Source organism: Streptomyces sp. GL_148 (assembly GCF_057834205.1).
Genome location: NZ_CM174396.1, coordinates 6,526,743 through 6,584,413, shown reverse-complemented (window position 1 = coordinate 6,584,413; position 57,671 = coordinate 6,526,743). Strand labels below are relative to the sequence as shown.

General features: G+C 71.3%; 43 protein-coding genes, 4 pseudogenes and 1 riboswitch (2 of these 48 cut by a window edge). Of the genes and pseudogenes, 15 read left to right on the top strand and 32 right to left on the bottom strand.

The genetic code is table 11. The features are described 5' to 3' along the window. Positions 1-822: the 3' portion of a septation protein SepH gene (gene sepH, locus AC3IYI_RS30060; RefSeq protein WP_489406618.1), read on the top strand. 195 nt of this gene lie to the left of the window's left edge; 822 of the gene's 1,017 nt are visible here — the last part of the coding sequence; its start codon lies off the left edge, out of view; the stop codon is at positions 820-822. Positions 823-899: 77 nt separating this feature from the next. Here the strand turns inward: sepH and AC3IYI_RS30055 are convergent, their stop codons facing one another. Then, on the bottom strand, positions 900-1,760 hold the full coding sequence (locus AC3IYI_RS30055; protein WP_489406617.1) for a sulfurtransferase: 861 nt from the start codon (positions 1,758-1,760) through the stop codon (positions 900-902). 194 nt (positions 1,761-1,954) lie between these two features. Between AC3IYI_RS30055 and AC3IYI_RS30050 the strand changes: the two genes are divergently transcribed. Further along, the gene (locus tag AC3IYI_RS30050) at positions 1,955-2,740 is read left to right on the top strand and encodes a VOC family protein (protein ID WP_489406616.1); all 786 of its coding nucleotides are present in this window, start codon (positions 1,955-1,957) and stop codon (positions 2,738-2,740) included. Positions 2,741-2,773: 33 nt separating this feature from the next. Here AC3IYI_RS30050 and AC3IYI_RS30045 read toward each other — a convergent pair whose 3' ends face one another. Both AC3IYI_RS30045 and AC3IYI_RS30040 read right to left on the bottom strand, forming a co-directional pair. Beyond that, entirely contained in the window at positions 2,774-5,284 is a 2,511-nt protein-coding gene (locus AC3IYI_RS30045) for an MFS transporter (protein ID WP_489406615.1), read from the bottom strand. Positions 5,285-5,429: 145 nt separating this feature from the next. Then, positions 5,430-5,789, bottom strand: a complete 360-nt coding sequence (locus tag AC3IYI_RS30040; protein ID WP_489406614.1) for an ArsR/SmtB family transcription factor — start codon at positions 5,787-5,789, stop codon at positions 5,430-5,432. Between the two features lie 133 nt (positions 5,790-5,922). Between AC3IYI_RS30040 and AC3IYI_RS30035 the strand changes: the two genes are divergently transcribed. Both AC3IYI_RS30035 and AC3IYI_RS30030 read left to right on the top strand, forming a co-directional pair. After that, positions 5,923-7,302, top strand: coding sequence for an MFS transporter (locus AC3IYI_RS30035; RefSeq protein ID WP_489406613.1), 1,380 nt, complete (start codon positions 5,923-5,925; stop codon positions 7,300-7,302). Positions 7,303-7,479: 177 nt separating this feature from the next. Then, positions 7,480-7,923 (top strand): DUF7144 family membrane protein, encoded by a 444-nt coding sequence (locus AC3IYI_RS30030; RefSeq protein WP_489406612.1) that lies wholly within the window; start codon positions 7,480-7,482, stop codon positions 7,921-7,923. Positions 7,924-8,076: 153 nt separating this feature from the next. Here the strand turns inward: AC3IYI_RS30030 and AC3IYI_RS30025 are convergent, their stop codons facing one another. Together AC3IYI_RS30025 and AC3IYI_RS30020 are read right to left on the bottom strand one after the other, a co-directional pair. Further along, positions 8,077-8,478, bottom strand: a complete 402-nt coding sequence (locus AC3IYI_RS30025) for an Imm50 family immunity protein (protein WP_489406611.1) — start codon at positions 8,476-8,478, stop codon at positions 8,077-8,079. Between the two features lie 9 nt (positions 8,479-8,487). Beyond that, positions 8,488-9,000 (bottom strand): hypothetical protein, encoded by a 513-nt coding sequence (locus tag AC3IYI_RS30020; protein ID WP_489406610.1) that lies wholly within the window; start codon positions 8,998-9,000, stop codon positions 8,488-8,490. A gap of 71 nt (positions 9,001-9,071) precedes the next feature. Between AC3IYI_RS30020 and AC3IYI_RS30015 the strand changes: the two genes are divergently transcribed. Together AC3IYI_RS30015 and AC3IYI_RS30010 are read left to right on the top strand one after the other, a co-directional pair. Continuing rightward, positions 9,072-9,713: a hypothetical protein gene (locus AC3IYI_RS30015; RefSeq protein ID WP_489406609.1), complete on the top strand. Its 642-nt coding sequence runs from the start codon at positions 9,072-9,074 to the stop codon at positions 9,711-9,713. A 135-nt stretch (positions 9,714-9,848) separates the two neighbouring features. Further along, complete coding sequence (locus AC3IYI_RS30010; RefSeq protein WP_489406608.1) at positions 9,849-11,825, top strand: CASTOR/POLLUX-related putative ion channel; 1,977 nt, start codon at positions 9,849-9,851, stop codon at positions 11,823-11,825. 51 nt (positions 11,826-11,876) lie between these two features. Here the strand turns inward: AC3IYI_RS30010 and AC3IYI_RS30005 are convergent, their stop codons facing one another. From AC3IYI_RS30005 to AC3IYI_RS29960, 10 genes are all read right to left on the bottom strand, one after another. Then, entirely contained in the window at positions 11,877-13,844 is a 1,968-nt protein-coding gene (locus tag AC3IYI_RS30005; protein ID WP_489406607.1) for a flavin monoamine oxidase family protein, read from the bottom strand. A gap of 217 nt (positions 13,845-14,061) precedes the next feature. Beyond that, complete coding sequence (locus AC3IYI_RS30000; RefSeq protein ID WP_489406606.1) at positions 14,062-15,339, bottom strand: sensor histidine kinase; 1,278 nt, start codon at positions 15,337-15,339, stop codon at positions 14,062-14,064. A 324-nt stretch (positions 15,340-15,663) separates the two neighbouring features. Continuing rightward, the gene (locus tag AC3IYI_RS29995; protein WP_489406605.1) at positions 15,664-15,948 is read right to left on the bottom strand and encodes a hypothetical protein; all 285 of its coding nucleotides are present in this window, start codon (positions 15,946-15,948) and stop codon (positions 15,664-15,666) included. A gap of 147 nt (positions 15,949-16,095) precedes the next feature. Then, the gene (locus AC3IYI_RS29990; RefSeq protein ID WP_489406604.1) at positions 16,096-16,713 is read right to left on the bottom strand and encodes a hypothetical protein; all 618 of its coding nucleotides are present in this window, start codon (positions 16,711-16,713) and stop codon (positions 16,096-16,098) included. Further along, complete coding sequence (locus tag AC3IYI_RS29985) at positions 16,710-17,150, bottom strand: hypothetical protein (protein WP_489406603.1); 441 nt, start codon at positions 17,148-17,150, stop codon at positions 16,710-16,712. Before AC3IYI_RS29985 ends, AC3IYI_RS29990 begins: the two co-directional genes overlap by 4 nt. Positions 17,151-17,304: 154 nt before the next feature. Beyond that, on the bottom strand, positions 17,305-17,907 hold the full coding sequence (locus tag AC3IYI_RS29980; protein WP_489406602.1) for a DUF4291 domain-containing protein: 603 nt from the start codon (positions 17,905-17,907) through the stop codon (positions 17,305-17,307). After that, positions 17,904-18,461: a hypothetical protein gene (locus AC3IYI_RS29975; RefSeq protein ID WP_489406601.1), complete on the bottom strand. Its 558-nt coding sequence runs from the start codon at positions 18,459-18,461 to the stop codon at positions 17,904-17,906. Before AC3IYI_RS29975 ends, AC3IYI_RS29980 begins: the two co-directional genes overlap by 4 nt. A 13-nt stretch (positions 18,462-18,474) precedes the next feature. Beyond that, positions 18,475-23,103: a putative T7SS-secreted protein gene (locus AC3IYI_RS29970; protein ID WP_489406600.1), complete on the bottom strand. Its 4,629-nt coding sequence runs from the start codon at positions 23,101-23,103 to the stop codon at positions 18,475-18,477. Continuing rightward, positions 23,103-23,666, bottom strand: coding sequence for a hypothetical protein (locus AC3IYI_RS29965; protein WP_489406599.1), 564 nt, complete (start codon positions 23,664-23,666; stop codon positions 23,103-23,105). The genes AC3IYI_RS29970 and AC3IYI_RS29965 overlap by 1 nt, the downstream gene beginning before the upstream one ends. Next, positions 23,666-24,091: an SseB family protein gene (locus AC3IYI_RS29960; protein WP_489406598.1), complete on the bottom strand. Its 426-nt coding sequence runs from the start codon at positions 24,089-24,091 to the stop codon at positions 23,666-23,668. The genes AC3IYI_RS29965 and AC3IYI_RS29960 overlap by 1 nt, the downstream gene beginning before the upstream one ends. 415 nt (positions 24,092-24,506) lie before the next feature. On the opposite strand from AC3IYI_RS29960, the gene AC3IYI_RS29955 reads away from it, so the two are divergent. Then, entirely contained in the window at positions 24,507-26,507 is a 2,001-nt protein-coding gene (locus AC3IYI_RS29955; RefSeq protein ID WP_489406597.1) for a calcium-binding protein, read from the top strand. A gap of 100 nt (positions 26,508-26,607) precedes the next feature. Here AC3IYI_RS29955 and AC3IYI_RS29950 read toward each other — a convergent pair. Next, positions 26,608-26,712 (bottom strand): annotated as a pseudogene (locus AC3IYI_RS29950) (thymidine kinase); the annotation flags it as partial. A 205-nt stretch (positions 26,713-26,917) separates the two neighbouring features. Here AC3IYI_RS29950 and AC3IYI_RS29945 point away from each other — a divergent pair. Continuing rightward, entirely contained in the window at positions 26,918-28,471 is a 1,554-nt protein-coding gene (locus AC3IYI_RS29945; protein WP_489406596.1) for an alkaline phosphatase family protein, read from the top strand. Positions 28,472-28,738: 267 nt separating this feature from the next. Here the strand turns inward: AC3IYI_RS29945 and AC3IYI_RS29940 are convergent, their stop codons facing one another. Further along, entirely contained in the window at positions 28,739-29,914 is a 1,176-nt protein-coding gene (locus AC3IYI_RS29940) for an MFS transporter (protein ID WP_489411731.1), read from the bottom strand. A 56-nt stretch (positions 29,915-29,970) separates the two neighbouring features. Between AC3IYI_RS29940 and pdxR the strand changes: the two genes are divergently transcribed. Then, positions 29,971-31,377, top strand: coding sequence for a MocR-like pyridoxine biosynthesis transcription factor PdxR (gene pdxR, locus AC3IYI_RS29935; protein ID WP_489406595.1), 1,407 nt, complete (start codon positions 29,971-29,973; stop codon positions 31,375-31,377). A 5-nt stretch (positions 31,378-31,382) separates the two neighbouring features. Here the strand turns inward: pdxR and AC3IYI_RS29930 are convergent. The 4 genes and pseudogenes from AC3IYI_RS29930 to AC3IYI_RS29915 form a co-directional block, all read right to left on the bottom strand. Further along, a pseudogene (locus AC3IYI_RS29930) lies at positions 31,383-31,454 on the bottom strand (thymidine kinase); the annotation flags it as partial. 117 nt (positions 31,455-31,571) lie between these two features. Further along, a complete protein-coding gene (locus AC3IYI_RS29925) occupies positions 31,572-32,357 on the bottom strand; it encodes a DUF8017 domain-containing protein (protein WP_489406594.1) in 786 nt (261 codons plus the stop codon). 343 nt (positions 32,358-32,700) lie between these two features. Continuing rightward, positions 32,701-34,311 carry an outer membrane protein assembly factor BamB family protein gene (locus AC3IYI_RS29920; protein WP_489406593.1) on the bottom strand — a complete coding sequence of 537 codons (1,611 nt, stop codon included), beginning with the start codon at positions 34,309-34,311 and terminating at the stop codon, positions 32,701-32,703. A 171-nt stretch (positions 34,312-34,482) separates the two neighbouring features. Next, a pseudogene (locus AC3IYI_RS29915) lies at positions 34,483-35,081 on the bottom strand (thymidine kinase). A 45-nt stretch (positions 35,082-35,126) separates the two neighbouring features. Here AC3IYI_RS29915 and AC3IYI_RS29910 point away from each other — a divergent pair. Both AC3IYI_RS29910 and AC3IYI_RS29905 read left to right on the top strand, forming a co-directional pair. Continuing rightward, complete coding sequence (locus tag AC3IYI_RS29910) at positions 35,127-36,815, top strand: recombinase family protein (protein WP_489406592.1); 1,689 nt, start codon at positions 35,127-35,129, stop codon at positions 36,813-36,815. A gap of 279 nt (positions 36,816-37,094) precedes the next feature. After that, entirely contained in the window at positions 37,095-37,469 is a 375-nt protein-coding gene (locus tag AC3IYI_RS29905) for a hypothetical protein (RefSeq protein WP_489406591.1), read from the top strand. Between the two features lie 186 nt (positions 37,470-37,655). Here AC3IYI_RS29905 and AC3IYI_RS29900 read toward each other — a convergent pair. From AC3IYI_RS29900 to AC3IYI_RS29880, 5 genes and pseudogenes are all read right to left on the bottom strand, one after another. Then, positions 37,656-38,472 (bottom strand): annotated as a pseudogene (locus AC3IYI_RS29900) (IS5 family transposase). Between the two features lie 113 nt (positions 38,473-38,585). Next, positions 38,586-39,236: a thymidine kinase gene (locus tag AC3IYI_RS29895; RefSeq protein ID WP_489406590.1), complete on the bottom strand. Its 651-nt coding sequence runs from the start codon at positions 39,234-39,236 to the stop codon at positions 38,586-38,588. 202 nt (positions 39,237-39,438) lie between these two features. Beyond that, positions 39,439-40,644: an alkaline phosphatase family protein gene (locus AC3IYI_RS29890; RefSeq protein ID WP_489406589.1), complete on the bottom strand. Its 1,206-nt coding sequence runs from the start codon at positions 40,642-40,644 to the stop codon at positions 39,439-39,441. After that, positions 40,644-41,252: a DUF5998 family protein gene (locus AC3IYI_RS29885; protein WP_489406588.1), complete on the bottom strand. Its 609-nt coding sequence runs from the start codon at positions 41,250-41,252 to the stop codon at positions 40,644-40,646. Before AC3IYI_RS29885 ends, AC3IYI_RS29890 begins: the two co-directional genes overlap by 1 nt. Positions 41,253-41,300: 48 nt before the next feature. Continuing rightward, positions 41,301-44,381 (bottom strand): bifunctional acetate--CoA ligase family protein/GNAT family N-acetyltransferase, encoded by a 3,081-nt coding sequence (locus AC3IYI_RS29880; RefSeq protein ID WP_489406587.1) that lies wholly within the window; start codon positions 44,379-44,381, stop codon positions 41,301-41,303. A gap of 184 nt (positions 44,382-44,565) precedes the next feature. On the opposite strand from AC3IYI_RS29880, the gene AC3IYI_RS29875 reads away from it, so the two are divergent. Further along, positions 44,566-44,847, top strand: coding sequence for an HPr family phosphocarrier protein (locus tag AC3IYI_RS29875; protein WP_489406586.1), 282 nt, complete (start codon positions 44,566-44,568; stop codon positions 44,845-44,847). Positions 44,848-45,115: 268 nt separating this feature from the next. Here the strand turns inward: AC3IYI_RS29875 and AC3IYI_RS29870 are convergent, their stop codons facing one another. From AC3IYI_RS29870 to AC3IYI_RS29855, 4 genes are all read right to left on the bottom strand, one after another. Further along, entirely contained in the window at positions 45,116-45,781 is a 666-nt protein-coding gene (locus AC3IYI_RS29870; protein ID WP_489406585.1) for a GntR family transcriptional regulator, read from the bottom strand. 222 nt (positions 45,782-46,003) lie between these two features. Further along, positions 46,004-46,798, bottom strand: coding sequence for a M23 family metallopeptidase (locus AC3IYI_RS29865; RefSeq protein ID WP_489406584.1), 795 nt, complete (start codon positions 46,796-46,798; stop codon positions 46,004-46,006). A gap of 12 nt (positions 46,799-46,810) precedes the next feature. Next, a riboswitch (cyclic di-AMP (ydaO/yuaA leader) is annotated at positions 46,811-46,969 on the bottom strand. A 240-nt stretch (positions 46,970-47,209) separates the two neighbouring features. Beyond that, the gene (locus AC3IYI_RS29860) at positions 47,210-48,577 is read right to left on the bottom strand and encodes a M16 family metallopeptidase (RefSeq protein WP_489411730.1); all 1,368 of its coding nucleotides are present in this window, start codon (positions 48,575-48,577) and stop codon (positions 47,210-47,212) included. A gap of 20 nt (positions 48,578-48,597) precedes the next feature. Then, positions 48,598-49,968, bottom strand: a complete 1,371-nt coding sequence (locus AC3IYI_RS29855) for a M16 family metallopeptidase (RefSeq protein WP_243331721.1) — start codon at positions 49,966-49,968, stop codon at positions 48,598-48,600. A gap of 259 nt (positions 49,969-50,227) precedes the next feature. Between AC3IYI_RS29855 and AC3IYI_RS29850 the strand changes: the two genes are divergently transcribed. Next, a complete protein-coding gene (locus tag AC3IYI_RS29850; protein ID WP_489406583.1) occupies positions 50,228-52,687 on the top strand; it encodes a DNA gyrase/topoisomerase IV subunit A in 2,460 nt (819 codons plus the stop codon). Between the two features lie 107 nt (positions 52,688-52,794). Next, positions 52,795-54,891 (top strand): restriction endonuclease, encoded by a 2,097-nt coding sequence (locus AC3IYI_RS29845; protein ID WP_489406582.1) that lies wholly within the window; start codon positions 52,795-52,797, stop codon positions 54,889-54,891. A 16-nt stretch (positions 54,892-54,907) separates the two neighbouring features. On the opposite strand, the gene AC3IYI_RS29840 is transcribed toward AC3IYI_RS29845, so the two are convergent. Together AC3IYI_RS29840 and AC3IYI_RS29835 are read right to left on the bottom strand one after the other, a co-directional pair. After that, positions 54,908-56,032 (bottom strand): CobW family GTP-binding protein, encoded by a 1,125-nt coding sequence (locus tag AC3IYI_RS29840; protein ID WP_489406581.1) that lies wholly within the window; start codon positions 56,030-56,032, stop codon positions 54,908-54,910. A 20-nt stretch (positions 56,033-56,052) separates the two neighbouring features. After that, complete coding sequence (locus tag AC3IYI_RS29835) at positions 56,053-57,225, bottom strand: citrate synthase (protein WP_489406580.1); 1,173 nt, start codon at positions 57,223-57,225, stop codon at positions 56,053-56,055. A gap of 70 nt (positions 57,226-57,295) precedes the next feature. Here AC3IYI_RS29835 and AC3IYI_RS29830 point away from each other — a divergent pair, with 70 nt between their 5' ends. Next, on the top strand, positions 57,296-57,671 hold the 5' end (the start) of the coding sequence (locus AC3IYI_RS29830; RefSeq protein WP_489406579.1) for a citrate synthase. 878 nt of this gene lie beyond the right edge of the window; only the first 376 of its 1,254 coding nucleotides appear in the window; the start codon lies at positions 57,296-57,298; its stop codon lies beyond the right edge, outside the window.

The window sequence follows — 57,671 nt, the reverse complement described above, 5'->3', positions numbered from 1 at the left end:
CGGGCCGGTGCCTCCGCGGAGGAGGTCGCTCAGATGGCCGGCATCCCCGTCGACCGGGTACGCCGCTTCGAGGGCCCCGTGCTCGCCGAGCGCGCGTTCATGGCCGAGCGGGCCCGCAAGACCCCCGTGCGTCGGCCCGGCGAGAACACCGGACCCCAGCTCGGCGAGGCCGTGCAGGAAAGGCTCTCGCTGCGCGGGGCGGAGAAGGAATCCGTCCAGTGGGACTCCTGGCGCCGCGACGACGGCACCTGGGAGGTCCTGCTGGTCTACCGGGTCGCGGGCGAACCGCACTCGGCGAGCTGGACGTACGACCCGCCGCGCCGGCTGGTCGTCGCCGTCGACGACGAGGCCCGCTCCCTGATCGGCGAGTCGGACGACCTGCCGGCGACCCCGGAGCCGAGCTTCCCGTTCGTGCCGAGGATCGCGCGGCTGCCGCGCGACAGGCCGCTGGACCGGGCGCTCGACCGTCAGATGGAGAGGCCGACCGCGCCCCCTCCCCCGCCGGAGCCGGAGCTCGAGGACGAACGGGACACGCTGACGGCCCTGCTGGAGGCGGTACCGAGCTTCCGCGGCGACCTGGTGGTTCCGGAGCCGGTGAGCGAACCGGAGGCGGAGGAGCCGCCCGCCGCTTCGGCGTCGGCCGGTGCGGGTTCCGCGTACGCGGACGTCCTGATGCCGCGCACCGTGGCGGGACACCGGGACCGGCTGACGGGCACGACCGACCGGCAGGCGGAGGCCGACGGGGTGCGTCCCGGGCGCCGCGCGGCGGTGCCGAGCTGGGACGAGATCGTCTTCGGCACCCGCCGCAAGAAGCAGGAGTAGTCAGGAGCAGTACGTACCCGGGCCCCGGCGGCGGAGACCGCCATCGGGGCCCTGGGCGGAGCACCTGCGCCGACGGCCTAGCCCGGCAGCTCGCCGACCGCCACCTCGCGCGCCGGGTCCGCGGACCATTCCGACCAGCTGCCCGCGTACAGCGCCGCCGGGATGCCCGCCGCCGCCAGCGCCAGGACCTCGTGGGCTCCCGAGACGCCCGAGCCGCAGTAGACCCCGACCGGGGTGGCGGTGTCGGCGTGCACGCCGAGGCCCTCGAAGCGGGCCCGCAGGGCGTCGCGGTCCAGGAGCAGGCCGTCGGGTCCCGCGTTCTCCGTGGTCGGCGCCGACACCGCCCCAGGGATGTGGCCCCCGACCGGATCGATCGGTTCGACCTCGCCCCGGTACCGCTCGCCCGCCCGTGCGTCCAGCAGCACACCCGTCCGGGCCAGCGCCGCCGCCCCGTCCGCGTCCAGCAGTCCGATGGCACCCGGATTTGGCTTGAAATCGCCCTCGCTCACAGGAGTGACCTCGGCCGACAGCGGACCGTCACCGGCCTTCCACGCGGCCAGTCCCCCGTCCAGGACCCGCACGCGCGGGTGACCCGTCCAGCGCAACAGCCACCACGCGCGCGCCGCCGCCCAGCCCTGACCGCCGTCGTACACGACCACCGGCACGTCCCCCGAGACCCCGGCCCGCCGCATCACCGCCCCGAACTCCTCGGGGTCGGGCAGCGGGTGCCGGCCGCCGGAGCCCGCCGGACCTGCCAGTTCCGCGTCGAGGTCGACGTAGACGGCGTTCGGGAGGTGTCCGGTCTCGTACTCGGGCCGCAGGTTCGGGCCTGCGAGCTGCCAGCGGACGTCCAGGAGCACCGGCGGCAGCGGGCCGGCCAGCTCCTCCTTCAGGGCGGCGGCGGAGACGAGCGGGGAGCGGGGCGGGTTCGCAGTCATGCTCGCCATTTTGCTCCCCGCCGCACGCCCCGCGTAACAGGCAGTACATCGACGGGCCGGGCCGGGCCGCACTGATCCGGTCATCTCTCCCGGCTCCCGCGAAACCCGGCCGGTCGGGGCGCGCCGGGCCCCCTGGAGTGGAAGCATCAGCTCCGGGAAGGGTCACGAGCGTGACGACGGAGGAGACGGCTGACATGACCGAGGCATCGGAAGCAACGCGGCGCACGCCCGGCACGCCGTGCTGGGCGAGCCTGATGGTGCACGGCCTCGGGACCACCGAGGAGTTCTACGCCGACCTGTTCGGCTGGGAGTACGAGCCCGGCCCGGAGCAGCTCGGCCCGTACGTCCGGGCGATGCTCGGCGGGCGGGAGGTGGCCGGCATCGGCGAGATGCCGCCGGACCGGCAGCTCCCGGTCGCCTGGACCACGTACCTGGCCACGGACGACGCCGACGCCACGGCCGAATCCATCCGCTCCTGCGGCGGCACGGTGGCGGTCGGCCCGCTCGATGCCGGGGTCGCGGGACGGGTGGCGATCTGCTCGGACCCGCTGGGCGCGATCTTCGGGCTCTGGCAGGCGGCGTCCCACCTCGGCACCCGGCTGGCCGGGGGGCCCGGCACCCCGGTGTGGCACGAGCTGGTCACGCAGGACACCTCGACGGTCGGGAAGTTCTACGAGCACGTCTTCGGCCACGAGGCCCGTGCGCACGCCGACGCCTGCGCGGACTTCGACTACCTCACCCTGTCCCTGCAGGGCCGGCCGGTGGCCGCGGTGCACGGGGTCGGCCGCTCCCTGCCCCACGACCGGGGGCCGCACTGGATGACGTACTTCGAGGTGGAGGACACCGACGCGGCCGCCGCCCAGGTCCTGCGGCTCGGCGGCCGGGTCGTCCAGCCGCCGCGCGAGGGCCTGAGCGGCCGGCTGGCCGTGGTCACGGACCCGGAGGGCGCGGTGTTCACGCTCGTCCGCGGCAGGGGCTGACCGGGCCCGACGCCACCGGCCACCGGCCACCGGCTACCGGGGAAGCCCGGCGCCCCTGGGCTCCCTGGCGGTGACCAGCAGGCCGCCGGCGAGGGCCGCCAGCAGCAAGGCGCCGAACCCGCACCAGAGGAAGATGCCGTAGCCGTGCACCATCATCGGGAACTGCGCGTCCGGTGTCGCGGACCCGGTGGAGAAGATCACGAGGACGGCGAGCAGCACGCCGCCGATCGCGTCGCCCAGCTGCTGGGCCGTGGCGATCGCGGCCGAAGCCGCCCCGGCGTGCCGGGGTGCCACGCCGGCGGTCACCGTGGCGAGGAGCGGCACGAGGGCCGCGCCGAGGCCGAAGCCGGCGAGGAACATGCTGGGCAGCGACAGGCCCGTGGACAGGTACCCGTCCTCGCCGGTGGCCAGGACGAGCACCCCGGCGGCCGCGAGCACCAGCCCCGCCGCGATCAGGACCTGGGGCGCGACGCGGTGCAGCAGACGGGCGGACACCTGGGTCGATCCGATCACCGTCCCGACGAGCAGCGGCAGGAGGTACCTCCAGATCTCGCCCGACTGGTAGCCGTGGATCTGCTGGAGGTAGAAGGCCTGCGAGGAGAGCAGGGCCAGGGAGCCGACGCCCGCCAGGAGCAGGGCGAGGAGGGCGCCGACCCGGTTGCGGTCCTTGAAGACGTACGGTGCGAGGAGAGAGCCAGAGGTGCGGGTCTGCCGCCGCAGGAAGCCAGTGAGCAGGCCGACGCCGACGACGAGCAGGATCAGCGCCCAGGTGTCGAGCGTCCCGTCGGACTCGATGGCGGCGAGACCGCAGGTGAGGGCCGCGAGCCCGCCGGAGCCGAGCAGCACGCCGGGCACGTCCGGGCGGGCGCCGGAGGCACCGGGGTCGTCCCGCGGCAGGGTGAGCGTGCCCATCAGCAGGAGCACGGCGATCGCGGCGGGGGCGTACAGGGACCAGCGCCAGCTCAGGAGGTCGAGGAGCGGTGCGCCCATGAGCAGCCCGACCGCCGAACCGCCGCAGGTGAACGCGGCGTAGACCCCGAACGCCCGGCCCCGTTGCCCGGTGCCGGTCGAGCCGGTGGCGACCAGCGAGAGCCCGGCCGTTGTCAGCAGGGCGGCGAAGGCACCCTGCAGGACACGGGCCCAGAAGAGCGTGCCGGAATCGCCGGCCGCGCCTCCGAGCGCGCAGGCCGCCGCGAACCCGAGCAGGCCGACGAGCAGCGCCCGCCGGCGCCCCATCAGGTCCGCGAGGTGCCCGCCGAGGAGCAACAGCGCGCCGAAGGCGACCACGTAGGCGGTGAACATCCGGCTCAGGCCGGCGGATTCGATGCCGAGGTCCTCCTGGACGTACGGCAGCGCGCTGGTGAAGGCCGTCGCCGCGAGCACCACCGTCAGCTGCGTCAGGGAGGCCACCACCAGGCCGCGCCGGCGTCCGGCGCGACGCGGGGCGGCAGCGGGGTCCTCTCCCGGAGCCGTGGACGGGGTCTCGGACCAGGCGCCGGGGGCCGGGCCCGGGGGCGGGCCGAATCCTCCCGCGGGGGTGGAGGCGGCCGGGGTCGTCGGAGCGTACGGGGGCGGCACGGGGTGTGAGCGGGCGGCGGGCACGCGGGGGTCCGGCTGCGGGGCGGGCTCGGGCGCGGCAGGCGTCGCAGGGGCGTAGTCCAGCAATTTGGCGGCATGGCGGCCCAGTTGGGCCAGGACCGCACCCGGGAGCCATTCCCCGGCCTGGTCGGCGGCCGTACGCTCGGCGACCTGCGCCGGGGTCGGCCGCTGCGCCGCGTCCTTGTGCAGGCAGGCGCGTACGAGCTCGACGAGATCCTCCGGTACGCCGGTCAGGTCCGCCTCCTCCTCGGCGACCCGGAAGAGGTGAGCGTTCAGGCCGGTGTCCGCGGCGCCGAAGAGGAGCCGTCCGGTGGCGGCGTAGACGAGGACGGCCCCGAGGCAGAAGACATCGCTGGCGGGCGTGAGTTCGAGGCCGCGGACCTGCTCCGGCGACATGAACCCGGCCGAGCCGATCAGCATGCCGGTGTGGGTGAGCAGGCTGTCCCCGGCGAGGCTGTCCATCGCCCGGGCGATGCCGAAGTCGATGACGCGCGGGCCGTCGACGGTGACCAGGACGTTGGAGGGCTTGAGGTCGCGGTGGATCAGGCCCGCCTCGTGCACGGCCTGCAGGGCGAGGGCGAGCCGGTTGGCGAGGGTGCGTACGGAGTGCCCGGGCAGCGGCCCGAAGTCCTTGGCGACCACGGCGTGCAGATCGGGCCCCGGGATGTACTGGGTCGCCACCCACGGCACGGCGGCCTCGGGGTCCGCGTCGAGCACGGCCGCGGTCCAACTCCCGCCCACCCGCCGCGCGGCGGCCACCTCCCGGGCGAAGCGCCTGCGGAACTCCGGGTTCCCGGCGTACTCGGCCTGCACCACCTTCACGGCGACGGTGCGCCCGCCCTCGGAGCGGCCCAGATAGACCAGGCCCATGCCGCCGGCGCCCAGCCGGGCGATCAGACGGTACGGGCCGATACGGGTCGGGTCTTCGACGATCAGCTGATCCACGCGCTGAGGATAGTGCAGCTATCCAATGCGCGCAGGCGCATTGGCGGAATCGGGGGGGGGCAACTGGCAGATCGCCTCGGTCGAGGCCCGCAACGGGGGCCAGTTGTCCGGGGGCCAGTTGTCCGGGGGTCAGTTGTGCGGGGGGTCAGTTGTGCGGGGGCCTTCCGCTGACCCGGTGGTCGGCGTGGCTGAGGGCTTCCAGGACGAGTCGGCGCAGATGCCCGTCGCGCAGGCTGTAGTGGATGCGGCGGCCCTCGCGGCGGGTGTCGACGAGGCCCGCGAGCCGCAGCTTCGCCAGGTGCTGGCTCACCGCGGTCCTCGACGCCGCGCAGCGCTCGGCGAGCGAGCCGACGTCCGACTCCCCCTGGGCGAGCAGCCACAGGAGGTGCAGCCGGGTGACGTCCGAGAGCATCGCGAAGACCTCCGTCGCCTCGGCGAGACGCGCCTTGTCGGGATCCCGTAGGTGCGCATGGGGTGCAGGTGGCTGGGGTTCGCGAGCAGGCATACCCCACAGGGTAGGCCGCTCCGCGGAAGCCCGGACGGAGGGTGGAGCCACAATCCAGCAGACATGTGCGCAGGTGCGCATGTGTGGATACATTGGAGGCCTCGTCCCACCACTCAGCCCGGAGGGGGCCCGCATGCCGAGCGTGCTGCGCGACCGCACCTACCGCCGCCTGTTCGGCGCCCAGGTCATCGCCCTGACCGGCACCGGCCTGGCCACCGTGGCCCTCGGCCTGCTCGCGTACGACCTCGCGGGCGCCGACGCGGGTTCGGTGCTCGGGACGGCGCTCGCGATCAAGATGGTGGCGTACGTCGTCATCGCCCCGGCGATCGCCGCTTTGGCCGACCGGCTGCCGCGGCGGGCCCTCCTGGCCGGCTCCGACCTGGTCCGGGCGGGGGTCGCGCTCTGCCTGCCGTTCGTGAGCCAGGTGTGGCAGGTCTACGTCCTGATCTTCCTGCTGCAAACGGCCTCGGCCGCCTTCACCCCGGCCTTCCAGGCGCTGATCCCCGACGTCCTGCCCGAGGAGCGCGCCTACACGCGGGCCCTGTCCCTGTCCCGGCTCGCCTACGACCTGGAGAGTCTCTTCAGCCCCGCGCTCGCGGCCGCACTGCTGTCGGTGGCCGGCTACGACCGGCTGTTCCTCGGCACGGCGGCCGGCTTCCTCGCCTCGTCCGCGCTCGTGGTGTCCGCCGTCCTGCCCCGGCGGGCGCGGACCTCCGCCGCGTCCGGGCCGGGCGCGTACGCCAAGGCGACCGCCGGGACGCGCCTGTTCCTCGACACCCCGCAGCTGCGGTCCCTGCTGGCGATGAACCTCGCGGTCGCGGCCGCCGGAGCCGTGGTCACGGTCAACTCCGTCGTGTACGTACGGGACTTCCTGGGGCTGTCCGCCGAGTCGGTCGCCCTCGCCCTGGGCGCGTACGGAGCCGGGTCCATGGCCGTGGCCCTGGCGCTGCCGCGGATCCTGGAGAACCGCCCGGACCGGCGGGTGATGCTGGCCGGCGCCCTGCTGCTCCCCGCGGCGTTCTGCGCCCTCGGTTTCATCACCTCGGCGCACAGCGGCGGTTGGCGCTGGCCCGCGCTGCTGGGCACGTGGGCGGGGTTCGGGGCGGCCTGCTCCATGGTGCTCACGCCCGCGGGCCGCGTGCTCCGGCGGGCCGCGCCGGAAGGGGACCGCACCGCGGTGTTCGCCGCCCAGTTCTCCCTGTCGCACGCCGCCTGGCTGCTGACCTATCCGCTGGCGGGCTGGGTCGGCGCGAAGGCCGGGCTCGGGTGGGCCACCGCGGCCCTCGGCACGCTCGCGCTCGCCGCCGCGGCCCTCGCCGCCCGCCTGTGGCCGGCCGGGGCCGGGCAGCCCGGCGCCGCGGCGGTGGAGGCGGGCCGGGGCCACGTACACGAGCACGAGCACACCGGGCTGGCCCCCGGGCATCCGCACCTCCACGGGGCACGGCGGGCCGGCCCGGGGTGGCGGCACAGCCACCACCACTTCACCGACGACCTGCACACCGCCCACGGCTGACCCGGGCCTGACCACGCCGGGACGCCCTCCTCGGCCGTCTTCGAAGCCTCACGACGGAGAGGCGTCACCCGCCGAATTCACCCGAATGGCGGCGCTCGAGTGTCCCCGCATGCCTCCGCCACGGACGCTGGGCGCAACGCAGGACCCTCGGCGTCCCGCCCGACGAAGGAGCCTCTCGTGGCACAGGCAACGCCCCCCAGCAGGGCCCCCAACAGCAGGTACACCGCCGACGAGAACCCGTGGGCGGCGAGCGGCACCGTGTTCGCCGGTGTGCTGATGCTCGTGGAAGGCGTCCTCGGCATCCTGAAGGGAATCGTCGGCATCGCGGAAGACGACGTCTACGCGAGGGTGGGCAACTACACCTTCAAGTTCGACGTCACGGCGTGGGGCTGGATCCTCCTCGTCCTGGGCATCGTGCTCGTCGTCGTGGGTGCCGGCATCCTCAAGGGCGCGCCCTGGGCCAAGGTCACCGGCGTGGTGATCGTCGCGCTGGACATCATCCTCAACTTCCTGTGGCTGCCCTACACGCCGCTCTGGGGCCTCATCTCGATCGCCATCGGCGTCTTCATCATCTGGGCCCTGTGCACGGACACGGCCAAGAACAGCTCCACCGCCGCCTGAACGACGCACCGGGCGTCCTTCTCGATCCGCGTGCCCGCCGGCGAACCGGCGTGCTGGACGGGAAGGAGGCCCGGTGCCGCGCAGGGCTCTGCCGGGCTGCCCCGCGGAGCGTGACGCGGTCGGGGCCGCCCCCGTACCGGGCGGGACCCCGGGTCACGGCGATCCCTGCAAGTAGACGCGGGTGCGGGAGATCCGGGAGGTCTCGGCGGTGAAGGAGACCGAGCGGGTCCCGCTGGTCACCGACACCCGCTCGCGACCGGTCGCCGTCTCGGTGACGCGCACCGTGCGGTCGTGCCGCCCCGGCGGCTCGGCGGCGATGCCCGTCATCCGCAGCTCGTCCACACCCTCGAACACGACGAAGAAGCGCAGGGTGTTGTAGGCGCCCGCCTCCCACCCCGGCTCCGGGTGGTCGGGCAGCCGCGAGGTCTCGAAGCCGAGGGTGACCGAGGTGTCCCGCTCGTCCACGTGCACGTAGTACAGCGGGCAGGAGGAAAGATCCGGCGGCGTGTCGTACAGCAGTGCGAGGTGTGGCCACGGGGGAAGGCTCAGGCTCATTCCGGACTCTCAGACCCGCTCGTAGAAGGTGTTGTCATGGGTGGGCGGCAGTGCCGGGTAGAGCCTGCGCTCGATCGGGCGCGTGAAGTGGCGCGGCCCGCCGTCGCCGCCGTCCGCGCCCAGGGTGAAGACTCCGATCCGCCCTGCGATCACGGAGGCGTTCGCCGTGAACGCCACCCGGGCCCCGTCCGATACCACCCGTACCGCGATCCGGTGCTCCGGCAGCGCGGCCAGTTCCACGTCCCCCGTGACCGGCGGCCGCCAGCCGTCCATCACGAAGTCCTCGACGTGCGAGAACTGGAGCTGGCACTGCAAGGTGTCGCCGGACCCCGCCTCTTCCGCTTCCCCCGCTTCCCCCGCTTCCCACCGGTCCGGGAAGGCGGGCAGGTCGAGCCGGAGCGTCACGGCCGAAGCCCATCCGTCCAGGTGGACGGAGCGGAGCCGGACGGCCGTCAGTGGGGGCGGCTCCCCGAAGTGCGCGGCGATCGTCTCCGCGTTCACGACGAAATCGCTCCAGGTCATGGCAGTGGTCCCCCTCCTCGGGTGCAAGCCCACGGTGCACCGGGCCCGGACGACCGTACACACTCGTCACCATGCCGAGTACTCCGCGCCTTGCCTCCTCCGCCGGTATACGCGCCCACCTCATCGATCAGCTCAACAGCGTCCTGCGCCGCCCGGCGGCCTACGGCGACCTCAACACCGCCGTCTGGTTCCTGATGGACCACCTGCTCGTGGCCGAGCGGAGTGCCGGAGCCTGGCAGGAGGAACAGTCCCGCCTCACCGAGGCCGGCGCGTGGTACCCGGACGGAGTCAAGGGCGTCTTCCGGAAGCTGCTGCCCCGGGACCCGGCCCGCGACACCCACGCCGCGTCCGTCTACGCCGAGTTCGCCCACCGCCGGGGCTGGCTCACCTCCGACCGCCTCTTGTCGAGCTCCGAGTACGAGGCGATGCGCGACGGGCTGCCCGGCTGGTGCGCCGTTGACCGGGACTGGCCGGACGTCACCGCCCGGTTCGGCGAGCCGTCCGTCGTCATCGGCGGCCCGAACCCCCGGGTCGGCAAGGCGCTCGTCTATGCCACCGCGGCACCGCGGGACCCCCTGCTCGTCCTGCACCTGTGGAACGACTACGACTCCGGACTCCCGCAACCGGCTGTGCTCGCCACTCGGATCGGCGGCGATCTCCTCCCGGAGTCGTTCACGTTCACACCGCTCGGCGGATCCCTCGACAGGCCCTAGAACTGCGGTGCGTTCACACCTCTGAGTGAGGTCGGCGTGGATCAGGGGGACGGGAGCGAACCTCTGCCTACGGTGGCTCCTGGCGCGGTGTGCAGCCGCTCCGATCGGTGCGTCGACCCATGGACAGGAGCTTGTGTGGCGCAGCACACGACGTCACTCCGGCTCCGTCTCCGGTACCGCTTCGACCATCTGCTCTCGGGCGGAACGACCACGCTCATCGGCTGGCTCGCCCTGGCCTGCCTCGCCGTCGTCGTTCCGGCCAGCGCGGTCCTGGTCTGGTCCGACCGGGCCGCCCCTGCCACGCTCTCCGGCCGGCTCACCGCCGTGTGGGTCAGCGTCGGCCAGACCCTGAAGATCGGCGGTGCGGTCGGCTCCCCGCTGTACGTGCTGGCCTCCGTGTCGCTCGCGCTCGTGGCGCTGCTCTTCGTGTCGACCCTGGTCAGTCTGATCACCACGGGCATCAACCGGCGCATCATGTCGCTGCGCCGGGGTCACTCCACCGTGGTGGAGACCGGGCACACCGTCGTACTGGGGTGGTCGGACCAAGTGTTCCCCGTGATCGGGGAACTCGTGGCCGCCAACGCGAACCAGCGCCGCTCCGCCATCGCCGTGCTCGCCCCGCAGGACAAGGTGTGGATGGAGGAGGAGATCTCTGCCCGCGTCGGCGACACCGGCAGGACGCGGATCATCTGTCGCAACGGGAGCACCACCGACCCGGCCGAGCTGTGCCGGGTGAGTCCGCGCACGGCGAAGGCGGTGCTGGTGCTGCCTCCCACCGGGGACACCGGTGACGCCCACGTGGTGAAGACACTGCTCGCCCTCGACGCGGCCGTCCACGGCTCCGGGGAGGCGGGGGCGCAGGGAGAGGCGGTGTGGGAGGCGCAGGGAGAGGCTGTGGTGGTGGTCGCCGCCGTTCGTGACTCCCGCAACCACCTGACCGCCAGGCTGGCCGCCGGGCCCGCGGGCCACGTCCTGTGCGTGGACGACATCGTCGCCCGGCTCCTCGTCTCGACGGCCCGGCAGCCCGGTCTCTCGCTGGTCTATTCGGAGTTGCTGGACTTCGACGGCGACGAGTTCTACCCGGTGGCCCCCGGGGACCTCGTGGGGCGTACGTTCGGCGAGGCGCTGCTGTCGTTCGACACGTCCTCGGCGGTCGGCCTGCTGCACGGCGGCGGGAGGGTCACCCTCAATCCGGACCCGGGGGCGACGATCGGCCCGTCCGACCGGATCATCGTCATCTCGCGGGACGACGACACGGCCGTGCGGGCGGACGTGGCCGCCCATGTCGAGGACGACGCGATCGTGACGGCCGCACCGATGACCGCCCGGGCCGAGCGCCTCCTCCTGCTCGGCTGGAACCGCCGCGCACCGCTCGTCATCGAGCAGCTCGACCAGTACGTGGGCCCGGGAACCACCCTGGACGTCGTGGCGCTCGGCGTGCACGCGGCGACGGACGGCGCCCGAGGCGTCACGGCCGCGCGGTCCCGCCTCGAAGTCTCCTTCCACGACGGCGACATCACCGACCCGCTCACCCTGGCCAAGCTGGACGTGCCCTCGTACGACGGCGTGATCGTGATCGGTGAGACGGAGCCCGAGGCCCCGGACGCGCCACTGGCCTCCCTGGCTCCGGTGACGGATCCGCAGGCGCGGGCGGACGACAGGACTCTGGTCACCCTGCTGCACCTGCGGGCCATCGGGGACACCGCGCGGCGGAACATCGCGCTCACCACCGAGATGTCCGACGACGGCAACCGGCTCCTCGCTCCGGCGCAGGACGGCGCCGACTTCATCGTGAGTGGCAGGCTGATCAGTCTACTGATGACCCAGATCTCCGAAAGCCCGTACCTCGCCGCGGTCTTCGAGGAGCTGTTCGACGCGGAGGGCCACGAATTCCACCTCAAGCCGGCCACGGACTACGTACGGGCCGGTCATGAGGTCTCCTTCGCCACCGCCGTCGAGGCGGCGCGGCGCCGCGGGGAGTGCGCGGTGGGCTACCGGCTGCGGGCGCGAAGCACCACGGGCCCCGACTACGGGGTGCGGATCAACCCCGACAAGCGCCGGCGCGTCCGCTTCGGCGAGGAGGACTGGCTGATCGTGCTCGCCGAGAGCTGACAGCCGGCTCCGACGACGGGGCCGCCGTCGGAGCCGCCTTCGGGGCCGCCGCTACGCCGTGTGCACTTCCAGGGCGGTCCGCACCGCGGATTCCAGGGCGCCCTCGATCCACGCGGGCTTGATGGAGGTGTGGCATCCGGCGAAGTGCAGGTTGCCCTCGGCCTTGCGGACATGGGGGAAGAGCTCGGTGTGCTGGCCGGGGAGCAGTACGGACGCCTCACCGTACGCGTACGGGTCGCGCATCCAGGACTGGGTGCGGCCGACGCCGGTGTAGAACACCTCGACGCGCTGCCCGAACACCTCCTGCACTCCGGCGAGGGCGCGCGGGTAGCGCTCCTCGTCGTCCAGGGAGTCCCATTTCAGGGCGTCGTCCGACCAGCTGTAGGAGGCGAGGATGACACCGCCGGCGCTGCCCTCGACGGGGTAGGAGGGCTGGAACATGAAGCGGTTGGGGTTGTCGGTCACCGAGCCGCCGCCGACGACGTGGGCGGCCTCGGGCTGATCGCGGGTGACCACGCGGCTGGCGGCGTAGTGGGAGCGCTGGCCCGCGGAGATGTGGCCCTCGGGTACGGAGGAGTGGGCGCCCAGCAGGGTTCCGTTCGCCGGGCTCTGCCCGGTCTGGTACTTGCGGTACAGGCCGGGCTGTACGGCCTCCAGCTCGCGCTTCCAGTCGGCCTCGTCGAACTCCCACCATCGGCGGCTGAATTCGAGCAGCACCTTGGTGGCGGCGTCGTAGTGCAGCTCGGTGACCGCGCGCCGCTTGCCGTACGAGAGCGCCGGGGTGACGGGGATGTGGCGCAGCCCGGAGAAGGGGACGGTGATGATGGCGGTGTCGGCGGTGAAGGTCTCGCGCTTCACCGGGCTGCCGCCGCGGCCCTCGGAGACGGTCTCGACCGTGACCTTGCCCTCGCCGTGGATGATGCGGGTCGCCCGGCGGTCGAGGCGTACGAGGTCCTTGACGCGCGCGTACATCGCGTCGGCCAGGGTGGCGCTGCCGTCGGGCAGTTCGTAGAAGGCGGTGTCGGGGCTGATCAGCGAGGCGCCGATGAAGCTGTGCACGAAGGCGAGGTGCAGGCGGGAGGTGAGGTTCTCGACGGTTCCGATCAGGTCGATGGTCCGCTCGTCGAGCTTGGCCTCCTCCGTCAGGAAGCGGTACATCGACATGTGGCCGTAGCGCTGGATGACGCGTGCCCAGCCCTCGACGAGGTCCTTGTCCTTCTTGCCCTCGATCTCCCCCCGCACGGGGGCGAAGGCGTCGCGGACGATCTGCGAGGCGGGCACGGACTCGTACGCCTGCGGCACTCCGAAGGAACGATTGAGCGCCTGCGGGGCGCGCGCGTAGTCGGCGCGGCGGACGCGGATGCCGTTGACGTGGATCCACGTCCGGTACGCGGGGCGGCCGGCCGCGTCGACGTCGACCAGGTGGAAGCGCCTGCGCTTGAGGCCGAGCCCGTCCATCAGCCCGGTGACCAGCGGGTGGCTGTCGGGGATGCGCATCGCGCCGGCCTCGGCGTACTGCTTCGGGTCGGCGAAGGGCTGGGCCGCGTTCTCGTGGCCGCCGGTGCGGAAGGTCTTGATCCGGCCGCCCACCCGGTTGGCGTTGGCCTCGATGACGGTGACCCGGTGGCCGGCCTCGCGCAGGAGGTGCGCGGCGGTGAGGCCGGCCGGCCCGGCGCCGATGATCAGCACCTTCTTGCCGGGGCGGCGCGAGCGGGGCAGGCCGCTCTTCAGCAGGATGTCGGCGTAGCGCGGTACGAGCGGCTGGTCCTGGTCGTCCCGTACGAGGATGGCCCGGGCGATCGTCAGGCAGGTGCCCCAGTCGGCGACCGCGGCGCCGGGGACGGCCTGCGAGGTCTCGGCGGAGGTGACGGCCACTGTCAGCCCGCCGGCCGCCGCGACGGCGGCCGCGCCGGCGATGACGGTGCGGCGGGAGGAGCGGCGCGGGCTCGCAGGCGCGGGCTCGCCGGAGGCTCCGGAAGCTTCGGGGGTTTCGGAGTTGGCATCGGGATCCATGATCATGGCCCAACTCTTGCCGCCCGCCCGGGCCCGGGCGGCCGGAATGCGCCCGCGCGGGCAAGAACCACCCGGACGTGCGTCGCGCGCCGCACCGTGCTGACGAACTGGGTTTCGTACGGACGGCCTTGGACCGGCCGGCTTGGCTGACCGCGAGGACGTGCGGGGACGGTCCCGGCGCCGGGTGCTCGTCCGCACCCGGTGTTGTCAGGGCGCGGTGTTGTCAGGGCGCGGAGACGGGTACGGCGGCGGTCAGCACGGCGCCCTCTCCGGGCGCCGACTCGATGGTCAAGGTCCCGCCGAGCTGGCGCATCCGGGCCCGCATCGCCGGGACGCCGTGTCCGCGCAGTCCGGACGGGGCTTCGGGGAGGGAACTGGGATCGAATCCCCTTCCGTTGTCCGCGACATCGAGGACGACTTGGTCGTCGAGCCGGGTGAGGGTGAGCGCCGCGGCGGTGGCGCCGGAGTGTTCCCGTACGTTGGCCAGCGCGCCCTGGGCGATGCGCAGCAGTGCGGACTGCACGCGCTCGGGCAGCGGGGCGATCCGGCCGCCCGCATCGATGTGGACGCGCACCGTGAGTCCGGCGCCGGACTCACGTGCCGCGAGGGCGTGCAGTGCGGCGTCGAGATCGCCGCCGTGGGCGAGGTCGACGGGTGCGAGGTCGTGCACGAAACGGCGGGCCTCCGCGAGGTTGAGCTCGGCGATGGACGCGGCGGCGCGGACATGGCTGCGGGCCTTGGCGGGGTCGGCGTCCCACGTCCGGTCAGCGGCCTGGAGCAGCATCTGCTGGCTGGACAGGCCCTGGGCGAGCGTGTCGTGGATCTCCATGGACAGCCGCTGGCGTTCGGCGAGGGTGCCTTCGCGGCGCTCGGTGGCGGCGAGCTCGCGGCGGGTGCGGACGAGGTCGTCGATGAGGGCGTGCTGGCGGGCCGCTTGACGCTGCATGTGGAGGAAGACGGCAGTGGTGAGCGCGGCGACGGCGGCCGGTCCGATCACCAGGTCGAGGTTGAAGCGGGGGGCCAGCGTCAGCTGCGCGAAGATCACGAAGAGCGTGAGGAAGGCGACGAGGACGTACGCGGCGACCGGCGGCAGGGTGCGCAGCACGGAGTAGAAAAGTGGAACCGCGACCCACGCGAAGCTGGGCGCGAGAAGGACGAGGACGGCCCACACGGTGACGACCATGCCCAGCCAGGCGAGCCGGGGGGCCGGAGGCCAAGGCCCGCGGCCTTGAGGCGGGTGCGTCGCCTTGACCGACATGGCGGGGCCGAGCAGGTAGAGGACGGCCAGCACGACGGCGAGGCCGATCACCCATGGCGCGCGGGCTTCCTCGGTGTGCCGCTGGACGAAGCGGACCATCGACGTGCCGATGAGCACGAAGAACGTGACGCGCATGACCAGGGCCAGCCGCCGGTCGTCCGGATCACTGCCGGACACGGCCGCTTCGTCCGCCCCCGCGGCGGGACTCGGCGGGCCGGAGGGGCCGCTGGGGTCGGGCCGCACGTGCGCCTCCTGACAGGGGGTCCCACCCCCGAAATGGACAAACAGTCATATTGTCACCGAGTGGGACGGGTCCCGGGGGATACCGATCGGATGACCCGCGTGTCACTTCTCCGTCCTGCCGTCGGCACCCTCGCCATCGGCGGCGGCGCAGCGCACCCCGGTGGCGCCGGGCCAGTCCGCCCAGCCCGCCCCACGTCCCGAACGCCGTCTATCGCTCCGGCCCTTCGGGGAACAGGTCGGCGATCAGAGCCAGCGCGGAGGGCGCGACGATCGCAGCTCCCCGTCCCTGGACCGCACGGCTGGTCACCAGCAGTCAGGTGTGGTTCACCGGGAGAACTCCTGCACCGCCAGACCTTCATCGGCCCGCAGCGCACCCGCACCGGACCCGACGAGGCAGACCTTCCCGTGGTGCATTTCGTCCAGCACCTCCCGGGGATGCCCGTACCACTCGATCTCCATCAGCTCCACGGTTCCATCCGCCGGGGAAGGCAGCTGGTAGAGCGTCCCGATGCGTGCGGATCCGTACAGGCTCCGCACCACGCACACGGCCCGTGAGGCCTCTGCGCTCTCGACCGAGATGATGAGGAGCCGGTGGGCGTCAGCCGCCATACCCATGAGCCCGGCCGGACTCCGACTCTCCGCGCGCCGCCGCGATCTCCGCGGTCAGTTCCATGGGCTGCATCCCCTCCGGCGCCGGTCGCGGCCTGGAGCGCAGTGTGCTCTTACGTGACCAACCTCCATCGTCGCCGCGGCCCCTCACCCGAGGCTGACGCTCCAGAGGTCCCCGTGGCCCGGCCAGTCGTCCCGCTCATCCTCACCGTCGACGACCAGTACGGACACTTTGGTGTCCGGGTTTCGGTATTCCACGTAGTCACCCCGTGTCGTGCACTCCAAGGCCCCCTCGGCCAGACCGGCGGCGGCAAGAGCACCCTCCACCTCCGACCATGCCGTGTACGGCGCGAAATCCACACCCGTCGCCGAACTCCACTCGGCCCCGAGGGCCGGATCGCCGGGCAGTCGGTGCAACTCCAGCGAGCCGCCCCTCAGAACCCGGTCGGGCTCGCCCGAGAAGTACAGCTCGACCAGCCCGTAGTCCCGCCGGAGCGTGCCGCCCGAGCCGTCCTCCTCGATGAAGTCCACCGGTAGCGCGAGATCGGCTTCCGCCACGGCCGATCCGGGCCGCAACCCACGCAGACTGCCGGCGGCCAGGAATGCTGCGATGAACTCGGGTCCGGTCATGGCAGTCTCCAGTCGGGTGCGGGTGGTCTGTTCGCACAGCGTCGTGCCGTCCCAGGTGAACACGGTCTCGTCGGCGGCGGGCTCCACGGTATGGAGGCGCTGCCGCCGGTACCGGGCCGTCTCGGCACGGGTCACACGGGACGGTCCTCGAAGCGGTGCACGACGATCCAATAGTCGTCGTCCTCCTCAGTCAGGGCGCACAGTCGTCGGCCGTCCGGAGACATCGCGATGACCATGGAGCCGGCCCCCGGTACGAGGGCGGCGGAGAGCGCGGTGTGCGAGGTGCGGCGCACCCGGACCCAGTCGCGATCGGCCCCCCGGACCAGGAAGCAGCCCTCGGCATCGATGACGGCAGCGGTCCGCGCGTGCTCCAGCCACAGCCGGTCGGCCTCCGCCAGCGCCCCCGGCGCCGAGCGCGCCACGGTGGCCCGCGGGACCACCTCGACGTTGACGACGGCCTGGAAGGCCCGCGCGTACGAGGGCAGCCCCTCGGCGACGCCCTGCGACACGACCTCCAGCCCGGTCTTCGCCAGCTGCGGCGCCGGCGCGCTCCCGCTCTGTTCGCCTGTCATCCTCAGCCACCGTTCTCGTAGAACAGGTGATGGTCGCCGCCTTCCTTGCGGAGTTCGCGCACCGGGGCGCCGTCTGGTTCCGGTCGATGCGCGCCGCTTGCCGCGGCGACTGCCGGCCGTCCATCCGCCATGGACCCCGGCGCCTCCCCAGCGATCAGCGTCGCGCAATCCGCTCCACGAGTTCCCCCGGAAGTGGATACACCCGCTCCCCGGGCAGAAGATCGGCCGCTGCGTTCAGGTCCCCGGACCTCACCGCGGCGTGGACCTCGTGCGCCAGCGGAGTCACGTCCGTGATGACTCTGATCCACTCGTCCACGTACAGGCCAACGGCCGGGCCCGACAGGCCTACCTGGATCGCACGGTGCGGCAGAGGGTTCAGGGCCAGGTCCCGCTCAGGATCCCACTGGACACGGACCGGGCTGGACTGGACAGCGGTCCGCCATTCTTCCTTGGTCGCGAACCGAGCCCGATCAAAATGACTGAGGCAGGAATGAGAAAGGGCCCATTCGAAGCCCTCCCGCGTGATGTCGATGGCGAGAACGCGTTCCTGGTCGACCTTCGCACCCCACCCACAGCGATACATCATCCACAGGAATGACGGTTTGATCCATGTCATCCGAGCACGCTTGAAGGGATCCACGAAAGTGCCCGACTTCAAGGCTGGTTCGGCGATCCGCGCCGGGTATGCCTGATAAACCGTGATGGTCTCATCGTCGAACCGTGCACGGACCTCGTTCGTCAGTGCGTCGCCGGTCATACGGAAGCCTCGCCGGCCCATACCTCGGGCTTCACTAGCACCGGGTCCGCCACCGAGCGCGCGCCCGCCGCGTAGGCGAGCCACCGCAGGTCCTCCCATGCGAAGAAGGGCTCGCCCCAGGTGTCCACCCAGAGCCGCAACACTCCGTCCCCCGCGGGCGAGCAGGTCATGTCCCACCAGGCCCAGCCTCGGATCTCCAGCTCGGGATCGAAGCGAGAGAGCCAGTTTTGCAGGCCCCAGGGCGCGCTGCCGGTTCGCTCGGTGTACCGGTCCCGCCCCTCGACCGCGAAAGGCTCCGGGGAGCCGCCGCCGCGGCAGGCGCCGGAGAACCATCCGGGAATCGTGTCCACGGGCAGGTCGTCGTCGTCGAAGGACTCGGAGACGGCGATCTCCAGTACGGCGTCCAGGACCCCGCGCAGCCTGTCCGTGTACCGCGCCGGATCCCCGTCCACGGTCAGTTCGAAGAAGGCCAGGACCGGGGGCGCCGAATCAGACTCCGGCCGGCGGGCCACCCGCGACCTCTCGATTTCAAGGTCTTCGATTTCGTGCAGCATTTCACAATCCTCGCTAAGAGTCCTGGACGATCCTACCGGAACCAGGAATGATGACCTTGCGCATTTGGTCGATCACCTCGCCTGGGAGTCCGTACAGGTCCGTTCCTCTGGTGGGGTCGGATATCTCCGGATAGATCTGCTTCACCTGCTTCCATTCCTGCTTGGTGAAGCCGAGTCCGTCCGGCTGCTCTTGGGGAACCGCCCTCGCCCGGATGTCATCCACGAAGCTCTTCGGCACGTCGAAGGCGACGATCTGGCCGTTGTCTCCGCGGAACTCCACGGTGTGCCGCAGATCCCCGCTCATGTTGACGTACAGATGGTTGTTGCCGTCGATCGTGACGTTGCCGTTCTCGTCGATGTGCACCCTCTGACTGAGCGGATGCTCGGTCTGCTTGCGGTACACGGTGACCCTGCACTCGTCCGGAGCCAGGCCCAGATGGTCCGACCACGTGTGGGGGTTGTGGACGTACGCCATCGGGTTGGGCGCCGGGGCCAGGCCCAGCGGGTCAGGGCTGAGGTAGCGCGCCGTCTCCGGGTCGTACGTACGGAAGGCGTTGTAATGCAGACCCGATTCGGGGTCGAAGTACTGCCCCGGAAAGCGTAGGGGCGTGTAGGTCGACGCGTCGCGGTTCCATGTGGTCGCCCCCCACAGGGTCGACCGGGTGCGCCAGGCCACCTCGCCCCGCTCGTCCACGAGTTCGGTGGGCGTGCCCACCAGGTCCGTGACGATCGAGAAGAACCGGCTGTCGATCTCCTCCCTAGGTGCCGCGAGGATGCGCTCCGTCTGTGTCAGTGGGTGCAGTCCCCGATGCTCCCAGGTCAGGGCGACCGGGTGGGGGAGCTGGGCGGAGCGCGTGGTCTGCTCACAGAGGTTCGCGCCCTCCCAGGTGAAGACCACCTCCTCCACGACCTCGCCCGTCGCCGACAGGCACTGCTTGGCCGCCCGCCGGCCCAATGGGTCGTAGATATAGCGCCAGACCGTGCCGTCCGGGGTCGTCACCCCCACCAGGCGGTCTTCGGCGTCCCACGAGTAGTGCCAGGTGTCCGGCTTGCGGGAGAGCCTGACCTTCTGCCGCAGTACGACACGCCCCTGCACGTCGTGCTCGTAGCGCACGCCTCCCGCGCTGACGATGCGGTTGCCGGTGTAGGTCCGCGGCCCAGCGGCCGACCCTGCGTCCGGGTGGGGAATGGGCCAGGATGCGGAGGTCTGGTTCCCCGCTTCGTCGTAGGCGTAGCGCTCCGTCCACGCCCCCGCCTCCACCGACGTGACGCGTGCGGCACCGTCCAAGGTGAAGGTGCGCACCCCGCCCAGCGCGTCGTCCACCGCGGTCAGATGGCCATCAGGCCGGTAGGTGTAGCCGCGCCGTTGCAGGGTCCGGCCGTCGATACCGGTCAGGTGCTGCTCCGTGAGGCGCCCCACCTCGTCGAAGCCATGCGAGAGCGTGACGCCCGCGCCGATCCGGCGGACGGTCTCGCGGCCCATCGCGTCATGCTCGAACGTGAGCGTCCGACCGGAGGCCATCAGGCTCGCGCGGCGGCCGGCGGCATCGTACGACCACTCGCTGACCGTGCCACTCGGCGTGATGCGCCGCGCCGTACGCCCCAGTTCGTCGTACGCATAGCTGAGCGTGCGGCCGTTGACCGTCTCCGAGTGCAGCAGGCCCTCACGATTGCGAATCCGTGTCAGGGTCACATCCGGGCCGACGGCCCGCGCAAGCTGGTCGGCATGGTCGTACTCGTACGTGGTGACGGCGCCGGCGACATCCTTGCGGGCGGTCTGCCCGAGCGCGTTGTACTCGTACCGAACCGTCTCCCCGAGGGCGTTGGTCCGGGCCGCAAGCCGATTGGCCGCATCGTAGGCGTAGTTCAGGGTCCGGCCGTCGAAGTCCGTCTCCGAAGTCAGCCGGCCCGCGGGGTCGTACTCGTACGTCCAGGTCAGGCCCTGCGGATTGGTGACCTCCGTCAGCCGGAGCTCGAGGTCGTGTGCGAAGGAGTACCGCGCCCCGTCGGGCCCGGTGCGCGCCACCAGGGCGTCGAAGTCACCGAACTCGTATACCGACCGCCCGCCGTTCGCGTCCGTATGGGTCAGGCAGTTGCCCTCACCGTCGTACACCCACGACTGCTCGCTGCCGTCGGGCTCCACCCGACGCAGCAGACGGCCCTCCACGCTCCACGTCAGCCGGGTGACCCCGCCGAGCGGATCCGTGACGGTGGCCACGCGCCCGAAGGCGTCGTAGGTGTACCGGGTGACGGCACCCAGAGGATTGGCGGATTCGACGACGAGGCCCGCCGCGTTGCAGCGGATCGACGATGTCTCACCGAGAGCGTTCGTCACCGAGGACAGGTGGCCGCGGTCGTCGTACGCGTACCGGGTGTCCGCACCGGAGGTGCCGGATACGGAGAGGAGATTGCCCCGTTCGTCGTAGGTCCGGCGCACGGACGTGCCGTCCGGTCGTGTGACCCGTTCGGGAAGGCCGAGCGCGTTGTACTGCATCGCCGTCCGGCGGCCGTCGGTGCGTTCGACGGATGTGACGAGTCCGTTGTCGTCATAGGTGATGCGGGTTGCCAGACCCAGGGGGTCAGTCCGCTTGAGCAGCCGGTTGAACGGGCCCCATTCGAAACGGGTCGTGGCGCCGTTCCCGTCGGTCTCGGCGACGACGAGCGACCTGTCGTCGACGACGTAGCGGCGCTGGTGACCCAAGGCGCCGATGACCGTCGTGACGCCGTCCCCGTACGTGAACCGGGAGTCCACGTGTCCGTTCGTGCCGGACTGGGCGGTGCAACGGTCCTGATCGTCGTACGTGTAGTCGAAATGGCGGCCGTTGGTATCGGTCCACGAGACGATCCGTGCGTGCTCGTCGTAGCCGAACCGCAGGGGCAGCCCTGACGAGTTGATGACCTCGGTCAGATCACCGTCGGTGTAGGCGTAGTCGAGGACCTTCGTGCCGTCGGCGAGGGAGAGCGAGGTGATCCGGCCGCCGCTGGTGGTGAGGTGCACCCGGTAGCCACCGCTGTGGCTCATACCCGTCGGAGTGCCGTCCGCGTCGTACTCGTACGCGATCCAGGCACCGTTACGGTCACCTAGCTGGACAAGTATGCCCTCGGCCGTGAAATGCCAGACCCGGCCCGTCTCCGGGTCGGTGACCGTGAACTCTCCCTCCGGCGTGACCGACAGGGGCCAGCGGCGCCCATGTGTGGGCAGCACCGGCACCCCCGGCGCGGGGTGTGGATAGGCCAGGATGCTGCCGTCCTCGCCGACGAGGACGATTCCGACGGCATCGATCTCCAGGCGCTGATCAATGGTGCTCGCCCAGCACCGGCCGAACCACCGGCCCGCCTGATAGGAGGACTCGAAGGTACGAGTGAATGCGAGCGGCAGCGAGCCCGGCAGGGCTAGGTCGGTCTGTGGCAGGACCATCCGGCCGGTCGCGACATCGACGGGGTCGTCGACGCACGTCGTGTCCTTGCCCGTACGTGACGCGCTGCCGGGCCCGTCCTTGTCCAGACCGGTGCGGCCTGGACCCTTGAGGTCGTCGAGGTGTTTGGCCGTGGAGCCGATCTTCTTCAGGGAGCCCAGGCCCTTGGAGCCGACGAGTTCCGGGATCAGTTTGCCGATGCCCTCGGAGGGGTCCTTCATGAACTCGTCGAGCATCTGCTTGCCCGCACCGAGCGGGTCGTTGGCCAGTGTGACGAGACCCGCCGCCGTCGAGTTCAGGTTCGTCACGTACTCGGCCGGATGCGTCAGGTTGTACGGATCCATCGGGTTCAGCGCACGCGCGAAGTTCACGATCCCGGCCGTGCCCTTGATGACACCACCCGTCAGGTGCGTCTTGGCGAGGTCCAGGTAATCCATGCCGTCGCCGAGCTGCTTGGCGTACGAGGGCTTCGGCGGAGCCGCGTCCCGCGCCGCCCGCACCGCCGTACGGACCGTCTCCGCGACGTCGTTGCGCTGCTTGCGGGCGCTGTCGAGCTTGTCCTGGGCGGCCGTCGCGATCGAGGTCCCCGGATCGGTGAAGTTCTCCGAGGGGCGGGGCGGCAGCGGATCCTTCTTCGCCTTCAGCGCATCGTTGTAGGTGTCGACCAGCTTGTTGTGCGCGGTGCGGGCCTCGGTGGAGACCTTCTTCGCCCGGTTGTACTCCTCCAGGGCCTCCTTGGCCTGCCCCTGCGCCCACTCCACGGTCTCCGCGAACCGGCCCATCGCGTCCGCGGCCTTCCCGAAGGCCTCGGCCGCCTTGAACCACCTCGGCGGTTCCTTCGCCACCGACTCCCTGAAGGAATCCGCCGTCCTGCCCTTCAGGCCGTCCGGCTCCCCCATCCCCTTCAGCCCGTTGCCGACCTTGTCGAAGGACGCCTTGAAGTCGTTCAGGTGGGAAACCTGCGCGCGGATCTTCGACACGCTGCCGTAGACCAGCTTGTTCGGGTCCTCGGTCTGCCCCAGCTCCAACTCCGCGACATCCGCGCCCAGTCGGTTGGCGGCCGAGCGGCTCTTGTCACGGATCCAGTCCCCGGCACCGTCCAGCCCGACGTCCTCGGCCAAGCCCGCCGTCTTGTCCCCGGCCCACTCGACCGCGTCACCGAGGTCCTCGACCCGGTCCTCGGCCCAGTCCTCGGCCCCGTCCGGAACGAAGTCCCGCCAGCCCATCAGTGACCGTCCCCGTCACGCTTCGCCTGCTCCAGCAGGTCCTTCAACGAACCGATCCGCCCCGAGGACGTCAGCGTGTCCCCCGTGTCCGACCAGGTCTTACGCATCTGCTCCTGGCTCTTCTCGAAGGACTCCGCGCTGTAATCGGGCTTGTAGACGTCCGCGGAGAAGATCTCTCCCCACGGCTTCTTCTCGATCTCGTCCTCACTCGCGTGCGGATTGCCGTACGCCGCGTTCGCAACCACCCGGAACGTGCCGTGGAGGTACTGCTCCTCCTCCCACACCGTGCCCGCCGCGATCCCCAACGACTGGGCGAGAGTGCTCGCGTCCTGCACGAGGCTGCGCACGCCCCACTCCCAGCGCTCGCAGAAATCCTCGAAGTCGCCTGCGAGCCCGGCGTGCCCGGCCTCCATGCCCGTCATCGCCAGGTTCTCGAACCCCGCACCCATCGACGCACCGGCCGCGTCCCCCGACTCCCGCAGCTCACCGATCGCGGCCCGCAGACCGTCCTGGATGTTCTTGACCGCCGCCGGCGATACCTCCAGGTCCCCGTTCCCGGCCATCAGGCGGCCTGCCCGCGGTCCCGGTCCCGGTCCCGGTCCCGGTCCACGGCATTCGCGTCCGGAACGATGCCCGCGACCGGCGGGAAGAACATCGACCCGTCCTCGTCCGCCACGTTCACGACCACACCCGCCGGACCGTCCGCGGCCGGGATCACGGCGTCCACCAACCGCGCGCCCAGCACCGAGAGGTACTCCCACTCCCGGCCGGCATCCGCCTCACCGCGCGCCGCCGCGAACCGGGCCAGCGCCTCCTCGTCCGTGAACGCATAGATCCAGCGGATACCGCCCGACACGGCTGACATCAGACCACCATCAGGACCATCGGCCACCGGAACCAGCAGAGCAGCCCGCCGGAACTCCCCGAGCAGGCGTGCCGGGTCGCCCAGCCCATCCCGTATCGCCGCGATTTCTCCGGTCAGTTCCATGGCGTGTCCCCTCCAGCGCCGGTCAGCGTCCTAGAGCAACACGCTACCGGGGCCCCCACCGGTTCCCTCAGGCCCCCTGGTAGGGCCCCGTCAGACGTGGTTCACCGGGAGGACGTCCGGGGAGAGGGTGCCCGACCGGGACGCGGCCGAGGTCATGCGCTCTCGCTGGCGACCGGGCTGATCGCCGGTGTCGAGCAGCTCCACCAAGGTCCGGGCATCCGCGAGTGTGAGGCGGCCGGTCTGGCGGGACGGAAACCGTGCCCCTCACTCGTGCGGGTGGAACCCGGCGGCCAGGGGGACCAGCGTGGGCCGGGCTTGGGGCTGCTCGACGCCGACGGCTACGAGGCTGTGCCGCGGATCGCGGCGTTGCCGTCACGTGCCGCACGGAGACCGACAGACCGGAGTGGACCCCCGTATGCCCTTGTTCAGTTCTGCACGCCACAGACCGGCGAACAGCGTCCAGACCGGTGTCCGGACCGGTGCCGTCACGGCGGCGAGCCTCGCGCTCGTCCTCGCCCTCCCCGGCGTCGCGATGGCCGCACCGGGGGACCTGGACACCACGTTCGGTACCGGCGGCCAGGTACTCACTCCGGACTTCGGGCGGGGCGACAGCGCCCGCGACATGGCCGTGCAGCCCGACGGCAAGATCGTCGTCGTGGGCACCACCGGTACGGGCAACGACGACGGCGACTTCGCGGTGGCCCGCTACAACGCCGACGGCAGCCTCGACACCGGCTTCGGCGGCGACGGCACGGTGAGCACCGACTTCCAAGGCGCCGAGGACCAGGCGAACGCCGTTGCGGTACAGGGCGACGGCAAGATCCTCGTCACGGGACACGGCCGCATCGAGGGGGCCGGCCAGTTCTTCACCGTGCTGCGCTACAACGCCGACGGCAGCCTCGACACGGCCTTCGCGGACGGCGGCGTGCTCGTCCCCCAGTGGGCCAACGGCCAGGACAGCGGCATGGCGCTGAAGGTCCTGCCCAACGGCCAGTTCCTGGCAGCCGGCACCTCCATCGGCCAGTTCGTCGTGGGGCGCTTCACCGCGGACGGCAACTCCGACGCCTCTTTCGGCACGTTCCTCGGCAGCAACCTCCACGGCTTCCCGGGCGGCGGCCCCTCCTTCATGGAGGACATCACGCTGCAGGACGACGGCAAGATCGTCGCTGCCGGGTTGTTCGACAGCACCAACGCCGGCAACCTCGACTTCGCGCTGGCCCGCTACACCGCGGACGGCATCCTGGACACCACCTTCGACACCGACGGAATGGTGGTCACGGACTTCGGCGGGTCCGACGCCGCGCGCGGCGTGGGGGTACAGACGGACGGCCGGATCGTCGCCGCCGGCAGCACGGGCGGCGACATCGCCTTGGCCCGCTACAACACCAACGGCGCCCGCGACACCGCCTTCGACACCGACGGCCTGGTGACCACCAGCCTGGGCGGTACGGAGTCCTCCTGGGACATGGAGCTCCAGAGCGACAGCAGGATCGTCCTCACCGGCGCGGCGGCGGGCAACTTCCTGGTGGCCCGCTACAACACCAACGGCAGCCTCGACACCGGCTTCAGCGGCGACGGCGTGGTGACGACGGACTTCGGCGGCGCCGACGAGGGTCGCGGGGTCAAGCTGCAGTCCGACGGCAAGATCGTCGCCGCGGGCACCGGCGGACCCGGCATCGACTTCGCGCTCGCCCGGTACGAGGGTGGCGGCGGATCGGTACCCCCGCCGCCCCCGCCGCCGGCCGAAGGGGACGTCTCGGTCGCCAAGAGCGGCCCGGCCACCGTAAGCATCGGTGACCAGGCCGCGTACACGGTGACGGTGACCAACAACAGCACTGAGCCGGCCACCGGCGTCACACTGTCCGACCATGTCACCGGAGCGTCCCCCACGCTCCTGTCGGCCACACCGAGCCAGGGCACCTGCACCACGACGCCCACCAGCGCCGCCTGCGCCCTGGGCACCCTCGCCCCCGGCACATCCGCCACCGTGGTGGTGGTCGTCGAGCCCAGGACCACCGGCACCCTCACCAACACGGCGGCGGTCGACGCCACCGAGACGGACGCCGACACCTCCAACAACTCGACCACCTTCACCACCACCGTGAACAACGCCCGTGGCTGCGCGATCGTCGGCACCAGCGGCAACGACACCCTCGTCGGAACGAGCGGCAACAACGTCATCTGCGGCCTCAGCGGCAACGACACCGTCTACGCGGGCCCCGGCAACGACGTGGTCAGCGGCGGCTCCGGCAGCGACACCCTGATCGCCGGTCCGGGCGCCGACAGCCTGGACGGCGGCTCCGGCAACGACACCCTCAACACCGTCGACGGCGTCAACGGCAACGACAGGGCCGTCGGCGGCAGCGGCTTCGACCGCTGCTCAACGGACCCGGGCGACATCCGCAGCAGCTGCTAGTAGCCACCCATCCCACCCGACCTCCTCACCCCTCCACCTGCGCGGCCTGGACACTCCCCCGGGCCGCGCAGGCGTTGGGGTTGGACACCGAGGAGAACGGTCAGGCGTGGTTGACCGGGAGGACATCCGGAGAGAGGGCGCCGGCGTGGGCCGCGGCGCTCGTCATCCGCCTGCGGTGGTGGCTGCGGCAGAGGACCTCGGGGCCGAACGCCCTCAATCCTCGGCAGCGCCAGATCACCGGACCGTGCCGCCATCAGGCATGTGGCCATCAACGGTTGACGCAAGGTTCACCTCAGCGCGGTGGTGCGCGGCGACTCTGTATCAGAAAGATAACGGGTCTAGTCCAGAACCGCATCGCTCCGCAGGTACTGGACCGATGGCCCATACCCGAAACACCGCCAGAACCCCTCATGGAGGACACCGTGCCGACCCCCGGCATATCCCGCCGCACCGTACTCACCGCCACCGCCGCCACCGCAGCCACCGCCCTGGTCACCACGACGACCGCCCTGGCCACCCCCGCACAGGCAGCCGCCCCGACCCTCCCGAACGGCACCAGCAAGGACAAAGTGCTGGTGATCGGCATGGACGGGGTACGCCACGACCGAATCGACGCCGCCTCGGCGCCGCACCTCAAGTCGATGATGGCGAACGGCACATACGGACGCAGCCTGCTCTACGCCAACCCGATGGCCGCGACCTCCTCCGGACCCGGCTGGTCCACCATCACCACCGGAGTCTGGCCCGACAAGCACGGGGTGAAGGACAACACCTTCTCCGGCAAGAACTACGCCCGGTACCCCGGTTTCCTGGCCCGCCTCGCCCAGGTGCGCCCCGAGCTGTCCACCTACGCGGCCGTCGACTGGCAGCCCCTCGACAGCCAGGGCACGGCCACCGCGGGCGCGGACGCCAAGCTCGTGCTCGTCGACGACTACGCGGTCAACGACGCGAAGATCGCGGACGAGTCCGAGGCCATCATCCGGGACCAGAACCCGGACGTCATGTTCGTCTACTTCGGCAACACCGACATAGTCGGCCACAACTCCGGCGCCGCCAGCCAGGCGTACCTCGACGCGATCGACGTCCAGGACGGCTACACGGGCCGGCTGCTCGCCGCGATCGCGGCCCGCCCCTCGTACTCCACCGAGCGGTGGACGGTCATCGTCGCCACCGACCACGGCCACGTGGACGCCGGCGGCCACGGCGGCTCCGCCATCGAGGAGCGCCGCACCTTCATCCTTGCCCAAGGGCCCGGCATCGCGGCGGGCGCCCGCCCGATCGACACCCGGCTCGTCGACGTCGCGCCCACCGTCTTCAAGCAGCTCGGCATCACCCCGGACCCGTCCTGGGGCCTGGACGGCAAGCCCGTCCAGGAACGCTCCACCGACCCTTTCGACGCCCTGCAGTCTTCGTTGTCCGGGCGGATCGACGAGACCGGCATCCCGGCCGGCGTCCTCGGCTTCACCCACACCGCGCCCAGCGGCTGGTCCGTCATCAACAGCGCCATGGGCACCGGCGGCATGACCGAGTGGCGCGGCTGGTCCTTCGCCACCGACGAGTTCTGGTCCCGTAGCCAGCGCGACCAGTCCCGTGAGCTCAACGTCCGCGCACGCGGCGTCTTCGCCGTCGCCGACTCCGACGAGTGGTCGGACAAGGCCCTCTCCGGCCGCTTCGACTCGACGCTCGTCACCCCGGCGTACGGCGTCGCCGGAAAGAGCACGGTCAAGCTCGACTTCACCACCTTCTACCGCAGCTACGGAAGCCAGACCGCCGAGGTCCTCGCATCCTGGAACGCCGGCACTCCGGTCAGCGTGAAGAAGTACACGGCAGACGTCATCTCGCAGCCGCAGACCCTGAGCCTCACGGTCCCCTCCGGGGCCACCAGCGTCAGCTTCCGCTTCCGCTACACCGGTGACAACGACTGGTACTGGGTGATCGACGGAGTAGTCGTCACAGCGGCCTGACCGCCCGCCCGGCCGCCGGTGCCAATGCGGCGGCCGGCGGACTGAGCGGCGCGCTCTTCACACAGGGCCGCACGTCGGCCCGGGACCCACCAGGTCTCGGGGCCGACGTCCCGCCGGGTACTCGTCCTCAGGTGCCGACGGAGAGGCCCTCTTCAGACTCGCGGTGACAGCCTCAACCGCGGTCGTGCACGCAGGCTCCGCCGACCGGTGCGCCGAGTCAGGCGTGGTTGACCGGGAGGACATCTGGTCTCCATGTCTCCATGTCGGCTACCGGCGGGTGCCGGTCGTCGCGCGGTCGCGCCAGGCCGGGGCGAGGGCGGTGAGCATCAGTGCGGCCGTGAGGGCGAAAGCCAGTGAGTAGCCCGTCCGGCCTGCGAGCACCCCGAACCCGATGGCGCCGACGCCCATGCCCGCGTCGTAGGCGAAGTTCCACAGGGCGCTGACGGTGCCGTAGCCGGAGGCGGGGACACGCGCGTACATCACCGTCAGGGTGGCGTTCTGGGTGACTCCGAAGCCCACCCCGAACAGGGCCACGCCAACGACGACGGCGACCGGGCTGTGGGTCAGCGAGGTCAGCAGCGTTCCCGCAGCCGAGACGGTCAGGCCGGGCAGGACGAGTCCGGCCGGTCCGTGCCGGTCGCCGTATCGGCCCGCGACCCAGCGTGCCACGGTTGACGCCGCGGGCTGGACGAACAGGGCCATGGCAAGGAGTCGTGTGGAAGCCGGCGCAACGACAAGGGGGAGGAAGGTGACGATGATGCCGGCGGCGAGCGTGGTGGCCGAGAAGACGACAGCGGGCCGCACAAGGGCGGCCGTCCGGAACCCGGCCAGCACCCCGATCGGCCGTCCCGAGGCCGGCTCGCGGTCCGGCAGGCCCGGAACCGAGACGATCGCGGCCAGAGCGGCCAGAGCGCCGGCGATACAGACCGGCGCGTACCCCACGTGCGCGACCAGCCACACACCCAGCGGCAGGGCCACCAGCGACGGTACCCCGGAGACGACTCCGACCAGAGCCAACCCCTCACCCCGCCGCTCGGGCGGGATCAGCGATGCCGTCAAAGCGCCACCCGCGACGACCGTGAACGCGAAGCCCAGACCGCGGACCACACAGACCGCCGTGATCCACACCGTGCTCTCGGAAGCGGTCAGCACCAGCGTGGGTGCGCCGAGGAGGACCAGCCCCGTCACCAGCGCCAGGCGGTAACCGAAGCGGGCGACGAACCGGGGAGTGGCCAGCCCGCCTCCGACCGTCGCCAGCATCAGCGCGCCCGTGGCCAGTCCCGCGGCACCGCTGCCCCCGCACGCCTCGGCATAGAGGGGGACGACCGACAACAGCAGGTAGAAACTCGTCGAGGCGCCGACGACCGAGACGAAACGCAGCAGCAGGGGCCGCGTTACGAGCGGCGGCCGTGAACCGGCCCCCTGAGCCTGAGAGTTGATCATCCTGGTCACACGACGAAGCTAAGGGCCCGGGCGGATCGCCGGTAAGCTCCAATTCCATGCCTCTGGAGTGGTCCGGTCTGTCGCCCGATCTACTGCTGGTCATCGACCGGGGCAGCGGCGAGCCGCTGCGGGCGCAGCTGGAACTCCGGCTGCGGGACGCGATCCGGACCGGCCGGCTGCAGGTCGGCGAACGACTGCCGTCCTCCCGCGAACTCGCCCGGATGCTCGGGCTGTCGCGCGGTCTGGTGCAGGACTGCTACGCCCAGCTCCAGGCCGAGGGATACCTCGTGACACGCGTCGGCTCGGCCACCCGGGTCGCGGCCGGCGCCGGCGTACCGTCGGCGCCCACTCCACCGGTTCCGACACCTCCGAGCCTGGTGGCCGACTTCAAGTGGGGCGTCCCGGACCTCGGCAGCTTCCCGATCGCCGACTGGCTGTGGGCCACGCGCGAGGCGGCACGCGTCATGCCGACGGCGGCGCTCGACTACGGTGACCCGCGCGGCAGTGCGGTACTGCGCGAGGTCATGGCCGGATATCTGCGGCGGGTGCGCGCTGCCGCAGCGGACCCGGAACGGATCGTGATCTGCTCCGGCTACGCGCAGGGCCTCGGTCTGGCCCTGCGCGCGCTGGCCCGGACCGGCGTCCGCACGGTGGCGTACGAGGACCCGGGCTCACCGGCCGTGATCGCCTCGGCCGCTGCCTCGGCGGGCCTGTCTGCGATCCCGGTGCCGGTCGACGAACACGGCATCGCCGTGCAGGCGCTCGCCGCGACCGACGCCCGCGCCGTCGTCGTGACCCCCGCGCACCAGTGGCCGACCGGCGTGGCCCTGGCACCCGAGCGGCGGCTCGCGCTGATCGAGTGGGCCAGGCGCCGGGACGCCGTCGTCATCGAGGACGACTACGACGCCGAGTTCCGGTACGACCGGGAGCCGGTGGGTGCCCTCCAAGGACTCGCGGCCGACCGCGTGATCTCCATAGGCACCGTCAGCAAGTCCCTCGTGCCGGCCCTGCGCATCGGATGGATGATCTGCCCGCCCGCGCTCACCGAGCCGATCACCGAGCTCAAGCGACGAGACGACCGGGGGTCGCCCACGCTCGACCAGCTCGCCCTCGCGCGAATGGTCGAGTCCGGCCGCTTCGACCGGCACCTGCGCAGGATGCGGACGGCCTACGCAGCACGGCGTACCGCCCTGGTGGCCGCACTCGCCGAACACGCCCCAGAGGTCAGGGTGTCCGGCCTGGCGGCCGGCTTCCACGCGATCGCTCATCTCGACGGATCGCCCCATGAGCAGGACGTCATCGCAGCCGCCCGCGCCCGGTCCGTGGGCCTCTGCGGAATGAGCACCTGCCGCTCTTCGCGTGCGACGGAGCCGGCACAGCTGGTCCTGGGGTTCGGCAACGTCGACGAACGTGCCATCACAGCAGGCATCACGGCGGTCGGCGACCTGCTCACGGGCCGGTAGCCCGCATCACGGGTCCGTGCCGCGCGGGCGCCGCACCAGCACAGGGCCTCGACCTGGAGCTGCTCCAGGCGGTCCGCCCCCTGCCGGCGGGACCACATCCAGCACTCCGCGACCACGTAGTCGACCTTGCTGTGCCCGCGACAGGCACTCCACCACACATGCGGAGAGGTCCAGCGCCGGGGTTGCCTCCAGACTCACGGAGTCGAAGGGGAGGCCTCTTTGCGGAGGGGGTCTGGGACCGGGTCGCCGGAGCGGCGGACCGTGCTGAGGATGCGCATGACCAGGTCGTCGCGGACGGCTCCCTGGACGCCCGACCGGCCGTAGAAGTCCCAGGCGACGAAGTCGCCCTTGGAATTCTTGAAGCCGAAGGCGATCGCCCAGCCGTCCCCCGCGCACTTGTGGTCCTTCTTGGCGCCCTCGGTGCGGGCCTTCACGTAACTCCCCTTGACCCCGGCCTTGGTTGTGTAGGCCACCGGCTTGTCCCACTTGACGACCTCCTTGTCCGGGGATGCGAACGCGGAGTATGCCCAGGCCGTCGCCGTCTTCTCGGCGACCTCGTCGGTGGTCTTTGCGCCGTCGGCGCCCTTGGTACCGGAGGACGCGAGCGCGATGTCGTTGACGTAGCCGTCGCCGTTGGCATCCAGACTGCACCACTTCTTCTTGAAGAAGGCGGGCGCGGTGTGCCCGATCACCGGCTTGTCGGGGTCCTTGTCGTCCGAGAAGCCGCTGAAGATCTGCGGCTCCAGGACCTCCCAGTCCGGCGGTACGTCGAAGGCGGTGCCGTGCGCCGGATTCACCACGACCTTCCAGCCCTTGACCGTCGACTTCACGGTGCCCGGGGCGCCCGAGGACACGGAGCCGGACGCGGCACCGGAGGCGGGTGCAGGGGAAGTCGGCCCCCCGGCGCCGTCCGCCCTGTCGCCGTCCCGGAAGAGGACCGCGGCGGTCACCGCGACGGCCACCCCCGCAGCCACCGTCACCGATATCGCCACGGCGGCCTTACGCCGGGGCGCGGAACGCGGCGCCGGTCCAGGAGGCGGAGTCGGCGCGCCGGACGGGTACTGCTGGTGCGTACCGGACGTGGCGCCCTGCCAAGGTTGGCCGAATATGCCAGGCCCGTAGGGGCCGGTCTGGGCTCCCTGCTGTCCGGGAACCGGCTGCCGGTAAGGGTTTTGCCCCGGGTTCTGCCTGCTCTGGTCCCCATCGGGCGTCTGCTGTCCTGGCCACATGGCGCGCAACAATAGGGCGGTGGCCGCCGCTCGTCACGCTTCGGGGGCGGAGAGGGCGCGGATCCGGCCACCCTTCCCGCCGGGGTCCCGCGACCTATCTCCCGAAGGACATCAGGGAGTGGTCCACCTTCTTCGGCTCCGGGCTGCGTACGGACCCGTTGAGCAGGAAGACGCGTCCCTCGACCCAGGCCAGCCGGACGCTGGAGGTGTAGAAGGCGGATTCGGGCCCCTTGGCGATCTTCGGGCTCTGCAGGAATATCTGGGGCCGGCCTCCGCCCGTCGGGATGGCCGCCATCGCCGCGGACAGGCCCTTGTCCGTGTCGACGTAGACGACGACCTTCCCCTCCTCGATGGCCAGCGGGAACATGACGCGGCCGTCGGGGCCCGTCGTGCGCCACTTCACCTGACCGGTGTTGAGGTCGACCGCGATCACCTCGTCGGGCTTGTCGACGTCCAGCGGGTACTTGGCGTCGGGTGTGCCGCCAGCGATGTAGAGGGTGTCCGCGTCGGCCACCGCCGCGTTGCAGTCGTGCAGGTCGCCGCTGCCGCTGCCCCAGCCGTTGCACCGCTTGCTGACCCCGAAGGCGGCATTGGCCTGCGAGCGGACCTTGCCGTCGGCGGCGAAGGCCGTGATGTTCCAGACCTTCTCCTGCGTGTTGTAGGTGCTGACGACGAGCGGGTCCACGGACAGGATCTGGCCGAGGTTCGAGCCCTTCGCGTACTGGTGGCTCCACTTGGCAGCGCCAGTCGCCGGGTCGATCTCCTCGATCACCGACTGCCGGTCGGCCGAGTCCTGGCCGAAGCAGTCGCGTACGAGCATCAGCCTGGCGGCGGCGCCTCCGACCGTCGCGGGGGCGCAGCCGCTGCTCGGCGTACCGAAGAGTTTGTGCCCGTCGGTGACCGAGAAACCGCTCACGACCGCGGCACGCGCCACCGCGACGGTGTCCCCTGAGATGGCCAGCCGCAACTCCGAAGCCTGGTCGAAGACCTTCTCCTTCGGTATCTCCAGCTTCCAGCCCGCCTGGCCCGTGGCGAGGTCGACCTGCTGGAGGTGGGTGCACTGGGAGGTCGCGCTGTCCTTCTCGCGGACCCCGACGACGATCTTCCCGTTCGGGCCGGGACTCTCCGGGACCCCGCACAGCGGCGTGGCGAGGGGAAGCCTCCACTTCTCCTTGCCGTCGGTAGTGGTGTAGGCGGTGACCTCCTTGTACATCGCCTTGATCACGGCGTCCCCCACGCGCCAGGGGCCGTGCTGCGAGGCACCAGAGCCGGGCAGTTCGGTCCGGTTCGACACCAGCCAGACCCGGCCCTCGCCCGGCTGAATCCCGGCGTTGGGGTCGAAGACGAACGGGGGGCCGCCGGGACCCTGGCCGTCTCCCTGGTCCACGGACGCGGACGCGGCGGGGGCGGCGGTGTCGCCGTCCCCGGCGTCGCCGGAGCCGTCGCGCAGGAGGATGTACGAGCCGCCGCCGAGGGCGAGCAGGGCCGCGACCAGGCCCGCCACCAGCACGCCGGTCCTGCCCCGCAGGCCGCGGCGGGGCGGGCGTACGAAGTCCGCCGGCTGCACCGGCGGTTGCGCGTAGGGATTGCCCGGCGCGGGCCCCGATCCGGGCTGTGGCGTCCGGTAGACCGAGCCGTAGCCCGGCTGGACTGCCTGCGGTTGCCGATCAGGGCGCGGCAGTTCGTCGAAGTCGCGACGGGTCATGGGGTCAGTGTGGCTGGCGGGACGGCCGAACTGGGATACTTTTTTCGGCTACTTCCCGTCACCGTGCCCGGTTCCGGCCCTGTTCCCCGGCGCGTGTACCCGCCAGGTGCGGGCGGGCTCACCCAAGTCGACAGCGTCTCCCTCGCGCACGCCGCGTTCGGGCTCACCGTCTCAAGCGTGGTTGACCGGGAGGACGTCCGGGGAAAGGGCACCCGCGTGGGCCGCGGCGCTCGTCATCCGCTTGCGGTGGTGGCGGCGGCACAGGACCTCGTAGCCGATCTCCTCCGCCGGGCGGTTCACGTCGCCGACCACCACCTGGGCGCCCTCGACCACCATCTCACCGCCCACGGTACGGGCGTTGTGCGTGGCGCGGGCGCCGCACCAGCACAGGGCCTCGACCTGGAGCTGTTCAAGGCGGTCCGCCAGCTCGATCAGGCGCTGCGAGCCCGGGAAGAGCTTCGTACGGAAGTCCGTCGTGATGCCGAAGGCGAAGACGTCCATGCCGAGGTCGTCCACGATGCGGGCCAGCTGGTCGATCTGGGCGGGCTCCAGGAACTGGGCCTCGTCCACGATCACGTAGTCCGCCTTGCCGCCCTTGGACAGCTGCGCGACCAGGTACGCGTACAGGTCCATGCCCTCCGGCGCCTCGACCGCCTCCGTCACCAGGCCCAGACGGGACGAGAGCTTGCCCTCCCCCGCACGGTCGTCACGGGTGAAGATCACGCCCTGCAGGCCCCGAGCGTCGCGGTGTGGGCGATCTGGAGCGCCAGTGCCTTCTTTCTTGACCATCCACCAACTCACGCTAGGGTCATCCCATGACACTGCGCGTCCTGGGTTCACTGCGGCTCTCCGTCGACACCGACGATTCCACGGCGATACCCCGCCAGAAGGAGCACGTACAGCACTGGGTGGAGGCGCCGGGGCGGGACGCTCGAATCGTCGCTTGGGCTACGGACACCGACGTGTCCGGCGGACTCCACCCGTTCAAACGCCCCGACCTCGGCAAGTGGTTCGACGATGAACACAAGGACCTCTGGGACGCGCTCTGCGTCATGAAGATCGACCGGCTGAGTCGTCGGGTCGCCCACTTCAGCGAGATCGTCCAGTGGTGCCAGGAGAACGGCAAGATCATCGTGTCGACCCAGGAGGGGATCGACATGTCCACCCCCATGGGCAAGATGTTCGCCCAGATCCTCGCTGTCTTCGCCGAGGGAGAGTTGGACACGATCCGGTCCCGGGCACTCGACGCCGTACAGACCCGCCTCGCCTCCGGCATGTGGGTGGCCGGCCTCCCGCCCTTCGGCTACGAGATCGTCCAGGTGGGCAAGGGCAAGGGGAAGCGACTCGAAGCACTCCCCCGCTACATAGAGCTCGCCCAGGAGATCGCGAAGAAGATCCTGGACGGCGAGAGCCTGCGCTCCATCTCGAAAGACCTCGCCACCCGGGGCGAGCCCACGTGGCTCTCGCGGATCCAGCCCAATAGCAAGCGGGCGCAGGAGAGCCAATGGTCGAACTCCTCGATCCGGGGGATGATGCTCAACCCCAAGATCGCCGGGCTCTACACCTACAAGGGTGAGATCGTCGAGGACGACGCCGGCAATCCGCGCATGATCGCGGACACCCCCCTCCTTGACCTCGCCACATGGAACAAGGTGGTCCTGAAACTGGCGGACAACCGCGCCTTCGGGCCCAAGGCCACCAAGAGCCAGGCCATGCTGGTCGGAGTGGCTACGTGCGGCTCCTGCGGGGGTCCGCTGACCAAGGCCGGCTTCACCAACCGCAAGCCCGCCAAGGGGGATCGCCCGGCGAAGGAGTGGCACTACTCCCGGTACAAGTGCAGCCGGCACAAGGTCCAGGGCACCTGCGAGAGCGCCGCGGCCGTGGACTCGGCGGAACTCGAAGGCGAACTGACCAAGGTCTTCCTGGAGCACATGGGGCACCTCCCCGAGGCGCGGGAGGTGGCAGCCGACCTGCACGACCCGTCCAGCGACATCACGGCCACCCAGGCACGCCTGGACCGACTGAAGGCCGACTTCGGGGCAGGCAAATACGACGCCCCTGAGAAGGAAGAGGTCTACTGGTCTCTGCTCAACTCGCAGTCCGCAAAGCTGTCGCGGCTTCGCATCCAGTTCGCCGAGTACGAAGAGCAGCGCGGGAAGTTCGCTCTGACAGGCCGCGCCTTCGCGGACATCTGGAACTCGCGGGACGATGAGGGCAAGCAGCTCTTCCTCCGAGAACACCGGGTGGCCGTCAAGGTCTACCGCGATCCGATCCCCGGCAAGCCGTTCGGGTTCATGGTGCAGCTGGGCGACGTACGGCGGATGGCCCAGGCAGTACATGTCGAGTTGACCGACGATGTCGCCCACGGGGTCGTCACGCACAACCTGCCGACGCAGAAGCACGTGGCGAATCAGCAACTAGACGAGCGGCAGCTTCGGATCGGGCTGGACGTCATTGACGCCATCGAGGCATCGCTTCGACTTCCCGAGGAGTCGGCGACGTAGACAGCTCTGACGCATACACAAGCCGTAGCCCTCGCGAATGCCGGGGGCTACGGCTTGCCTTCGAGGGATGGTGTCGGCGCACGCATCGAGTACCGAGACAGGTACGAACAACAGGCGCTGGCATCGACCTTGTGGTGGTTGAAACCCGTGCGCGGTATGTGGCTACGGCTTAGGGTCGCGGTCATGGAGCCCCCTTCCCTGCGCCCGATATCCACCCGGACTCTCCGCAGGCCGGGGCAGCGCATAGTCCTGTTCATGGTGGGGGGTCTGTTTGCGCTGATGGGTGCTGGGATGCTGATCAGCGGGGACGCCGCAGATCCCGCCAGCGCGGTGCTCTTCGCCGTGATTGCGGCGGGCGGCATGTGGATTGCGTTCCGCAGTTGTGTCATGGGAGTGCAGATCGACTCCATGGGTCTGACCGAGCGTGGCCTGGGGCGCTCGAAAGTCGTTCCCTGGTGTGCGATCGGCGCGGTCAACACCGGTGACGGTCCCGGCCTGGCCCCGACGGAGGCCCCAGGGCTGGTCCTCAGGAACGGTGAGAAGGTGGGGCTCGGGGCGCTCGCCTCGTACTCCCGTACTGCAGTCGACACCGACTTCACCCTGATCAAATCCCTGCACGCCACCCACGTCACGGACTGCCCCAACTGCGCGTGAGTCCTGGGGCAGGGGCGTCGGCGAGGCAGCACCTTGCCGCAGTCGCGTGCACGAAGGCTCCCGCCCGATGGAACCGACCGCGTTTGGTAAACGGACCGCTCCGGTGCCAGGACGGTGCGATATCCCAGCAAACGTGCCAGCATCACAAGATCGGCGACAGCGCCGGTAAAGGTCTAAGACGTCATCTCATTTGGCCAGTCGGCGGTAGCAGATGAGGGTGCAGGCAAGGCTGGTGAAGGCGAGGAAGTGCTCGGCCTTGCGTTCGTAGCGGCGGTGGAGTCGTCGGCAGCCGGCGAGCCACGACATGGTCCTTTCGACGACCCACCTGTAGCGGCCGAGCCGTTGTGAGGACTCGATGCCTCTGCGGGCGATGCGGTGTTTGATGCCGCGTCCGCGTAACCATCGTCGCAGGTGGGCGTAGTCGTAGCCCTTGTCCGCGTGGAGCTTGCCGGGCTTGCGTCGTCGGCGTCCGCGGCGGGAACGGATGGGCGGTATGCCGCGAACGAGGGGCTCGAGGGCCTGGCTGTCGTGCAGGTTGGCGCCCGAGATTGCCACGGACAGGGGCAGACCGGTCCGCTCGGTGATCAAGTGGATCTTCGAACCGTACTTGCCCCGATCGACAGGATTCGGACCTGTCAGATCCCCCTTCTCAAGGCCCTCATGTTCACCGAGTCAATCGCGCAGCGGGACCAGTCGAGCTCGCCGCGGGCGCCGAGTTCGTCAAGGACCGGGCGGTGGAGCTTGGCCCACACGCGGGCCTTGCTCCACTCGGAGAACCGTCGGTGGGCTGTCGCCCCCGAAGGGCCGAACGATGCCGTGGGCAGCTGCACAGCTGCTGCCAGGTGCAACCCGAAGTCGCGACGAACACGATCGCGGCCAGTACTTCACGGTCACCGTGCCGGCGCCGTCCACCGCCTTGGGGACGCGACGGCGCCTCCGGCACCACCCGCTGGAACAGCACCCACAACTCGTCAGGCACCAGCCGCTCAACGATCCTCGCCATGACCGACAACCTACCCGCGAAGCCCAAATGAGATGACTTCTAAGCACTTGGCCAGCAGGCTCAGCCGTTCGCGGCGGCGCGCAGCATCCCGGGAACGATCACGTGGCGGGCTATCAGGCGTGGTTGACCGGGAGGACATCCGGGGAGAGGGCCCCGGCCTGGGCTGAACCGCTCGTCATGCGGCGGCGGTGGTGCCGGCGGCAGAGAACCTCGTAACCGATCTCCCCCGCCGGGCGGTTGACGTCGCCGACGACGACCTGGGCGCCCTCGACCACCATCTCGCCGTCTATCGTGCGGGCGTTGTGGGTGGCGCGGGCTCCACACCAGCACAGGGCCTCGACCTGGAGCTGCTCGATCCGGTCGGCCAGCTCGATCAGACGCTGAGAGCCGGGGAACAGCTTCGTGCGGAAGTCCGTGGTGATGCCGAAGGCGAAGACGTCCTTGCCGAGGTCGTCCACGATGCGCGCCAGTTGATCGATCTGCTCCGGGGCCAGGAACTGTGCCTCGTCGACGATGACGTAGTCGGCCTTGCCGCCCCGGGAGATCTGGTTCACGAGATACGCGTACAGGTCCATGCCCTCGGTGGCCTCGACCGCCTCCGTCACCAGGCCCAGGCGAGAGGAGAGCTTGCCCTCGCCCGCCCGGTCGTCGCGCGTGAAGATCACGCCCTGGAGACCGCGCGCCGATCGGTTGTGCCCGATCTGGAGCGCCAAAGTACTCTTCCCGCAATCCATGGTGCCGGAGAAAAATACCAATTCGGACATCAGAGGAGGGTGACCTTTCGGGGCGGGCAGACCGTGGGGCAGCGATGGTCGGCGGCCCCTGCGCGAGATGGCGGATTCCCCAGCGAGTTGGTGCTCTTTCCGCAGTCCATCGTTCCGGAGAAGAACACCAGCTCGGGCATGGGGAGTACGGGGCCTTTCGGAGGGAGGGGGAAGGTGGGGGAAAGGGGCGCTGCCCGGAGTGTCAGGAGCGGATTTCGAGCAGCGGGACGAGCTGCTCGGCCGGGGTCATGGAGCCGTGCATGCCCGCGAGGGCCGACTCGTTGGGCTCGGCCCGGGAGGCGGTGATCGCCACGTCGGCCTGGGCGGCGGCGATCACGTCGCCGATGCGGCCCAGGACCCGCTCGTCGCATTCGCCCGGTGCCCCGAACCAGCCCAGTTCCAGGGCTTCCGCCCGGCTCGCGACCCAGAAGCGGTCACCGAGGACCTCGCGCCAGACGGTCAGGACGTCGGCCTCGGCGCCCGGTACGGCGTACACGTGGCGGGCCCGGCCCTCGCCGCCCAGCAGGGCCACGCCCGCGCCGAGTTCCCAGTCGTCGTCGTAGTCGATGCGGGAGTCCTCGTCGAAGGGGACGTCCACCATGCCGTGGTCGGCGGTCACGTACAGCGCGGTGCGCGGCGGCAGTTGCTCGGCGAGCCGCTGCACCAGCCGGTCGACGTACATGAGCTGGCCGCGCCAGGCGTCGGAGTCGACGCCGTGCCGGTGGCCGGCCCCGTCGAGCTCGCTGTAGTACGTGTAGACGAGCGAGCGGTCGCCGGCCGCGAGCCGCTCGGCCGCGAGGTCCATGCGCTCTTCGCCGGTCATCCGGCCGAGGAAGGTGCCGCCGCTCAGCGCGACCTTCGTGAGCGGGGTCGTCTGGAAGGCGGGTGAGGACACCTGCGCCGTGGCCACCCCGGCCTTGTCCGCCTGCTGGAAGACGGTCGGGTACGGCTGCCAGGGCTTGGGCGCGGTCCACGGGTGCCAGCGGAGCTGGTTCATCAGTTCGCCGGTGGCCGGGTTGCGCACGGTGTAGCCGGGCAGGCCGTGCCGCGCGGGCGGCAGGCCGGTGCCGACGGAGGCCAGCGAGGTGGCGGTGGTCGCCGGGAAGCACGCGGTGATCGGACGGCCGGTGCCGCCACGCGAGGTGGAGAGGAGGGAGGTGAGGTAGGGGGCTTCGTCCGGGTGGGCCTTGATCTGTTCCCAGCCCATGCCGTCGACCAGGAACACGCAGTTCCGGTCGGCCGGGGTCAGCTCGGCGATCGAGGCCTCGAAGCCGGGTACGCCCTGGCCGGCCACGAGGGTGGGCAGCAGGTCGGCGAGCGAGCCGGTGCCGTAGTGCGGCACCGGGGCGCCGGCCAGGTCCAGCAGCTCCGGCTCGTCCTGCCAGCTCTGCGCGGCGGCGTACGCCATCAGCGGGCGGGGGTGGAGGACGTGGCTGCCGTGGCCTCGGAGAGCGCCTGGGCGAAGACCAGGGTCTGGCGGACCGCCTCGGGGCCGTCGCCGGCCTCGCTGACACGCAGGCTGAGGTCGTCGGCGGTGGAGTTGCCGGTGTATCCGTGGTCGGCGTCGCAGTTCTGGTCGCCGCAGGCGGCGGGCTCCAGGTCGATGCGCGAGACCGCGCCCCAGCCGATGGTCAGGACGACCTCGCGGGGCAGGGTGCCGGGGGTGTAGGACTCCGGGTTCGCGACGACGCGGCTGAGCACCACGGAGGAGATGCTGGCCAGCTTGACCGACTCGGTGGAGGTGGTCGCGTACGGGGAGGGGGACCCGGCGTCGGCGGCCTGCTCGTCGGTGTGGCTGACGATGAAGCGGTTGCCGGTGAGGACCAGCACGGTGACGTGCCGGCGCACCTCGTTGGAGTCGAAGGTCGTCTCCTGGTGGACCAGGTACGACGAAATCGGCTCGCCGCCCACCGCGGCCTCCACGGCCTCGGCCACGAGGGCCGGGTAGTAGCCGCTGCGCTCGATCGCCGTGCGCAGCCCCTGGGTCGTCGTACCGGATTTCGCCATGAGGTCCATCCTAAGGCCCGTACGGGGCACCCCGGCCGCCCCGGGGCCCGTCGGACCTCAGTAGCTGGGCAGGGTCCGCGGGCCGAGGTCGCCGCGGGCGGGCGGGTGGGCGACGCGGACGGTCGCGCTGAGCACGGACAGCCCCTCGGTGGCGACGACGACGGGCTCCAGGGCGACCCCGACCACCTCGGGGTGGTCGTCGACGAGGCGGGAGAGGCGCAGGAGCAGTTCCTCCAGGGCGGGGGTGTCCACGGGGTCGCTGCCGCGCCAGCCGAAGAGCAGCGGGGCGGTGCGGATCGAGCGGATCAGGCTCGCCGCGTCCTTGTCGGTGGCGGGAACCAGCCGGTGGGCGGTGTCGCCGAGCAGTTCGGAGGCGACCCCGGAGAGACCGAAGGACAGTACGGCGCCCGCGGCGGGGTCGATGACGGAGCGGATGACGGTGTCGACGCCCCGCGGGACCATCGACTGGACCACGGGGAGCAGCTCCTGTGGTTTGCCCAGCGCGTGGGTGAGCTCGTCGTACGAGCGGCGCAGCTCGGCCTCGGTGGTGAGGTCGAGGCGGACCCCGCCGAGGTCGGCGCGGTGGCGCAGGTGCGGGGCGGTGGTCTTGAGCGCGACGGGGTAGCCGAGGACCGCGGCGGCGCGGACGGCGGCGTCCGCGCTGGGGGCCGGGAGCGTGGAGAGCACCCGGATCCCGTACCGGGCGAGGAGCTCGCGGGCGTCGGGGTCCTCCAGGGTCGCCACCTCTTCCTCCCCTACTCCGGCCAGCAGGCGGGAGAGCTGCCCGGCGGCACCGCTCTCGTCGATGTCCTCGAACTCGGGCACCTGTCCGACCTCGGCGATGCCCCGGCGCCACTGTCCGTAGCGGACGGCTTCGGCGACGGCCTTGACGGCCCGTTCGGCGGCGGGGTAGCTGGGGATCCGTGCGGTTCCGGCAGCGTGCGCGGTCGCGCTCCCCGCGCCGCCGCCGGAGGCCGGCTCCGGCTGGAAGGGCGCCGCCGCGGTGGCGGGCATGGGGGCGGGCGGGGCGTCGGACTCCGAGACGGGCACGGCTTCGGATCCCGCTTCGGGTCCGGCACCGGGCCCGGCACCGGGCCCGGCATCAGGTCCGGAGGCGGCCACGGCGTCGGACCCGGAGGCGGCCACGGCGTCGGGTCCGGCATCAGCCCCGGAGGCGGGCCCGGAGGCGAGGGCCGCCATGGCCGTCGCCGGCGTCGGCAGCGTCGCGGGCAGCACGTCCGCGAGGGCGGTCGCGGCGGTCGGCGTCGCGGCGGTCGGCGTCGCGGCGGTCGGCGTCGTGGCGGTCGGCGTCGTGGCCGCCGAGAGGGCCTCCGCGAGGGCGCCCAGCTCCACGTGGACCACGGCCACGGGTTTGCCGGGGTGCGCGGCGGCCGCCGCCCGCAGGGCCTCGGCCAGATCGTCGGCGAGTGCGTGCTCGCTCACCCACGGGATCGCGGTGACGACGACGGCGTCGGTGTCCGGCGAGGCCAGCGCCGCGGAGACGGCCGTGCGGAAGTCCTCCGGCGAGGCGGCCGTGGTCAGGTCGAGCGGGGCCAGCGGCCGCAGCCCCTCCGTCAGGCAGGCGTCGTAGGTGAGGACCCCGAGCGATTCGGAGTTGCCGAGGATGGCCACCCGCGGCCCGGCCGGTACGGGCTGCGAGGCCAGCAGCAGGCCGACGTCCACCAGCTCGGTCACCGTGTCGACCCGGATGACGCCGGCCTGCCGCAGCAGCTCCGAGACCGTCGCCTCGGGCAGCCGGGTGCCGGGGACCACGTGTCCGGCGGGGGTGTGCCGGCCCCCCTTGGCGACGACCACCGGCTTGACGGCCGCGGTGCGCCGGGCGAGCCGGGTGAACTTCCTCGGGTTGCCCAGGGTCTCCAGGTACATGAGCGCGACGTCGGTGGCCTCGTCGTCGTACCAGTACTGGAGGATGTCGTTGCCGGAGACGTCGGCCCGGTTCCCGGCGGAGATGAAGGAGGACAGCCCCTCCCCGCGCCGCAGCAGCCCGGAGAGCAGCGCGATGCCGATCGCCCCGGACTGGGTGAAGAGGCCGACCCTTCCCCGCGCGGGGGCCGGAGCGGGGGCCAGGGAGGCGTTCAGCTCCACCTCGGGGGCCGTGTTGATCACCCCGAAGGCGTTCGGTCCGATCAACCGCATCCCGTACGAGCGCACTTGCCGCACCAGTTCGCGCTGGCGGGCCAGGCCCTCGGCCCCGCTCTCCCCGTATCCGGCGGACAGGACGACCAGTCCCTGCACCCCGTGTTCACCGCAGGCCGCCACCGCGTCCGGGACCCGGTCCGCCGGGACCGCGATGACCGCGAGGTCGACCGGGGCGCCGACGGCGCCGAGGCTGGGGTAGGCCCGTACGCCGTCGAGCAGATCGCGGGTGACGGCCTCGTTGACGGCGTAGAGGTGGCCGTGGAAGCCGCTGTCGCGCAGGTTGCGCAGGGCCGCCGCGCCCACGCCCGCGAGGGAGCGGCTGACTCCGATCACCGCCACCGAGCCGGGGGCCAGCAGGCGCTGGACGGAGCGGGCCTCGGCGCGCTGTTCGCGGGCGCGCTGGACGGCGAGGGACTCGGCGGTCGGTTCGAGGTCGAGGGTGAGGTGGACGGAGCCGTCTTCGAAGCTGCGCTTCTGCTGGTAGCCGGCGTCGGTGAAGACCTTGATCATCTTGCTGTTGGCGGGCAGCACCTCGGCCGCGAAGCGGCGGATCCCGCGTTCGCGGGCCACCGCGCCGATGTGTTCGAGCAGGGCGGAGGCGACTCCGCGTCCCTGGTGGGCGTCCTGAACGAGGAAGGCGACCTCGGCCTCGTCGGAGGGTCCGGTGGCCGAGCGGCCGTCGGCGCCGATCCGGTCGTAGCGGACGGTGGCGATGAACTCGCCGCCGATCGTCGCGGCGAGGCCGACCCGGTCCACGTAGTCGTGGTGCGTGAAGCGGTGCACGTCGCGGTCGGAGAGCCGGGGGTAGGGAGCGAAGAACCGGTAGTACTTGGACTCGTCCGAGACCTGCTCGTAGAAGCTGACCAGCCGGCCCGCGTCTTCGGTGGTGATGGGCCGGATCCGGGCCGTTCCGCCGTCGCGAAGGACCACGTCGGCTTCCCAGTGGTCCGGGTACGAGGGGTCGGACTCGGTCGTCATGGGGTCACCTTAAGGCTCGAACGGTCCGAGTGGCCCGGGCGCGGCGCATCGGGCAAGCTGTCTCGAATCAGGGCAAGCTGGGGTAGGTCGAATGGCGGAAAACTCGGGCCGAAGGTCGGTTCGACCATTCCGGACGCCGTGAGAGACTGGTCTAGACAACCGTAAGAACCTGAAGGGCATCACCATGGCAGAGCGCCGCGTCAACGTCGGCTGGGCCGAGGGCCTGCACGCTCGTCCCGCCTCGATCTTCGTCCGTGCGACGACCGCTTCCGGCGTCCCGGTGACCATCGCGAAGCTGGGCGGCGACCCCGTCAACGCCGCCTCCATGCTGGCGGTTCTGGGCCTGGGCGCCCAGGGCGGCGAGGAGATCGTCCTCTCCTCCGAGGCCGATGGAGCCGAGGTCGCGCTGGACCGCCTCGCGAAGCTGGTCGCCGAGGGGCTCGAGGAGCTTCCCGAGACCGTCTGACCCTTCGGGTTCAACCCGCAGGACTCGCAGACTTGCAGACTTGCAGGACTTGCACGGCGAAGCCGTTGCCCCCGACCGCCCCGGTCGAGGGCAACGGCTTCGCTGCTTTTCCGCGGGGAAATCCGGTCGGCCCGCGGCCCGTCGACCCGTCGGCCCGGGCGGAAATACACACACCACTGAGGGGCCGAATTCCGGCGGCGGAATAAAGCGCGAGGCGCGGGCGTCAATTACCCCGGCCCGGATATCTCCCCTTTGTATGCGGCGCTTGTTAATGCGGAACGCTTGCCGTGTTTACGGCAGGTTGCAAAGTCCTCACACGCATCCGGTGCGCCCCCGCCGCCCGGTCCACGTGCACCGCGGTCAGCGCCCGCGCCCGCTCGGCGTCGCCCCGGGCCACCGCATCGACGATCGCGCCGTGCTCCGCCCAGGACTCCACGGGCCGCACCGGGGCCTCCACCACGTACATCCAGGCCACCTTGTGCCGCATCTGCGTGAGAAGCGTGATCAGCCCGGGGCTGCCCGAGGCCTGGGAGAGCGTCTCGTGGAACCAGCCTCCCAGGGAGCGCAGATCCTCCCCCTGCCCCCTCCTGGCCCGCTCCTGGCCCAGCCTGACCAGGCCGCGCAGCACCTTGAGGTGGGCCTCGCTGCGCCGCCGGGCCGCCCGGGCGGCCGCGAGGGGCTCCAGGAGCATCCGCAGCTCCAGGAGGTCGGCCGCCTCCTGTTCGGTCGGCTCGGCCACGCAGGCGCCCGCGTGCCGCCGGGTGGTCACGAACCCCTCGGACTCCAGCGTGCGCAGCGCCTCGCGCACCGGGACGCGGGAGACTCCGTAGCGGCGGGCCAGCACCTCCTCGGTCAGCCGGCCGCCGGGCCCGAACACCCCGGAGACGATGTCGTCGCGGATCGCTGTGCATACCGTGTGCGCGGGAATACGCAAGACCGGACCTCCGCCTTTTCGTAGGGCTGTGCGCGTTGCGACTCTATTGCAACACACGATAATTTCCGAGGGCGGCCGGAAATACGAAACATTCACACAACGCGAAGCAGGAAGCACGAAGCAGGAAGCGCGAAGCGCGCGCACGAAGCACGAAGCACGACGAAGGCCCCGGCTCTCAAAGAGCCGGGGCCTTCGCGGAAGACGTGCGGTGAGGCGAGCGGGTCAGACGGTGACGCCGTGCGAGCGCAGGTACGTGACCGGGTTGATGTCCGTACCGTAGTCGGCGCCGGTGCGGGCCTCGAAGTGCAGGTGCGGGCCGCTGGAGTTGCCGGTGGAGCCCGACAGGCCGATCTTCTGGCCGGGGACGACCTGCTGGCCGACGGAGACGCTCAGCGAGGACATGTGGCCGTACTGGGTGTACGTGCCGTCGGCGTGCTTGATGACGACGTTGTTGCCGTACGCGCCGCCGTAGCCCGCCTCGACCACGGTGCCGAGGCCCACGGCGTGCACCTCGGTGCCGGAGGCGGCGTGGAAGTCGATGCCGGTGTGGCTGCCGGAGGACCACATGCCGCCACCCGCGTGGTACTGGGTGCTGACATAGGTGTTGTCGAGCGGGGACACGAAGGTGTTGAGGCGCTTGCGCTCCTCTTCGCGAGCGGCGCGCTCGGCGGCCTCACGCTCGGCCTTGGCCTGCGCTTCGGCCTTCGCCTTGGCCTCGGCGGCCCGCTGCCGGGCGTCGGCCTCGGCCTGCGCCTTGGCGGCGGCGGCCTCGGCGGCGCGCTGCTGGGACTGGGCCTGGGCCTCGACGTCACCGGCGAGCTCGTCGGCCACCACGATGGTGTTGAGGGCGCCGGTGTCCTCCATGGAGGGGGACTTGTCCGCGGCGAACGCGGGGCCGGCCAGGGAGCCCACGACGCCGGTAGCGGCGAGGGCGGCTATGCCGGCGTAGCCGGCGGTCCTGCGGCTCATACGGCTCGAACCACGGTGCTTACCGGCGGCACTACTGCCAAACGCCATGAAGGGGCTGATCCTTTCCTTCCCTCTCGCCTACCGGGTTAGCTGACGGGTTCGGAGCAGGAAGGTCTCCTACGGGCCCCTCTTGCGAGGTGGTCCGATTCACCCCAGGGACACAAGTGGGTCCCCGGCTCCCCAGGCTCGCGCCTGACGGGGACTCGGCGATCACTGCCCGGTGCCGCGGATGCGGCGGTTACAACTGACGGACAGCACGGCCGACGCTAGGCGGATCATCAGTCAATCGCCAAACAGACACGCCTTTTTGTTGCATACGCCACACCACATACAAGCAACCACACCACCAAAGGGACAGGAAAGGGCAAAAGGGACTCCAGCGGACAAGCCGCCGGAGTCCCTTGCCGGATCCCCTTGTGCGACGGGCCAGTTGGTGACCCGTCGGCAGTCAACGGACGGTCAGTTGACGACCACGGTCACTTCGCCGATCCCGAGGGCCCGCACCGGCTCCTCGATCTGCGAGGCGTCGCCGACCAGGACCGTGACCAGGCGGTCCACCGGGAAGGCGCTGACGACCGCCGAAGTGGCCTCCACCGTCCCGGTTTCGGCGAGCCGCGCGTACAACTGCGCCTGGTAGTCGTCCGGAAGCTCCTGCTCGACCTGGTCGGCGAGCGTGCCCGCGACGGAGGCCGCCGTCTCGAACTTCAGCGGGGCCACGCCCACCAAGTTCTGCACGGCCACGTCCCGTTCGGCGTCGGTCAGGCCGCCCGCCGCGAGGGTGCGCAGCACCGTCCAGAGGTCGTCCAGGGCCGGGCCGGTGTTGGGGGTGTCCACCGAGCCGCTGATGGCGAGCATCGAGGCGCCCTTGCCGTCGGCGGTGGAGCGCAGCACCTGGCCGAAGGCGCGCACGCCGTAGGTGTACCCCTTCTCCTCGCGCAGCACCTTGTCCAGCCGGGAGGTGAGCGTGCCGCCCAGGCAGTACGTGCCGAGCACCTGGGGCGCCCAGACCCGGTCGTGCCGGTCGGCGCCGATGCGGCCGATCAGCAGCTGCGTCTGGACCGCGCCGGGCCGGTCCACGATGACCACGCGGCCCGTGTCGTCGGCGGTGATCGGCGGGACCGGGCGCGGGGCGGTGGTGTCACCGGTCCACGCGCCCAGGGTGTCGGCCAGGACGGCGTCCAGGTCGATGCCGGTCAGGTCGCCGACGACCACCGCGGTGGCGGTCGCGGGGCGCACGTGGGCCTCGTAGAAGGCGCGTACGGCCGCGGAGTCGATGCGGGCGACCGTCTCCTCGGTTCCCTGACGCGGGCGCGACATCCGCAGGGAGGCCGGGAAGAGCTCCTTCGAGAGCTGCTTGGCGGCGCGGCGCTGCGGGTTGGCGCTCTCGTGCGGGATCTCGTCGAGCCGGTTGCGCACCAGGCGGTCCACCTCGGCGTCGGCGAAGGCCGGCGCGCGCAGCGCCTCGGCGACCAGCCCCAGCGCCTTGTGCAGGCGGGAGGCCGGGACCTCCAGGGAGACCCGCAGGCCGGGGTGGTCGGCGTGCGCGTCGAGGGTGGCGCCGCAGCGCTCCAGCTCGGCGGCGAAATCCTCGGCGGAGCGCTTGTCGGTGCCCTCGGACAGGGCGCGGACCATGATCGTGGCCACGCCGTCCAGGCCCTCGGGCTCCGCGTCGAGCGGGGCGGCGAGGTTGATCTCGACCGCGACCACCTGCTGGCCCGGGCGGTGGCAGCGCAGCAGGGTCAGGCCGTTGGCCAGGACCCCGCGCTCGGGGGCCGGGAAGGCCCACGGCTGCGGCTCGCCGGCCTCGGGGCGCGGGTGGAAGGTCATCGTGACGGCTGCGGTGTCGCTCACTGCTCCGCCCCTTCGTTCTCGTCGCTCGCGTCGGTCTCTTCGGTGAGGTCGGTGTCGTCGTCCGCGCCGGCTTCGAGCGGCTCGTAGACGAGCACCGCGCGGTTGTCGGGGCGCAGTCGGGCCGCGGCCACGGCCTGCACCTCCTCGGCGGTGATGTCGAGGACGCGCTGGACGGCGGTCAGCGCCAGCTGCGGGTCGCCGAACAGCACCGCGAAGCGGCACAGTTCGTCGGCGCGGCCGGCCACCGTGCTCAGCCGGTCCAGCCACTCGCGCTCCAGCTGGGCCTGCGCGCGCTCCATCTCCTCGGCCGTCGGGCCCTCGGCGGCGAAGCGCGCGAGCTCCTCGTCGACGGCCGCCTCGATGGCGGGCACCTCGACCCCGCTGGAGGTCTTGACGTCCAGCCAGCCCAGCGAGGGCGCGCCGGCGAGGCGCAGCATGCCGAAACCGGCCGCTACGGCGCTCTGGTCGCGGCGCACCAGGCGGTTGTGGAGCCGGGAGGACTCGCCGCTGCCCAGGACGGTCAGCGCCACGTCGGCGGCGTCGCACTCGCGGGTGCCGTCGTGCGGGAGCCGGTAGGCCGCCATCAGCGCGCGGGCCGGAACCTCCTCGACGACCTCCTCGCGCAGCTGCTCCCCCATGATCTCGGGCAGCGAGCCGTCGCGCGGCGGCTGCTTGCCGTCGTGGCCGGGGATGGTGCCGAAGTACTTCTCGACCCAGGCGAGCGTCTTCTCGGGGTCGATGTCGCCGACGACCGAGAGCACCGCGTTGTTGGGCGCGTAGTACGTACGGAAGAACGCGCGCGCGTCCTCCAGGGACGCGGCGTCCAGATCGGCCATGGAACCGATCGGGGTGTGGTGGTACGGGTGGCCCTCCGGGTAGGCCAGGGCCGTCAGCTTCTCGAAGGCCGTGCCGTACGGGACGTTGTCGTACCGCTGGCGGCGCTCGTTCTTGACGACGTCGCGCTGGTTCTCCATGGACTCGTCGTCCAGGGCGGCCAGCAGCGAGCCCATCCGGTCCGCTTCCAGCCACAGCGCGAGCTCCAGCTGGTGGGTCGGCATCGTCTCGAAGTAGTTGGTCCGCTCGAAGCTGGTGGTGCCGTTGAGCGAGCCGCCGGCTCCCTGGACCAGTTCGAAGTGGCCGTTGCCGGAGACGTTCTTCGAGCCCTGGAACATCAGGTGCTCGAAGAGGTGAGCCAGGCCCGTACGTCCCTTGACTTCGTGGCGCGAGCCGACGTCGTACCAGAGGCAGACCGCGGCGACCGGGGTCAGGTGGTCCTCGGACAGCACCACGCGCAGGCCGTTGGCCAGCCGGTGCTCGGTCGCTGTGAGGCCGCCGGAGCCTGCGTGAGCTGTGGCCGTGTGACCCATGGGCATGTGGTCCCTTCGATCGCGATGCAGAGATTCCTGTCAGACCTGCCACTGTATGCAAGCGTGTCGGCAGGCGGAGAAGTTCCCGGCCCAGTCCTGGGTCGGAGTCGGCGTTGTCGGTGCCTCGGGCCACAATGGTCCGCGTCACCCCTGTCCGAAACCGCCCGCCCGCCCGTCCCAGCCCCATCCCAGTCCAGTCCCAGCCCCACCCCGTGAGAGCTCAGCTCATCCCGAATCTTGGTTAAGGAGCCGCGCAGCGATGGCCCGCCGCAGCACGAAGACCCCGCCGCCGCCGGAGGATTTCGAGGAGAAGATCCTCGACATCGACGTCGTCGACGAAATGCAGGGCTCCTTCCTCGAGTACGCGTACTCGGTGATCTACTCCCGCGCCCTGCCCGACGCCCGCGACGGCATGAAGCCGGTGCACCGGCGCATCGTCTACCAGATGAACGAGATGGGCCTGCGCCCCGACCGCGGCTACGTGAAGTGCGCCCGTGTCGTCGGCGAAGTCATGGGCAAGCTGCACCCGCACGGCGACGCGTCGATCTACGACGCCCTCGTGCGCATGGCGCAGCCCTTCTCCATGCGGCTCCCGCTGGTCGACGGCCACGGCAACTTCGGCTCCCTCGGCAACGACGACCCGCCGGCCGCGATGCGGTACACCGAGTCGAAGATGGCCGACGCCGCCTCGCTGATGACGGACGGGATCGACGAGGACACCGTCGACTTCGCCGCGAACTACGACGGCCAGGAGCGGGAACCGGTCGTCCTGCCCGCGGCGTACCCGAACCTGCTGGTCAACGGCGCGTCCGGGATCGCGGTGGGCATGGCCACCAACATGGCCCCGCACAACCTCGGCGAGGTCGTCGCGGCCGCCCGCCACCTGATCCGCTACCCGGAGGCGGACCTGGAAGCGCTGATGCGCTTCGTGCCGGGTCCCGACCTGCCCACCGGCGGCCGGATCGTGGGCCTCTCGGGCATCAAGGACGCCTACGAGAACGGCCGCGGCACCTTCAAGATCCGTGCCACGGTGGCCCTGGAGGACGTGACCCCGCGCCGCAAGGGGCTGGTCGTCACCGAACTGCCCTTCACGGTCGGTCCCGAAAAGGTCATCGCGAAGATCAAGGACCTGGTCGGCTCGAAGAAGCTCCAGGGCATCGCGGACGTCAAGGACCTCACGGACCGTTCGCACGGCCTGCGCCTGGTCATCGAGATCAAGAACGGCTTCCACCCCGAGGCCGTGCTGGAGCAGCTGTACAAGCTGACGCCGATGGAGGAGTCCTTCGGCATCAACAACGTCGCGCTGGTCGACGGGCAGCCGCTGACGCTGGGCCTCAAGGAGCTGCTGGAGGTCTACCTCGACCACCGCTTCGAGGTCGTGCGCCGCCGCAGCGAGTTCCGCCGCGGCAAGCGGCAGGGCCGCCTGCACCTGGTCGAGGGCCTGCTCGTGGCGCTGCTCGACATCGACGAGGTCATCCGGATCATCCGGGACAGCGACAACTCCGCACAGGCCAAGGAGCGCCTGATGGAGCGCTTCTCGCTGAGCGAGATCCAGACCCAGTACATCCTGGACACCCCGCTGCGCCGGCTCACCCGCTTCGACCGGATCGAGCTGGAGTCCGAGCGCGACCGGCTGGCCGGCGAGATCGACGAGCTGACCGGGATCCTGGACTCCGACGCCGAGCTGCGCAAGCTCGTCTCGGCGGAACTGGCCGCGGTGTCGAAGAAGTTCGGCACGGAGCGCCGTACGGTGCTGCTGGAGTCGGCGGGGACGGCGGTCGCGGCGGTTCCGCTGGAGGTCGAGGACACCCCGTGCCGGGTGCTCCTGTCTTCCACCGGGCTGCTCGCGCGCACGCCGAACGCCGAGCCGCTCCCCGAGGAGGAGGGCGGCGCCCGCGCCAAGCACGACCTGATCGTCTCGCAGGTCGCGGCGACCGCGCGGGCGGAGATCGGCGTGGTCACCTCGTACGGGCGGCTCCTGCGGCTGTCGGTGATCGACCTGCCGCAACTGCCCGACACCCACGCCGCGCCGAACCTGGCGGGCGGCGCCCCGGTCACGGAGTTCCTCTCCGCGCTGGAGGCCGACGAGAAGGTCGTCTGCCTGACCTCGCTGGACGAGTCCGGACAGGGTCTGGCGCTCGGCACCGAACAGGGCGTGGTCAAGCGGGTCGTGCCGGACTATCCGGCCAACAAGGACGAGCTGGAGGTCATCACCCTCAAGGACGGTGACCGGATCGTCGGCGCGGTCGAGCTGCGCACCGGCGAGGAGGATCTCGTCTTCATCACCGACGACGCCCAGCTGCTGCGCTACCCGGCGGGCCAGGTCCGCCCGCAGGGCCGCCCGGCGGGCGGTATGGCGGGCATCAAGCTCGCGGACGGCGCCAAGGTGATCCACTTCTCGGCGGTGGATCCGGCGCGCGAGGCCGTGGTGTTCACCGTGGCGGGCTCGCACGGGACGCTGGACGACTCGATGCAGTCCGGGAAGCTGACCCCGTTCGACCAGTACCCGCGCAAGGGCCGGGCCACCGGCGGCGTGCGCTGCCAGCGGTTCCTGAAGGGCGAGGACGTCCTGCTGCTGGCCTGGGCGGGCGCATCCCCGGTCCGCGCGGCGGCGGCGAACGGCACTCCGGCCCTGCTGCCGGCCGTCGACCCGCGCCGGGACGGCTCGGGCACGGCGCTGCCGGCCGTGGTCGCGGCGCTGGCGGGCGCAGCGCTGTAGGAGGTTCAAGGTCATTCGGGTGGTACGTCCGGGGGACGTACCACCCGAATGGCGACTAGTGTTTTCCCTCTTGGCACTGTCGGGTGGGGCGGGGAGACACAGAACTGATGAGTCGTCGGTCGGACGGATCGATCAGGGACTGGGCCGAAGCCCAGCGCCGGACGCAGCAGATACAGCTGGTCCGACAACGCGAGGCGGAACACCCCCAGCGACCCTACGAAGGCGGTGGGGTCCGGGGGCAACGGCAGCAGCAGGCAGCCGACCGGCAGCATCACGACGCCGAGGCGCGACGGCGTTCCGCGCAGCTCGACGCCGAGGTCGAGGCCCTACGGGTCCTGTTGGTCACGGGGTGCAGGGCGCCGGCCTTCCGGACGGCAGCCATGGTCCGGCCGGAGCAGCTGGAACCATTTGCCCCGGGAGACCTGGCGCACCCGGTGGCGCTCCCGCGCATCGAGCAGTTCCAGCACCAGAGCAGCGGCTGGACCCTCGGCTCGGGCCAGCGGGCACAAGCCGAGCGGGACGCGCACACGCGGTACACAGCCGCCTGGCAGGTCGCGCAGGCGGTCGAGGCGCAGCGGCAGCACCAACTGGCTTCGTACCGACGGCAGTACGACACCTGGGCCGCGGAGCAGCTCGCCGGGATCCGGGCGCACAACGGCGGGCTCACCGAGCTGGCCGCCGCGCTGCGCGTCGGCGACCCGGAGGCGGTGGTGGAGTACTTCTCGGCCGCCCTGTACGTCTCGACGGCCTGGCCCGAGGCGCTGCCGAGGCAGGTGGCGGCCGCCTACGACCCGGGTGCGCGTCAGCTCGTGCTGGACTGGGAGCTGCCCGGGTACACGGTGGTACCGGAGGCCAGGTCGGTCCAGTACCTGCCGAGCACGGGCCAGTACAGAGTGAAGCCCCGCCCGGTGACGGAGCGCAGGGCGCTGTACCGGGACCTCCTGGCACAGTGCGTGCTCCTGGTACTGCGCGAGCTGTATGCGGCCGACGAGTTCGGGGTGCTGGATTCGGTCCTTGTGAACGGCTTCGTGGACCGCCCCGATCCCGTGACGGGACAAGAGGCGCAGTTCGTCCTCGCCACGGTGACCGCGGCGCGCACCACGTTCGAGGGACTGCGCCTGGAACAGGTCAGCGCGGTGGACTGCCTCGTGGAGGGCCTGCGCGGGCAGCTCTCGGCGAAGCCCGACCAACTGACCACCGTGCGTCCCGGGCGTCGCCCCGGCGAGGTCGGCACGGTCATCGGCCACGGTGGGCGCGCGGACGGCGAGGAGGAGCCCGACCTTTTCTCGATGGACCCCATCGCCTTCGAGAACCTGGTGGCCGAGCTGTTCCGGGCGATGGGCATGGAGGCGGTGACCACGCAGCGCTCGGGCGACGGCGGTGTGGACGTGGAGGCGCTGGACCCGACCCCGATCCGCGGCGGGCGGATCGTGGTGCAGGTCAAGCGCTACCGGAACACGGTCCCGCCGACGGCCGTACGGGACCTGTACGGCACGGTCCAGGATCGAGGGGCGAACAAGGGGGTGCTGGTCACCACGGCGACCTTCGGGCCCGGGTCGTACACCTTCGCCAACGGCAAGCCCCTGGAGTTGGTTCCCGGGGTCGAACTCGTGGACCTGCTGCACCGGCATGGGCTGCGCGGACGCCTTGGCGGGGGCGCGCCCGACGCAGCACCGACCCCGGTGCCGGCCCGGCGGACGGCGGAGGAGCCGCCCCCAGCCGATCACAACGTGCTCGGCATGTCCTGGAACGGCGCGGTCGCCCTCGACGTGTGCGCGCTGGTCTGCGAGGGCAGCCGGGTACTGAGCGAGGAACACTTCGTGTTCTTCAACAACCCCCGCACCCCTGACGGTTCGGTACGGACACACGTGCACGCGGCGCCCGACAAGGCCGCGTTGCTCGTCGCCTTCGACTCTCTGCCGCAGGCCGCCGACCGGCTGGTCCTCGTGGCGGCGATCGATCCAGAGGCCGATCCGGACGCCGACCTCGCGGGCTTCACGGACGCCCGGATCCGGCTCCTGGACACCGTCGGCGAGGAATTGGGCCAGCTGGAGGTCTCTGACGGCCGCGCCGGCGAAACCGCCCTGGTCCTCGGTTCCTTCCGGCGCCGCCCAAGTGGCGACTGGGACTTCGTCCTCGGCGGCAAGGGCTACCCCGGCGGCCTGGAACCCCTCCTCGGAGACTTCGGCATCGAGGTCGTCTGAGCGGCAGCGGCTGCTCTCAGAGGTCCTCGGGATCGGGATGAGCCTCCGCGTCCGGGTCCGGGTCGGATTCCGGAGCCGGACCCGCCGGGCGGTGTACGTAGCGCAGGACGCCCCACATGCTCTCCGGGAGCGCGTGCCACGGCTCCGGTTCACGGCAGGCCTCCAGCTCGCGGAGGAGGGCCGGGCCATCGGTGCCCGAGCCGATCAGGACCAGCTGCGTCAGGCGCGGCTCGCCCCGGCCCCAGGCGTGCGGGGTGAAGCGGAGGAAGCGGCCGACCGCGTGGGCCTCGTAACGCTCCTCGTGGCCGGGGACGCCGAAGTAGACGGAGCCCTTGATCCGGTAGAGGCCGGCCGGGCGGCGGTCGAGGAACTCGATGAACCGGCGCGGGCCGAGGGCCTGCTCGGACACGAACTCCGTGCTCGCGTAGGCGGCGTGGATGTGACCGGTGTGATCACCATCGTGGTCGTGGTCGTGGTCGTCGTCGTGATCGTGTGCCTGGGCCAGCAGGTCCTCGAAGGAGAGCTGGCCGCGCGTCTCGGTCCACGGGCGGCGGTCGAAGAGCAGTTCCGGGTCGATCCGCCCGTGGTCGGCGCCGACGACCGGGATCCCCGGTGCGCAGAGCTCGGCGAGCGCGGTCTCGATCCGGGTGCGTTCGGCGGCGGCGATCCGGTCGGTCTTGTTGAGCACCACGAGGTCGGCGACGGCCAGGTGCCGGTCGGTTTCGGGGTGCCTGGCCCGCGTCGCGTCGAACTCCGCCGCGTCGACGACGTGCACCATGCCGCCGTAGCGGACGGCCGGATTCTCGTTGGCGACGAGCATCCGGACCATCTCCTGCGGCTCCGCCAGCCCGCTCGCCTCGATGACGATCACGTCGATGCGGTGGACGGGGTCGGCGAGCTTCTCGAGGTACGCGTCCAGCTCGCTGCCGTCCACGGCGCAGCACAGGCAGCCGCCGCCCAGGGAGACCATGGAGTCGCCGACCTGGCCGGCCACCGACATCGCGTCGACCTCGATGGAGCCGAAGTCGTTGACGACGACCCCGATCCGGGTGCCGCCCCGGTTGCCGAGGAGGTGGTTGAGGACGGTCGTCTTGCCGGATCCGAGGAATCCGGCGAGGACGATGACGGGGATGCTGTTCACCCGGTCGATCGTAGCCAGCGTCAGCCGAGGGCGGGGACCGGCTGAGGCGGGGTCGGACCGGTGTAGCGGGCGGCCGGTCGGATGATCTTCGAGTCGGCGGCCTGCTCCAGGACGTTCGCGCTCCAGCCGACCACCCGGGCCGCGCAGAAGGTCGGCGTGAACATCTCGCGCGGCAGCCCGCACAGCTCCATGACCACGCCCGCGTAGAACTCCACGTTGGTGTGCAGCTCCCGGCCGGGCTTGAGCTCGGCGAGGATCTCCTCGACGTGCCGCTCGACCTCCACGGCGAAGTCCACGAGCGGGCCGCCGAACTGCAGGGCGATCCCGCGCAGCATCCGCGAGCGCGGGTCCTCGGTGCGGTAGACGGGGTGTCCGAAGCCCATGATCCGGTCGCCCGCGAGGACCCGCTCGCGGATCCAGGGGTCGATCCGGTCCGCCGTGCCGATGGCGTCCAGGGTGTCCAGGGCCCGGCTGGGGGCGCCGCCGTGCAGCGGGCCGGAGAGCGCGCCGATCGCCCCCGTGAGGCAGGCCGCGACGTCGGCGCCGGTGGAGGCGATCACGCGAGCGGTGAAGGTGGAGGCGTTGAAGCCGTGGTCGATCGTGGAGATCAGGTACCGCTCGACCGCGCGGGCCCTGACCGGCTCGGGTTCGACTCCGGTCAGCATGTAGAGGTAGTTGGCGGCGTACGGGAGGTCGTCCCGCGGCTCCACCGGTTCCAGGCCCTGGCCGAGCCGGTACAGGGCGGTGAGCAGGGTCGGTACGGCGGCGCAGGCGGCCAGTGCGTCGGCGGCCCGGCTTTCGGGGGTCAGGTCGTAGACCGGGCGGAAGCCGGCGGAGGCGCCGAGCAGCGAGAGCGCCGTGCGCAGTCCGGCGAGCGGGCCGGAGAGGGCGGTGGCGCGGGCCAGGGCGGGCAGGGCGTCCCGGACTTCGGCGGGGAGCCTGCGCAGCGGGGCGGTCTCGGCCGTGAAGGCGGCCCGTTCGGCGGCGTCGGCGGGCAGGGCCCCGCGGAACATCAGGTGCCACACGTCTTCGAAGGTGCGGGTCCCGGCGAGCTCGACGGCGGAGTACTGGCGGTAGTGGTAGAAGCCCTCACGGCCTCGGACGTCACCGAGCTGGGTCTCGGTGACCACGACTCCCGCGAGTCCGCGGGGGCTTTCGGCGGGTGCGGCTGCGGGTGCGACGGTGGTGTTCATGGATCGACCATCCATGATGGACTCAATCACTGTCAACCTTGATCGGATCAATATATGTAGGGTGTGCGTCATGAACGACGAGTCCGGTGAGCGAAGGATCGGCACCCAGGAGGCGGCCCGGCTGCTGGGGGTGAAGCCCGCGACCGTGTACGCGTACGTCAGCCGCGGCCAGCTCACGAGCCGCCGCGATCCGGTCGGACGCGGCAGCAGTTTCGACGCCCGCGAAGTGGAGGCCCTGGCCCGGCGCAGCCGGCGCGAGGCGGCGGGGCCCTCCGGTGCCGCCGCCTCCGCCGGGGAGCTCTCCGTACGCACCGCGCTCACGCTCATCGAGGCCGACCGCTACTACTTCCGCGGCGTGGACGCCGTGGAGCTGGCCTCGCGGTACCGCTACGAGGAGGTCGCCGAGTGGCTCTGGACGGGGACCCTGGTGCGCGGGGCCCGTTTCA

Coding starts and splice junctions, on each gene's coding strand:
- AC3IYI_RS29895 (WP_489406590.1), bottom strand. CDS start 39,236: ATGTCCGAATTGGTATTTTTCTCCGGCACCATGGATTGCGGGAAGAGT.
- AC3IYI_RS29855 (WP_243331721.1), bottom strand. CDS start 49,968: ATGGGTCACACGGCCACAGCTCACGCAGGCTCCGGCGGCCTCACAGCG.
- AC3IYI_RS29940 (WP_489411731.1), bottom strand. CDS start 29,914: ATGATCAACTCTCAGGCTCAGGGGGCCGGTTCACGGCCGCCGCTCGTA.
- AC3IYI_RS29985 (WP_489406603.1), bottom strand. CDS start 17,150: ATGACAGGCGAACAGAGCGGGAGCGCGCCGGCGCCGCAGCTGGCGAAG.
- AC3IYI_RS30055 (WP_489406617.1), bottom strand. CDS start 1,760: ATGACTGCGAACCCGCCCCGCTCCCCGCTCGTCTCCGCCGCCGCCCTG.
- AC3IYI_RS29980 (WP_489406602.1), bottom strand. CDS start 17,907: ATGACCGGCGACGCACTGACGAACGAGGTCCGTGCACGGTTCGACGAT.
- AC3IYI_RS29945 (WP_489406596.1), top strand. CDS start 26,918: ATGGAGGACACCGTGCCGACCCCCGGCATATCCCGCCGCACCGTACTC.
- AC3IYI_RS29955 (WP_489406597.1), top strand. CDS start 24,507: ATGCCCTTGTTCAGTTCTGCACGCCACAGACCGGCGAACAGCGTCCAG.
- pdxR (WP_489406595.1), top strand. CDS start 29,971: ATGCCTCTGGAGTGGTCCGGTCTGTCGCCCGATCTACTGCTGGTCATC.
- AC3IYI_RS29965 (WP_489406599.1), bottom strand. CDS start 23,666: ATGGCCGGGAACGGGGACCTGGAGGTATCGCCGGCGGCGGTCAAGAAC.
- AC3IYI_RS30035 (WP_489406613.1), top strand. CDS start 5,923: ATGCCGAGCGTGCTGCGCGACCGCACCTACCGCCGCCTGTTCGGCGCC.
- AC3IYI_RS29850 (WP_489406583.1), top strand. CDS start 50,228: ATGGCCCGCCGCAGCACGAAGACCCCGCCGCCGCCGGAGGATTTCGAG.
- AC3IYI_RS30020 (WP_489406610.1), bottom strand. CDS start 9,000: ATGACCTGGAGCGATTTCGTCGTGAACGCGGAGACGATCGCCGCGCAC.
- AC3IYI_RS29860 (WP_489411730.1), bottom strand. CDS start 48,577: ATGACCTTCCACCCGCGCCCCGAGGCCGGCGAGCCGCAGCCGTGGGCC.
- AC3IYI_RS29865 (WP_489406584.1), bottom strand. CDS start 46,798: ATGGCGTTTGGCAGTAGTGCCGCCGGTAAGCACCGTGGTTCGAGCCGT.
- AC3IYI_RS30005 (WP_489406607.1), bottom strand. CDS start 13,844: ATGATCATGGATCCCGATGCCAACTCCGAAACCCCCGAAGCTTCCGGA.
- AC3IYI_RS29970 (WP_489406600.1), bottom strand. CDS start 23,103: ATGGGCTGGCGGGACTTCGTTCCGGACGGGGCCGAGGACTGGGCCGAG.
- AC3IYI_RS29835 (WP_489406580.1), bottom strand. CDS start 57,225: ATGAACACCACCGTCGCACCCGCAGCCGCACCCGCCGAAAGCCCCCGC.
- AC3IYI_RS29975 (WP_489406601.1), bottom strand. CDS start 18,461: ATGCTGCACGAAATCGAAGACCTTGAAATCGAGAGGTCGCGGGTGGCC.
- AC3IYI_RS29845 (WP_489406582.1), top strand. CDS start 52,795: ATGAGTCGTCGGTCGGACGGATCGATCAGGGACTGGGCCGAAGCCCAG.
- AC3IYI_RS30025 (WP_489406611.1), bottom strand. CDS start 8,478: ATGAGCCTGAGCCTTCCCCCGTGGCCACACCTCGCACTGCTGTACGAC.
- AC3IYI_RS29875 (WP_489406586.1), top strand. CDS start 44,566: ATGGCAGAGCGCCGCGTCAACGTCGGCTGGGCCGAGGGCCTGCACGCT.
- AC3IYI_RS29920 (WP_489406593.1), bottom strand. CDS start 34,311: ATGACCCGTCGCGACTTCGACGAACTGCCGCGCCCTGATCGGCAACCG.
- AC3IYI_RS30050 (WP_489406616.1), top strand. CDS start 1,955: ATGACCGAGGCATCGGAAGCAACGCGGCGCACGCCCGGCACGCCGTGC.
- AC3IYI_RS29880 (WP_489406587.1), bottom strand. CDS start 44,381: ATGACGACCGAGTCCGACCCCTCGTACCCGGACCACTGGGAAGCCGAC.
- AC3IYI_RS29995 (WP_489406605.1), bottom strand. CDS start 15,948: ATGGCGGCTGACGCCCACCGGCTCCTCATCATCTCGGTCGAGAGCGCA.
- AC3IYI_RS30015 (WP_489406609.1), top strand. CDS start 9,072: ATGCCGAGTACTCCGCGCCTTGCCTCCTCCGCCGGTATACGCGCCCAC.
- AC3IYI_RS29890 (WP_489406589.1), bottom strand. CDS start 40,644: ATGGCGTACGCCGCCGCGCAGAGCTGGCAGGACGAGCCGGAGCTGCTG.
- AC3IYI_RS29905 (WP_489406591.1), top strand. CDS start 37,095: ATGGGTGCTGGGATGCTGATCAGCGGGGACGCCGCAGATCCCGCCAGC.
- AC3IYI_RS29885 (WP_489406588.1), bottom strand. CDS start 41,252: ATGGACCTCATGGCGAAATCCGGTACGACGACCCAGGGGCTGCGCACG.
- AC3IYI_RS29960 (WP_489406598.1), bottom strand. CDS start 24,091: ATGGAACTGACCGGAGAAATCGCGGCGATACGGGATGGGCTGGGCGAC.
- AC3IYI_RS29910 (WP_489406592.1), top strand. CDS start 35,127: ATGACACTGCGCGTCCTGGGTTCACTGCGGCTCTCCGTCGACACCGAC.
- AC3IYI_RS30040 (WP_489406614.1), bottom strand. CDS start 5,789: ATGCCTGCTCGCGAACCCCAGCCACCTGCACCCCATGCGCACCTACGG.